At 55.0% G+C, this 40,816-nt stretch carries 40 protein-coding genes and 1 pseudogene (1 of these 41 running past the window's edge); 19 read left to right on the top strand and 22 right to left on the bottom strand.

From position 1 onward, the window contains the following. A pseudogene (locus tag FND52_RS13245) lies at positions 1 to 279 on the top strand (C4-dicarboxylate transporter DcuC); the annotation flags it as partial. Between the two features lie 34 nt (positions 280 to 313). Here FND52_RS13245 and glmM read toward each other — a convergent pair. The 4 genes from glmM to rlmE form a co-directional block, all read right to left on the bottom strand. Then, entirely contained in the window at positions 314 to 1,651 is a 1,338-nt protein-coding gene (gene glmM, locus FND52_RS13240) for a phosphoglucosamine mutase (protein WP_125294248.1), read from the bottom strand. Then, positions 1,644 to 2,492 carry a dihydropteroate synthase gene (gene folP / locus FND52_RS13235; protein ID WP_144131287.1) on the bottom strand — a complete coding sequence of 283 codons (849 nt, stop codon included), beginning with the start codon at positions 2,490 to 2,492 and terminating at the stop codon, positions 1,644 to 1,646. Before folP ends, glmM begins: the two co-directional genes overlap by 8 nt. Positions 2,493 to 2,573: 81 nt before the next feature. Further along, positions 2,574 to 4,505, bottom strand: coding sequence for an ATP-dependent zinc metalloprotease FtsH (ftsH, locus tag FND52_RS13230; protein ID WP_040459606.1), 1,932 nt, complete (start codon positions 4,503 to 4,505; stop codon positions 2,574 to 2,576). A 56-nt stretch (positions 4,506 to 4,561) separates the two neighbouring features. Next, positions 4,562 to 5,191 (bottom strand): 23S rRNA (uridine(2552)-2'-O)-methyltransferase RlmE, encoded by a 630-nt coding sequence (rlmE, locus tag FND52_RS13225; RefSeq protein ID WP_040459605.1) that lies wholly within the window; start codon positions 5,189 to 5,191, stop codon positions 4,562 to 4,564. 155 nt (positions 5,192 to 5,346) lie between these two features. Here rlmE and yhbY point away from each other — a divergent pair, with 155 nt between their 5' ends. After that, the gene (gene yhbY, locus FND52_RS13220; protein WP_125294245.1) at positions 5,347 to 5,640 is read left to right on the top strand and encodes a ribosome assembly RNA-binding protein YhbY; all 294 of its coding nucleotides are present in this window, start codon (positions 5,347 to 5,349) and stop codon (positions 5,638 to 5,640) included. A gap of 242 nt (positions 5,641 to 5,882) precedes the next feature. Here the strand turns inward: yhbY and greA are convergent, their stop codons facing one another. Next, positions 5,883 to 6,359, bottom strand: a complete 477-nt coding sequence (greA, locus tag FND52_RS13215; RefSeq protein WP_125294244.1) for a transcription elongation factor GreA — start codon at positions 6,357 to 6,359, stop codon at positions 5,883 to 5,885. A 248-nt stretch (positions 6,360 to 6,607) separates the two neighbouring features. On the opposite strand from greA, the gene dacB reads away from it, so the two are divergent. Continuing rightward, positions 6,608 to 8,041 (top strand): serine-type D-Ala-D-Ala carboxypeptidase, encoded by a 1,434-nt coding sequence (gene dacB, locus FND52_RS13210; protein ID WP_125294243.1) that lies wholly within the window; start codon positions 6,608 to 6,610, stop codon positions 8,039 to 8,041. Positions 8,042 to 8,081: 40 nt separating this feature from the next. Here dacB and cgtA read toward each other — a convergent pair whose 3' ends face one another. From cgtA to rplU, 4 genes are all read right to left on the bottom strand, one after another. Then, positions 8,082 to 9,254: an Obg family GTPase CgtA gene (gene cgtA, locus FND52_RS13205; RefSeq protein WP_125294242.1), complete on the bottom strand. Its 1,173-nt coding sequence runs from the start codon at positions 9,252 to 9,254 to the stop codon at positions 8,082 to 8,084. Between the two features lie 16 nt (positions 9,255 to 9,270). Next, positions 9,271 to 10,236 carry a DMT family transporter gene (locus FND52_RS13200; protein WP_144131285.1) on the bottom strand — a complete coding sequence of 322 codons (966 nt, stop codon included), beginning with the start codon at positions 10,234 to 10,236 and terminating at the stop codon, positions 9,271 to 9,273. Between the two features lie 88 nt (positions 10,237 to 10,324). Next, entirely contained in the window at positions 10,325 to 10,582 is a 258-nt protein-coding gene (rpmA, locus tag FND52_RS13195) for a 50S ribosomal protein L27 (protein WP_017457338.1), read from the bottom strand. Positions 10,583 to 10,600: 18 nt separating this feature from the next. Then, positions 10,601 to 10,912, bottom strand: a complete 312-nt coding sequence (rplU, locus tag FND52_RS13190) for a 50S ribosomal protein L21 (RefSeq protein ID WP_002434221.1) — start codon at positions 10,910 to 10,912, stop codon at positions 10,601 to 10,603. Positions 10,913 to 11,171: 259 nt separating this feature from the next. Here rplU and ispB point away from each other — a divergent pair, with 259 nt between their 5' ends. Next, a complete protein-coding gene (ispB, locus tag FND52_RS13185; protein ID WP_144131282.1) occupies positions 11,172 to 12,143 on the top strand; it encodes an octaprenyl diphosphate synthase in 972 nt (323 codons plus the stop codon). 205 nt (positions 12,144 to 12,348) lie between these two features. Further along, complete coding sequence (gene sfsB, locus FND52_RS13180; RefSeq protein WP_125294239.1) at positions 12,349 to 12,612, top strand: DNA-binding transcriptional regulator SfsB; 264 nt, start codon at positions 12,349 to 12,351, stop codon at positions 12,610 to 12,612. A 68-nt stretch (positions 12,613 to 12,680) separates the two neighbouring features. Here sfsB and murA read toward each other — a convergent pair whose 3' ends face one another. From murA to mlaF, 7 genes are all read right to left on the bottom strand, one after another. Next, on the bottom strand, positions 12,681 to 13,940 hold the full coding sequence (murA, locus tag FND52_RS13175; protein WP_125294238.1) for a UDP-N-acetylglucosamine 1-carboxyvinyltransferase: 1,260 nt from the start codon (positions 13,938 to 13,940) through the stop codon (positions 12,681 to 12,683). 51 nt (positions 13,941 to 13,991) lie between these two features. Further along, positions 13,992 to 14,246 carry a BolA family iron metabolism protein IbaG gene (gene ibaG / locus FND52_RS13170; RefSeq protein WP_002434217.1) on the bottom strand — a complete coding sequence of 85 codons (255 nt, stop codon included), beginning with the start codon at positions 14,244 to 14,246 and terminating at the stop codon, positions 13,992 to 13,994. Between the two features lie 127 nt (positions 14,247 to 14,373). Next, on the bottom strand, positions 14,374 to 14,676 hold the full coding sequence (mlaB, locus tag FND52_RS13165) for a lipid asymmetry maintenance protein MlaB (RefSeq protein WP_125294237.1): 303 nt from the start codon (positions 14,674 to 14,676) through the stop codon (positions 14,374 to 14,376). Continuing rightward, a complete protein-coding gene (gene mlaC / locus FND52_RS13160) occupies positions 14,676 to 15,305 on the bottom strand; it encodes a phospholipid-binding protein MlaC (protein WP_125294236.1) in 630 nt (209 codons plus the stop codon). The genes mlaB and mlaC overlap by 1 nt, the downstream gene beginning before the upstream one ends. Positions 15,306 to 15,320: 15 nt before the next feature. Beyond that, positions 15,321 to 15,872: an outer membrane lipid asymmetry maintenance protein MlaD gene (gene mlaD, locus FND52_RS13155; protein ID WP_125294235.1), complete on the bottom strand. Its 552-nt coding sequence runs from the start codon at positions 15,870 to 15,872 to the stop codon at positions 15,321 to 15,323. A gap of 3 nt (positions 15,873 to 15,875) precedes the next feature. Beyond that, on the bottom strand, positions 15,876 to 16,658 hold the full coding sequence (gene mlaE, locus FND52_RS13150; protein ID WP_125294324.1) for a lipid asymmetry maintenance ABC transporter permease subunit MlaE: 783 nt from the start codon (positions 16,656 to 16,658) through the stop codon (positions 15,876 to 15,878). A gap of 7 nt (positions 16,659 to 16,665) precedes the next feature. Then, positions 16,666 to 17,481 carry a phospholipid ABC transporter ATP-binding protein MlaF gene (mlaF, locus tag FND52_RS13145; RefSeq protein ID WP_144131280.1) on the bottom strand — a complete coding sequence of 272 codons (816 nt, stop codon included), beginning with the start codon at positions 17,479 to 17,481 and terminating at the stop codon, positions 16,666 to 16,668. A gap of 231 nt (positions 17,482 to 17,712) precedes the next feature. On the opposite strand from mlaF, the gene FND52_RS13140 reads away from it, so the two are divergent. The 11 genes from FND52_RS13140 to npr all read left to right on the top strand — a co-directional run bounded on the left by FND52_RS13140 (position 17,713) and on the right by npr (position 25,762). After that, on the top strand, positions 17,713 to 18,690 hold the full coding sequence (locus tag FND52_RS13140; RefSeq protein WP_125294233.1) for a calcium/sodium antiporter: 978 nt from the start codon (positions 17,713 to 17,715) through the stop codon (positions 18,688 to 18,690). A gap of 13 nt (positions 18,691 to 18,703) precedes the next feature. Next, positions 18,704 to 19,690 carry an arabinose-5-phosphate isomerase KdsD gene (gene kdsD / locus FND52_RS13135; RefSeq protein WP_125294232.1) on the top strand — a complete coding sequence of 329 codons (987 nt, stop codon included), beginning with the start codon at positions 18,704 to 18,706 and terminating at the stop codon, positions 19,688 to 19,690. A gap of 17 nt (positions 19,691 to 19,707) precedes the next feature. Continuing rightward, entirely contained in the window at positions 19,708 to 20,274 is a 567-nt protein-coding gene (kdsC, locus tag FND52_RS13130; RefSeq protein ID WP_125294231.1) for a 3-deoxy-manno-octulosonate-8-phosphatase KdsC, read from the top strand. Further along, positions 20,271 to 20,846 (top strand): LPS export ABC transporter periplasmic protein LptC, encoded by a 576-nt coding sequence (lptC, locus tag FND52_RS13125; RefSeq protein WP_125294230.1) that lies wholly within the window; start codon positions 20,271 to 20,273, stop codon positions 20,844 to 20,846. The genes kdsC and lptC overlap by 4 nt, the downstream gene beginning before the upstream one ends. Next, positions 20,815 to 21,372 carry a lipopolysaccharide ABC transporter substrate-binding protein LptA gene (gene lptA / locus FND52_RS13120; protein ID WP_144131278.1) on the top strand — a complete coding sequence of 186 codons (558 nt, stop codon included), beginning with the start codon at positions 20,815 to 20,817 and terminating at the stop codon, positions 21,370 to 21,372. The genes lptC and lptA overlap by 32 nt, the downstream gene beginning before the upstream one ends. Positions 21,373 to 21,378: 6 nt before the next feature. Further along, entirely contained in the window at positions 21,379 to 22,104 is a 726-nt protein-coding gene (gene lptB, locus FND52_RS13115) for an LPS export ABC transporter ATP-binding protein (protein ID WP_125294228.1), read from the top strand. A 167-nt stretch (positions 22,105 to 22,271) separates the two neighbouring features. Next, positions 22,272 to 23,705 (top strand): RNA polymerase factor sigma-54, encoded by a 1,434-nt coding sequence (rpoN, locus tag FND52_RS13110; RefSeq protein WP_125294227.1) that lies wholly within the window; start codon positions 22,272 to 22,274, stop codon positions 23,703 to 23,705. 22 nt (positions 23,706 to 23,727) lie between these two features. Then, on the top strand, positions 23,728 to 24,015 hold the full coding sequence (hpf, locus tag FND52_RS13105; RefSeq protein WP_125294226.1) for a ribosome hibernation promoting factor: 288 nt from the start codon (positions 23,728 to 23,730) through the stop codon (positions 24,013 to 24,015). A gap of 83 nt (positions 24,016 to 24,098) precedes the next feature. Then, positions 24,099 to 24,578, top strand: a complete 480-nt coding sequence (ptsN, locus tag FND52_RS13100) for a PTS IIA-like nitrogen regulatory protein PtsN (RefSeq protein ID WP_125294225.1) — start codon at positions 24,099 to 24,101, stop codon at positions 24,576 to 24,578. A gap of 60 nt (positions 24,579 to 24,638) precedes the next feature. Further along, a complete protein-coding gene (rapZ, locus tag FND52_RS13095) occupies positions 24,639 to 25,493 on the top strand; it encodes an RNase adapter RapZ (RefSeq protein WP_125294224.1) in 855 nt (284 codons plus the stop codon). Next, a complete protein-coding gene (npr, locus tag FND52_RS13090; RefSeq protein WP_125294223.1) occupies positions 25,490 to 25,762 on the top strand; it encodes a PTS phosphocarrier protein NPr in 273 nt (90 codons plus the stop codon). The genes rapZ and npr overlap by 4 nt, the downstream gene beginning before the upstream one ends. A gap of 15 nt (positions 25,763 to 25,777) precedes the next feature. Here npr and mtgA read toward each other — a convergent pair whose 3' ends face one another. The 4 genes from mtgA to mnmL form a co-directional block, all read right to left on the bottom strand. Further along, complete coding sequence (gene mtgA, locus FND52_RS13085; RefSeq protein ID WP_144131298.1) at positions 25,778 to 26,506, bottom strand: monofunctional biosynthetic peptidoglycan transglycosylase; 729 nt, start codon at positions 26,504 to 26,506, stop codon at positions 25,778 to 25,780. Continuing rightward, a complete protein-coding gene (gene elbB / locus FND52_RS13080) occupies positions 26,503 to 27,156 on the bottom strand; it encodes an isoprenoid biosynthesis glyoxalase ElbB (RefSeq protein WP_144131276.1) in 654 nt (217 codons plus the stop codon). Before elbB ends, mtgA begins: the two co-directional genes overlap by 4 nt. Positions 27,157 to 27,384: 228 nt before the next feature. Further along, positions 27,385 to 29,721 carry an aerobic respiration two-component sensor histidine kinase ArcB gene (gene arcB, locus FND52_RS13075; RefSeq protein WP_144131274.1) on the bottom strand — a complete coding sequence of 779 codons (2,337 nt, stop codon included), beginning with the start codon at positions 29,719 to 29,721 and terminating at the stop codon, positions 27,385 to 27,387. A gap of 112 nt (positions 29,722 to 29,833) precedes the next feature. Continuing rightward, positions 29,834 to 30,775 (bottom strand): tRNA modification radical SAM protein MnmL/YtqA, encoded by a 942-nt coding sequence (mnmL, locus tag FND52_RS13070; protein ID WP_125294220.1) that lies wholly within the window; start codon positions 30,773 to 30,775, stop codon positions 29,834 to 29,836. A 682-nt stretch (positions 30,776 to 31,457) separates the two neighbouring features. Here mnmL and gltB point away from each other — a divergent pair. Both gltB and FND52_RS13060 read left to right on the top strand, forming a co-directional pair. Continuing rightward, positions 31,458 to 35,918: a glutamate synthase large subunit gene (gene gltB, locus FND52_RS13065; RefSeq protein ID WP_144131272.1), complete on the top strand. Its 4,461-nt coding sequence runs from the start codon at positions 31,458 to 31,460 to the stop codon at positions 35,916 to 35,918. A gap of 50 nt (positions 35,919 to 35,968) precedes the next feature. Further along, a complete protein-coding gene (locus FND52_RS13060) occupies positions 35,969 to 37,387 on the top strand; it encodes a glutamate synthase small subunit (RefSeq protein WP_144131270.1) in 1,419 nt (472 codons plus the stop codon). 72 nt (positions 37,388 to 37,459) lie between these two features. Here the strand turns inward: FND52_RS13060 and mpl are convergent, their stop codons facing one another. Further along, complete coding sequence (gene mpl, locus FND52_RS13055; protein WP_144131268.1) at positions 37,460 to 38,839, bottom strand: UDP-N-acetylmuramate:L-alanyl-gamma-D-glutamyl-meso-diaminopimelate ligase; 1,380 nt, start codon at positions 38,837 to 38,839, stop codon at positions 37,460 to 37,462. 174 nt (positions 38,840 to 39,013) lie between these two features. On the opposite strand from mpl, the gene fbp reads away from it, so the two are divergent. Beyond that, positions 39,014 to 40,012 (top strand): class 1 fructose-bisphosphatase, encoded by a 999-nt coding sequence (gene fbp / locus FND52_RS13050; RefSeq protein ID WP_144131266.1) that lies wholly within the window; start codon positions 39,014 to 39,016, stop codon positions 40,010 to 40,012. Between the two features lie 67 nt (positions 40,013 to 40,079). Here fbp and FND52_RS13045 read toward each other — a convergent pair whose 3' ends face one another. Then, positions 40,080 to 40,816, bottom strand: partial view of a methyl-accepting chemotaxis protein gene (locus tag FND52_RS13045; protein WP_144131265.1) — the end only. Its footprint extends 829 nt past the window's final position; only the last 737 of its 1,566 coding nucleotides appear in the window; its start codon lies off the right edge, out of view; its stop codon occupies positions 40,080 to 40,082.

Raw genomic sequence — 40,816 nt, 5'->3', positions numbered from 1 at the left:
ATGCTGCCGATTCAACTTTCTGCAGGGATTGGCCGCACCCTGTCGCCGATTGCCGGGGTCATTATTGCTATCGCGGGGATTGCCGGCGTATCGCCGGTAGAAATCGTGAAGCGCACCGCGCTGCCGATGCTGGGCGGATGGCTGCTGATGCTGGTACTGACGTTTATGCGGGCCGGGCATTTGGTGAATATTCTGCCGTGGCTGGCGGGAATGATAGTGCTGATGCTGATTGGCGCGCTGGCGTTACGAAAACGCCAGGCAAACCCTAAAATCGCCTGATAAAAAAAGCGCCGGAATTCCGGCGCTTCGTTTTTTACGCCGCTTTAACCGCGTCGGCAATCCGGTTGGCAAATGCAGTGACCTGCTCTTCGTCTTCACCTTCGACCATCACGCGGATCAACGGCTCGGTGCCGGATTTACGCAACAGCACACGTCCACGGTTACCCAGCGCCTGCTCGACTTCAGCAGTGATCGCTTTCACCTGATCGCTTTCCAGCGGGTCGCCGCTGCCAGCGGTAAAACGCACGTTAACCAGCACCTGCGGGAACAGTTTCATGCCACTGCACAGGTCGTGCAGGCTCATATGGTTCCTGACCATGGCGGTTAATACCTGCAGCGCCGCGACAATACCGTCGCCGGTGGTGGTCTGATCAAGCAGAATCACGTGGCCTGAGTTTTCCGCCCCAATGCGCCAGCCTTTCTCCTGCATTTTTTCCAGCACGTAGCGGTCGCCAACTTTGGCGCGGGCAAACGGAATGCCGAGCTGCTTCAACGCCACTTCCAGGCCCATGTTGCTCATTAATGTGCCGACTGCGCCGCCGCGCAGTTTGCCCTGGCGCAGACCTTCGCGGGCGATGATATAAAGGATCTGGTCGCCATCGACTTTATTGCCTTCATGGTCAACCATAATGACGCGGTCGCCGTCGCCATCAAACGCAATGCCCAGATCGGCTTTTTCTGCCACCACGCGCGCCTGTAGCATCCGCACATCGGTCGCGCCGCATTTTTCGTTGATGTTTACGCCATCCGGCTCGCAACCCACGGCAATGACCTGGGCACCCAGTTCACGCAGCACGTTTGGCGCAATGTGGTAGGTCGCGCCATTGGCGCAGTCCACCACAATCTTCAGGCTGTTAAGATTGAGTTCGTTCGGAAAGGTGGCCTTACAGAATTCGATATAGCGCCCGGCAGCATCCACAATACGGCTGGCTTTACCGAGCTGCGCGGAATCCACACAGGTGATCTCTTTTTCCATTTCGGCTTCGATCGCTTCTTCGACTTCGTCCGGTAACTTGGTGCCGTCAATGGAGAAAAATTTGATGCCGTTATCGTAAAACGGGTTATGTGATGCCGAGATCACGATCCCGGCTTCCGCACGGAAAGTCCGGGTCATGTAGGCAATTGCCGGTGTCGGCATTGGGCCAGTAAAAGAGGCGGACAAGCCTGCTGCGGCCAGCCCAGCCTCCAGCGCGGACTCCAGCATATAGCCGGAAATGCGGGTATCTTTACCAATAATAATTTTGCGGGAGCCATGACGCGCCAGCACCTTTCCGGCGGCCCAGCCCAGCTTGAGCACAAAGTCAGGCGTAATGGGTGCATCCCCTACGCGCCCACGGATGCCATCGGTGCCAAAATATTTACGGTTACTCATAGCGTTTTTTATCCTTCGCTGAAAGTGTAGCTTCGACAACTCTCATTGCTTCTACCGTCTCTTTAACGTCATGGACGCGAATAATCTGCGCCCCCTGCATCGCCGCGATCACAGCGCAGGCCAGGCTGCCGCTTAATCGCTCCGTCGGCCCGACATTCAGTAACTGACCGACCATAGATTTACGCGACATTCCCACTAAAAGCGGTAGTTCGAAATGATGAAATTCTGCAAGCCTGGCGAGAAGTTGATAATTATGATGGAGATTCTTACCGAAACCGAAACCGGGGTCGAGTAACAATTTCTCTTTTGCGATTCCCGCCGCTTCGCAACGCGCGATTTGTTCAACAAAGTAGCGATTTACCGTCTCAAAAACGTCATCATAATGCGGCGCATGTTGCATAGTGCGCGGTTCGCCCTGCATATGCATCAGGCACACCGGCAGCCCCGTTTGCGCTGCGGCAGCCAGCGCGCCGGGTTCCTGCAACGAACGAATGTCGTTGATGATATGCGCGCCCGCCCTGGCGGACTCAAGGATCACTTCCGGCTTCGAGGTATCGACAGAAACCCAGACTTCGAAACGTTGGGCTATGGCCTCAACGACCGGGATCACGCGCGCCAACTCTTCCTCCACGCTGACTTCATCAGCGCCCGGCCGCGTGGACTCGCCGCCCACATCGATGATGGTCGCCCCGGCATTAATCATGGCGTTGGCATGTTTCACCGCATCAATCAGCTGATTGTGCTTGCCGCCATCAGAAAAAGAATCCGGCGTGACGTTGAGAATTCCCATTACGTGGGGGTGCGTAAGATCCAGCGTGGATCCCTGGGCATAGAGTTTCATCGTTAATCCTTGAGACCAGTTCACATACCAAAAAAAACCCCGGGCATGCCCAGGGTTTTCTCATTACCGCTTCATTAAAACTTACTTGTCGCCCAACTGTTCTGACATGGTATTGCCCGGGTTCGGCGTACGCGGCTCATCAATCGGACGCGGCGCTTGCGGGGTGCCATTGTTATCAGAGTTGTTCGTGCCTGGATCTTCCCAGCCTGCTGGCGGACGCACGTGGCGGCGAGCCATCAGGTCGTCAATCTGCGGCGCATCGATGGTTTCATACTTCATCAGTGCGTCTTTCATGGCGTGGAGAATATCCATGTTGTCATTCAGGATGGTGCGGGCGCGATTGTAGTTACGTTCAATCAGCGCTTTCACTTCCTGGTCGATGATACGCGCGGTTTCATCGGACATATGTTTAGCTTTTGCAACGCTGCGGCCCAGGAACACTTCGCCCTCTTCTTCCGCGTACAGCAGCGGACCGAGTTTGTCGGAGAAGCCCCATTGGGTCACCATGTTACGCGCCAGGTTCGTCGCCACTTTGATGTCGTTGGACGCACCGGTAGAAACATGCTCAGCACCGTAGATGATCTCTTCAGCAAGACGACCGCCGTACAGCGTGGAGATCTGGCTTTCCAGCTTCTGGCGGCTGGCGCTGATTGCATCACCTTCCGGCAGGAAGAACGTCACACCCAGCGCGCGACCGCGCGGGATAATCGTCACTTTATGCACCGGATCGTGTTCCGGCACCAGACGGCCAATAATGGCGTGGCCTGCTTCGTGATACGCGGTAGATTCTTTCTGCGCTTCGGTCATCACCATGGAGCGGCGTTCCGCACCCATCATGATTTTGTCTTTCGCTTTTTCGAACTCAACCATTGAAACGACGCGTTTGTTACCGCGAGCGGCAAAAAGCGCGGCTTCGTTCACCAGGTTGGCGAGATCCGCACCGGAGAAGCCCGGGGTACCGCGCGCAATGATGGCCGCATCGATGTCCGGAGACAGCGGAACGCGACGCATATGCACTTTCAGGATCTGCTCACGACCGCGCACGTCCGGCAGGCCAACCACAACCTGACGGTCAAAACGGCCTGGACGCAGCAGCGCAGGGTCAAGTACGTCAGGACGGTTAGTCGCCGCGATAACGATAATGCCTTCGTTACCTTCGAAGCCGTCCATCTCGACCAACATCTGGTTCAGGGTTTGTTCACGCTCGTCGTGACCACCGCCCAGGCCTGCGCCACGCTGACGGCCTACGGCGTCGATTTCATCGATAAAGATGATGCACGGCGCAGCTTTCTTAGCCTGTTCGAACATGTCACGAACGCGGGAGGCACCCACACCAACGAACATTTCTACGAAGTCGGAACCTGAAATGGTGAAGAACGGTACTTTCGCTTCGCCCGCAATGGCTTTCGCCAGCAGGGTCTTACCGGTCCCCGGAGGGCCAACCATCAGGACGCCTTTCGGGATCTTACCGCCCAGCTTCTGGAAGCGGCTCGGTTCACGCAGATATTCAACCAGTTCGCCCACTTCTTCTTTCGCTTCGTCGCAACCGGCGACGTCGGCGAACGTGGTCTTAATCTGATCTTCGGTCAGCATGCGCGCCTTGCTCTTACCGAACGACATAGCGCCTTTACCGCCGCCGCCCTGCATCTGGCGCATAAAGAAGATCCAGACGCCAATCAGCAACAGCATCGGGAACCAGGAAATAAAGATGGAAGCCAGCAGGCTCGGCTCTTCAGGCGGCTCGCCAACCACTTTTACGTTTTTGGTAATCAGGTTATCAAGCAGCTTCGGGTCGTTAACGGGGATGTAAGTCGTGTATTTGTTACTGTCTTTCTTGGTAACGTTGATTTCACGTCCGTTGATACGCGCTTCGCGAACCTGATCCTGGTTAACTTCCTGCAAGAAGGTAGAGTAATCCACCCTACGGCCATTCGACTCGCTGGGCCCAAAGCTCTGGAATACTGACATCAGCACAACGGCAATGACCAGCCAGAGTATTAGGTTTTTCGCCATGTCACTCAAGGGATTAACCTCATATTACAACTGTGTTAACAAACAGCGTCAGGGTACTATAGTTTGCGCCCAGTCGCTACAATGTAAACTTCACGTGAACGGGCACGGGAAGAATCCGGCTTACGAACTTTCACCTTCGTAAACAGGGAGCGAATATCCCTTAGATACTCATCGAAACCTTCGCCCTGGAACACCTTCACTACAAAACTACCACCCGGCGCCAACACATCGCGACACATATCCAAAGCCAGTTCGACCAGATACATGGAGCGAGGAATATCAACAGCAGGTGTCCCGCTCATATTTGGCGCCATATCCGACATGACAACCTGTACTTTACTCTCACCTACACGCTCCAGCAGCGCCTTCACGACTAATTCATCACGAAAATCGCCCTGAATAAAGTCCACACCGACGATAGGATCCATAGGTAAAAGATCGCATGCGATAATGCGACCCTGGCCGCCAATCTGCGTGACCACATACTGGGACCAACCGCCGGGTGCAGCGCCAAGATCGACAACCGTCATTCCTGGCTTAAAAAGTTTGTCACTTTGCTGTATTTCATCAAGTTTAAACCAGGCTCGGGAACGTAACCCTTTTTTCTGAGCCTGTTGAACATATTTATCGCTAAAGTGTTCCTGGAGCCAGCGGCTCGAGCTGGCAGAACGCTTTTTACCTGTCATTTCAATTTCCATCCGGGTTCATCGTGATACCCACGTGCCGTCAGGCTGAATACCCTGCGCTTTCGCCTCGCAGTACAATTTGAAATCTGTTGGGTATTAATGGGAGATGGCGGTAGAATGAACCGTTTTCAATCCCAACGTAAGTAAAAAAACCGATGAATCTGAGTACTAAACAAAAACAGCACCTGAAAGGTCTGGCACATCCGCTCAAGCCCGTTGTTATGCTTGGCAATAATGGTTTGACCGAAGGGGTACTGGCCGAGATTGAACAAGCGCTTACGCATCATGAGCTGATCAAGGTGAAAATCGCCACGGAAGATCGCGAAACGAAAACCCTGGTCGTTGAGGCCATCGTGCGGGAAACCGGCGCCTGTAATGTCCAGGTTATCGGTAAAACGCTCGTTCTGTACCGTCCTTCACAAGAGCGCAAAATTTCGCTGCCGCGTTAATCATCATCGGATGAGTCCACATAATTGTAACAATAATGTGGCAGCGCTGAGCAAAATGCCATGCTCTGTGTGATGTTAAAAGGCCGCATTGCGGCCTTTTACCTGGCTTTACAATAGCCGCAAATTTTCATTCCGCAATCACCATGATTTTTATCTAACACCTGCCGTCAAACTTTCAACGCAGACGTATATTCTTTAACCATTCGGATTAGGCCGAAAATGTGCGTGGGTTATCGCCGTTATTAAAGATATTCGACTTTCACGATTTCGAATTCAACCTGCCCACCCGGGGTGTTGATCACCACCACGTCATCGACTTCTTTTCCTACCAGGCCACGCGCAATGGGCGAGTTTACCGAAATCAGGTTTTGCTTAAAATCGGCCTCGTCATCACCCACAATGCGGTAGGTTTGCTCTTCATCGGAATCCAGATTCAACACGGTTACGGTAGAACCGAAAATCACCCGCCCATTGTTCGGCATTTTAGTGATATCAATCACCTGAGCGTTAGAGAGCTTGGCTTCAATATCTTTGATGCGTCCTTCACAAAAACCCTGCTGCTCACGTGCGGCGTGATATTCAGCGTTTTCTTTCAGGTCTCCATGTTCACGCGCTTCGGCAATCGCGGCAATGATCTCCGGACGACGAACGGATTTCAGGAAATCCAGCTCTTCGCGCAATTTATCAGCACCACGTAAGGTCATCGGAATCGCTTGCATTTTTATACCTCTTAAACAGTCCTTTTCGCAGCGGAAACCCCGCTACGGCCAGTATGTCGCCCCGGCCAAAACCCGCAGGCGCCGGGTAACAAACAAAAAAAAACCGACCCGGAGCAAGGCACCAGGTCAGGAACGATTTTGCATTTTGATACGCATTTTAACCTGAAGTTCCCTGAGGGTCATCGTTTACTTTACCGTACGATGCACCGTAGTATGACGGCACGTTTCCAGGCTGTTACCGCGAGATTATGCGATTTACCAGATTTGTCATTGGATTGGCCACAAGTATGGCGTTGACTGCGAACGCAGCAAACGTCGAAGAATACATTAATCAACTCCCCGCCGGCACAAACCTTGCGCTGATGGTGCAGAAAGTCGGCAGCCAAACCCCGGCAATTGATTATCACAGCCAGCAGATGGCCCTCCCCGCCAGTACCCAGAAGGTGATTACGGCGCTGGCGGCATTGCTGCAGCTTGGCCCTGACTATCGCTTTACTACCTCGCTGGAAAGCCGGGGTAGCCAGGAGAACGGCGTACTTAACGGCGATTTGATCCTGCGCTTCGGGGGCGATCCCACGTTTAAACGTCAGGATGTCCGCAATTTAGTGGCGGCGCTGAAAAAAACCGGTATCCAGGAAATTAAGGGAAACGTCCTGATCGATACCTCGGTTTTCGCCAGTCACGATAAAGCGCCGGGCTGGCCGTGGAACGACATGACGCAGTGCTTCAGCGCCCCGCCATCTGCTGCGATTGTTGACCGTAACTGTTTTTCTATCTCGCTCTACAGTGCGCCGAAACCCGGCGATATGGCGTTTATACGTATCGCTTCTTACTACCCGGTCACCATGTTTAGCCAGGTAAAAACGCTGCCGAAGGGATCTCCGGAAGCCCAGTATTGCGAACTGGACGTCGTGCCCGGCGATCTCAATCGCTTTACCCTGACCGGCTGCCTGACGCAGCGCGCCGATCCGCTGCCGCTGGCGTTCGCTATTCAGGACGGCGCAGGCTATGCCGGGGCGATATTGAAATCGGAGCTGAAAACGGCGGGCATTAGTTATAGCGGCACGCTGCTACGCCAGACGCAGCCGAATCCACAGGCGACAGTTATCGCCAGCAAGCAGTCGCCGCCGCTCCACGATCTGCTAAAAATCATGCTGAAAAAATCCGACAATATGATTGCTGATACCGTATTCCGCACCATTGGTCGTGAGTACTTCGGCGTACCGGGAACCTGGCGCGCTGGCGCAGATGCGGTACGGCAAATCCTGCGTCAGAAAGCGGGCGTCGATTTGGGCAACAGTATCGTGGTGGATGGCTCCGGCCTGTCGCGCCATAACCTGATCTCTCCGGCCACCATGATGCAGGTACTGCAGTACATCGCCCAGAATGATGCCCAGCTGAATTATATTTCGATGCTGCCTCTCGCCGGCTATGACGGCTCGTTGCAGTATCGCGCAGGGCTTCATGAGGCGGGGGTAAACGGAAAGGTGTCGGCGAAAACGGGTTCGCTGCAGGGTGTCTACAACCTGGCCGGGTTTATCACCACCGCCAGCGGTCAGAAAATGGCGTTTATTCAGTATTTGTCCGGCTACGCTGTTGAACCCGCCAATCAGCGCAATCGCCGTATTCCGCTGGTGCGTTTTGAAAGCCGTCTGTACAAAGACATTTACCAGAATAACTAAATTAAAAAGGCCGGGAATTCCCGGCCTTTCTATTCACTTATTAACGTTCGTAGATGATTTCGACGCCTTCGTCGTCATCCTCATCCCAGTCGTCGTCCCAGTCATCATCAGCTTCCGCTTCCATCTCTTCGAGCTGCTGACGGTGATAGTCATCCCACATGAATTCGACTTTTTCCGGGCCGTTCTCGGCGTTTTCCTGCGCGATCGGGTTTTCGATGATGAAGTTCATCACATCCCAGCACAGCGGATTCACGCCCTGCTGCGTGGCGGCGGAAATAAGGTAATACTCCCCTTCCCAGCCTAATGCTTCAGCAATAGCTTTGGCGCGCTGCTCCGCATCTTCACGATCGATCAGGTCGATTTTATTGAACACTAACCAACGCGGTTTAGCCGCCAGTTTCTCGCTGTATTTTTCCAGCTCGCCTACGATCACACGGGCGTTTTCTACCGGATCGGAACCGTCGATCGGATCAATATCAATCAGGTGCAGTAAAACGCGGCAACGTTCAAGGTGCTTCAGGAAGCGAATACCCAGACCCGCCCCTTCCGCAGCGCCTTCGATCAGACCGGGAATATCCGCAACCACGAAGCTCTTTTCGTTATCCATACGCACCACGCCCAGGCTTGGCACCAGGGTGGTAAACGGATAGTCCGCTACTTTCGGTTTGGCGGCGGATACCGCGCGAATAAAGGTCGATTTACCGGCATTCGGCAGGCCAAGCATGCCAACGTCAGCCAGCAGCATCAGTTCCAGCTGCAGATCGCGTTTTTCACCCGGCGTACCCATGGTTTTCTGACGCGGGGTACGGTTAACCGACGATTTGAAACGGGTATTGCCCAGACCGTGCCAGCCGCCCTTCGCTACCATCAGACGCTGGCCGTGTTTGGTCATATCGCCCATGGTCTCGCCAGTGCCCTGATCGATAACGCGCGTACCGACCGGCACCTTGATGGAGACGTCTTTACCGCGTTTACCGGTGCAGTCGCGGCTCTGGCCGTTCTGACCGCGTTCAGCGCGGAACGACTTCTCGAAACGGTAGTCGATCAGGGTGTTCAGGTTTTCGTCGGCTTCCAGCCACACGTCACCGCCATCACCACCGTCGCCGCCGTCAGGGCCGCCTTTCGGAATATACTTTTCACGACGGAAGCTAACGCAACCGTTGCCGCCATCACCTGCGACGACCAGAATCGTTGCTTCATCAACAAACTTCATTTTACTTCTCCGTAAATCATTCGCCCGAGCGGGGTAGCGTGACTACCGCTTCGCTTTTACGCCAGCGTCCCCAGAGACGATGACCAATGGCGGAATACATCGCGCCCGCAACCACGACAAACGCACCGACATAACCCAACACGTTGAGCATCGGTTTGGCGAAGAAATCGGGCCAGGCAATGGATAACAAGTCCGAAAACAGCAGGGTAAATAACGGGGTCAGCGTAATCAATGCGCTAACCTGCGCTGCCTGCCAGCGCGCCATCGCCTCAGCGAGTGCGCCATAACCTACCAGCGTGTTCAAACCGCAAAAAACCAGGCATGCCAGTTGCCAGGTACTTAATTGCCCAATGACCTCAGGATCGGCCAGTGGGAACATCGCGATAGTACATAAAGTGTACAGCAAAAAGAGGATCTGTTGCGAGGCCAGGCGTCGCAGCAAAACTTTCTGCGCCACGCCGTAACTCACCCAGACCGTCGCGGCACCCACGCCGAAAATAACACCCCACGTGTAATCCGTTAAACGTGTGAAGATTTCTATCAGGCTGGTGTTAAAAAACATCACCAGACCAGACAGCAGCATAATGGCCCCGATAATCTGGGTACCGCGCATCTTCTCTTTGAGGATAAAGACGCTGGCGACCATCATCCCCACCGGGGACAGTTGGCCAATCACCTGCGACGCCGTCGGGCTTAAATACTGCAGGGAAGAACTGAACAGGATAAAGTTGCCGAACAGTCCTCCGGTCGCGATAGCTAACAGAATCAGCCAACGCGGTTTACGAAACATTTTAAGCGGCGGCAGCCTGCCCTTCACCGCCAGGATTGCACCTAACCCAATCGATGCCATCAGAAAGCGGTAAAACACCACCGTAGGCGGCTCCATTACCGTCAGAACCTGTTTCATCGCAATGGGAAGTGCGCCCCAACAAACCGCGGTGGTAAGCGCCAGAAGAATACCGATGCCAGCCTGCTGTTTCATGAAAATCCCTGGAGAATTTTCCAGATACGGAATGTAAAAAGCCCCGCAACAAGTGCGGGGCTCAATCCGTTACCGGGACACGAAAAACTTATTCAGCAACGATGCTGATGAATTTACGGTTTTTCGGACCTTTAACTTCGAACTTAACTTTACCGTCAGTCAAAGCGAACAGAGTGTGGTCACGGCCGCAACCTACGTTCGAGCCAGCGTGGAATTTAGTGCCACGTTGACGAACGATGATGCTGCCTGCCAGAACTGCTTCACCGCCAAAGCGTTTCACGCCCAGACGTTTAGCTTCGGAATCGCGACCGTTACGAGTTGAGCCGCCAGCCTTTTTGTGTGCCATTTAATCTGCTCCCCTGTATTAAGCGCTGATGCCAGTGATTTTCACATCAGTGAACCACTGACGATGGCCTTGCTGCTTACGGTAGTGTTTACGACGACGAAACTTAACGATTTTAACTTTCTCGCCACGACCGTGAGCAACAACTTCAGCTTTGATTACGCCGCCATCAACGAAAGGAACGCCGATTTTGACATCTTCACCGTTTGCGATCATCAGAACTTCAGCGAACTCAACAGCTTCGCCAGTTGCGATGTCCAGCTTTTCCAGGCGAACGGTCTGACCTTCGCTTACTCGGTGTTGTTTACCACCACTTTGGAAAACCGCGTACATATAAAACTCCGCTTCCGCGCACGCCTTCTATAGGATTCAGAGTGCGCTACAAATATTCACAATAGGGCGCGAATATTACGCAAATCGTGAGCCTTTGACAAGTCCTGTCGTGAAACAGCGCAGAAAAAAAACACAACATTGATGGTGACGTTTATCTGCTACGTTTTTACGGTACAATCAACCCTACAACTTCAACCCTACTATCATACGTTCTTCCATTGTTACTTGTGGTAAACAGGACGATAGCCAGACTTTTGCGATGAATTTAGAAAAAATTAATGAGTTAACCGCGCAAGATATGGCGGGCGTGAATGCGACCATCCTGGAGCAACTCAACTCGGATGTTCAGCTTATCAACCAGTTAGGCTATTACATTGTGAGCGGCGGCGGTAAGCGCATCCGCCCGATGATTGCCGTGCTTTCCGCGCGCGCGCTCAATTACCAGGGCAATGCGCACGTGACCATTGCGGCGCTGATCGAGTTCATTCATACCGCCACGCTGCTGCACGATGATGTGGTGGATGAATCCGATATGCGTCGGGGTAAAGCGACGGCAAACGCAGCCTTCGGCAACGCCGCCAGCGTACTGGTCGGCGATTTTATTTATACCCGCGCCTTTCAAATGATGACTCAGCTCGGCTCGCTAAAAGTGCTTGGCGTGATGTCCGAGGCCGTTAACGTCATTGCCGAAGGCGAAGTCCTTCAACTGATGAACGTCAACGATCCGGACATTACTGAAGAAAGCTACATGCGCGTCATCTACAGCAAAACTGCGCGGCTGTTCGAGGCGGCGTCGCAATGTTCCGGTATCCTGGCGGGTGCCAGCGACGTTCAGGAGAAGGCGCTCCAGGATTATGGACGCTATCTGGGCACCGCGTTCCAGCTTATCGATGATTTGCTGGATTACAGCGCGGACGGCGAGCGGTTGGGTAAAAACGTCGGCGACGATCTCAATGAAGGGAAGCCCACGCTGCCGTTGCTGCACGCCATGTGGAATGGCTCCGAGGATCAGGCGAAGATGATTCGCGATGCGATTCAACAGGGCAATGGCCGTCATCTTCTCGATCCCGTACTTCACGCCATGGCGGAATGCGGTTCGCTGGAGTGGACCCGCCAGCGTGCTGAAGAAGAAGCCGATAAAGCTATTGCGGCTCTGGATGTGCTGCCCGATACGCCTTACCGCGAGGCATTAATCGCCCTGGCGCATATGTCCGTTCAGCGCGATCATTAATCGACTTGCTTCTCTCATTTCTGCGCCATCCGGCGCAGAAATTTTCCCCTAAAACTTACATCGCTTGCATCAAATAGTGCGTATCTGTGCACACTTCTGGTTATATCTAAAACTAACAAGAACCATTCGGAACTTTTCATGTTATACCTGTTGCCGGAGAAAAACAGCAGGCGAAAGATCGCATCATTTTGTATAGAGGGAAAACATGCAAAAGAAAGTCACAGACTGGCATCCGGCCGACATCATTGCCGGGTTGCGCAAAAGAGGGACCTCTTTAGCGGCTGAGTCACGTAAAGCAGGGTTAAGTTCTTCTACACTGGCTAACGCACTGACGCGCCCATGGCCCAAAGGGGAACGTATCATTGCCGATGCACTGGGCGTGGAGCCCTGGCTAATCTGGCCATCCCGTTATTATGATCCTAATACCCACGAGTTTATCGATCGCTCGCAGCTGATTCGATCGCGATAAAAAAAGCCGGGGTAATTCCCCGGCTTACAGGCTGGTTAATGGCGCGATTTAGTGCGCCATTACCAGAATTAACTGGATTTTACACGCTCGATACTGGCACCTAAGCCGCGTAATTTTTCCTCAATGCGCTCATATCCACGGTCGATATGGTAAATGCGATCGACATAGGTCGAGCCCTGAGCGATACACCCTGCCAGCACCAGGCTCGCCGAAGCGCGTAAATCCGTCGCCATTACCTGCGCCCCGGACAGTTTTTCCACACCGTGGCAGATCACAGTATTGCTCTCGATCTCAGCATGCGCGCCCATACGGATCAGTTCAGGCACGTGCATAAAGCGGTTTTCGAAAATGGTTTCGGTGATGACACCGGTGCCTTCCGCTACCAGGTTTAACAGGGTGAACTGTGCCTGCATATCGGTTGGGAATGCCGGATGTGGCGCGGTGCGCACGTTGACCGCTTTTGGACGCTTGCCGTGCATATCCAGGCTAATCCAGTCTTCGCCCACTTCGATATCGGCACCCGCTTCACGCAGTTTCGACAACACGGCATCCAGAGTATCCGGGCGGGTATTGCGGCACACCACTTTACCCCCGGAAATTGCAGCAGCTACCAGGAAGGTGCCGGTTTCAATACGGTCCGGCAGAACACGGTAAACCCCGCCGCCCAGACGTTCGACGCCTTCAATAACGATGCGGTCTGTTCCCATTCCGGTGATTTTCGCACCCAGGGTATTCAGGAAGTTGGCGGTATCAACGATTTCCGGCTCACGCGCGGCGTTTTCAATAATCGTGGTGCCTTCAGCCAGCGTCGCTGCGGACATAATGGTCACCGTTGCGCCAACGCTGACTTTATCCATGACGATATGCGCGCCTTTCAGACGGCCCTGGACGGAGGCTTTTACATAGCCCTCTTCCAGTTTGATCTCAGCGCCCAGTTGCTCAAGGCCGACAATATGCAGATCCACCGGACGTGCGCCGATCGCGCAGCCGCCCGGCAGAGAAACCTGGCCCTGACCAAAACGCGCTACCAGCGGCCCTAACGCCCAGATAGAGGCGCGCATGGTTTTCACCAGCTCGTAGGGCGCACAGAAAATATTGACGTTACTGGCATCGATCCACACGGAACCGTTGCGCTCAACTTTCGTACCCAGTTGGCTCAGCAGTTTCATGGTGGTATCAATGTCTTTCAGCTGCGGCACATTCTGGATTTCAACCGGCTCTTCAGCCAGCAGTGCGGCGAACAGGATCGGCAGCGCCGCGTTTTTAGCGCCGGAAATCGTTACCTCGCCCTGAAGCCGGCACGGACCTTGTACACGAAATTTATCCATGGAAATTTATCTCTTAATAATCACACAGGCTGCCGGCACAAGGCCCACAGCTTAGAAACCACTTAATTTACGATCGCGCGCCCACTCTTGCGGCGTGTACGTTTTGATAGATACCGCATGAATGCGGTTTTCGGCAATCAGGCCCATCAGCGGTCCGTAAACCGTCTGCTGTTTTTTCACCCGGCTCATTTCTGCAAACAGGTCACCCACTGCAATAACCTGGAAGTGGCTGCCGTCGCCGGTGACGTGAACTTCCTGAAGGGGCAGTGCATTCATCAGCACTGTCTGGATTTCATGATTTTCCATGGGGATCTCTATTGGTCGTTAAGTGAAAACAGGCCAAACATTTTAGAGGAAAGTGAGGCGCGCTTAAACAAACAAAAAGCCTCGCAATCATTGTTTGCGAGGCTTTCGGAGTAATGTACTGAAAAGGTTAGGATACCGTAGCAGGTAAAAGTCTGTCAGGCAGGTTATAAAGCTTTGCAAGAGTGGCCAGGTTATCGCTTATCCCGGCCAGGCTCACGGTTCTCCCACCCTGTCGGCCAATATCAACCAAATGCAGTAACAGCGCCAGGCCGGACGTATCAACACGTTGCAGCGCATTAAGATCAATGACCTTAATATCCATCATCGCCGCTTCGCGCTGTTCCCAAAGCGCGACTACCGTATCCTGATCGAGTTCGCCGCGCAGGATTAACCGATCTTCCTCACGTAGCCACTCCAGCGCCTCGGCCATTATTTCTTATCGTCCAGGGTGATAGGTTGACGGGAAATAGACTGCAGTTGCGCGGTCAGGCCATCGATGCCTTTGGTACGCAGCAGGTCACTCCATTCATTTTGCTTGGTGGTGATCATGCTGACGCCTTCGGCAATCATGTCATACGCCTGCCAGTTGCCAGTTTGGCTGTTTTTACGCCACTGGAAATCCAGGCGTACCGGCGGACGGCCGTTAGGATCGACGATGGTGACGCGAATCGGCAAGATCGTCGCATCGCCCAGCGGCTGTTCCGGAGCGATCTGGTAAGTCTGGCCGTGATACATCGCCAGCGCCTGGCCATACGCCTGTTTCAGATATTCGCGGAACGCGGCAAAGTAGGCGTCACGTTGTGCAGGCGTGGCATCTTTATAGTAGCGGCCCAACACCAGTGCCCCGGCGTATTTCACCTGAACGTAAGGCAGCAGCTCCTGATCCACCACCTGGCGCAGGTAATCCGGGTTTTTACGAATTTGCGGTTGCTCGTTTTTAAGACGATCAAAAGTTTTCTGGGCCGCTTCGGTCATCAGCTTATACGGGTTTGACTGATCGGCCGCGTGCGCCAACGGGGCAATCACCAGCATGGCGACCATTAACAGACGTTTAAACATAGTGTGATTCTCCAGTTAGTTCGTCGTGCCGTTTTGAGGCATTGATTCAGTATGTTCGGCGCCAGGCGCTGGCGCATCGCCTGGATTCTGATTCTCGCCACTGTTGTTTTTGTACAAGAATTGACCAATCAGGTCTTCGAGTACGATGGCGGACTTGGTGTCCTGAATGGTGCCGCCCTCTTTCAGAATTGAAGATCCTAGCTCAGGATCGTCAAAACCGATATTCAATGCCAGATACTGCTCGCCTAACAGGCCGGAAGTGCGGATTGACAGGGAACTGGTGTCCGGGATCTGGTTATAGCGCTCTTCAATATCCATCGCGACACGCGGCAAATAGGTTTTCGGGTCAAGTTCGATATCCGCTACCCGGCCAATCACTACCCCGCCAACACGCACCGGCGAACGGGCTTTCAGGCCACCGATATTATCGAAAGTGGCATAGATGCGGTACGTCGGCTCCGTGCGCATTGACGTGACGTTCGCCACTTTCAGGCAAATAAACAGCGCCGCCAGCAGTGCCACCAGCATAAAAACGCCGACCCAGATTTCAGTTTTCTTCGTTTGCATGACTTAATTCCCAAACATCAGTGCAGTAAGCACAAAATCCAGGCCAAGAACGGCCAGCGATGCGTGCACAACAGTACGTGTAGTTGCCCGGCTGATCCCTGCAGAAGTCGGGATAGCATCATAACCATTGAATAACGCAATCCACGTTACCGTAATGGCGAAAACCACACTCTTAATCAGGCAGTTGACCAGATCCATGCGCCAGTCGATGGCGCTTTGCATCGCCGACCAGTAGAAGCCTGCATCGATACCTTTCCAGCTAACGCCTACCAGCGCCCCACCCCAGATCCCGACCGCAACGAAAATAATGGTTAGCAGCGGCAATGAAATGACCCCCGCCCAAAAGCGGGGTGAAATGACCCGGCGTAACGGATCGACGGCCATCATTTCCATACTGGAAAGCTGTTCAGTGGCGCGCATCAGGCCTATCTCCGCCGTTAGCGCCGAACCGGCGCGCCCGGCAAACAGCAACGCCGCCACCACCGGCCCCAGCTCGCGCAATAATGACAGCGCCACCAGCATGCCAAGGCTGGTTTCCGCGCTATAGGTGGTTAACACCAGATAGCCCTGCAATCCCAACACCATGCCGATAAAAACGCCGGAAACCAAAATGATCACCATCGACAGCACGCCAACGTTGTACAGCTGGCGCAGCAAGAGCGGGGTATGCTTGCGGAACTCCGGTTTCCCAATCAGCGCATTGAATAGCATTAAACCGGCACGACCAAAGGACGCGCAGCTTTTCAGCGTGCGGTGGCCTAACGATGCCAGTGCATTTAACAGCATGAGCGGCTTAACTCCCTGTTCCAGGTAAAAGATCGTGCTGGTAATCGCCAGCAGGATAACGGAAGGGTACTGGCCCGTCGGCGTTGCCATCCAGGAACTGCCTGACGCGCGGGTCGGTATTGGTTTGCAGCGTCTGGGCCTGTCCGTGAGCGACGATGCGTTTATCAGCCACAATATAGGCGTAATCCGCGATGCTTAGCACTTCAGGCACATCGTGCGACACCACAATGCAGGTCACGCCCAGCGAGCTGTTCAGTTCGGAAATCAGTTTGACCAGTACCCCCATGGTGATAGGGTCCTGACCAACAAACGGCTCATCAAACATAATCAGATCCGGCTCCAGCGCAATGGCCCGCGCCAGCGCCGCACGCCGCGCCATTCCGCCCGAAAGTTCCGACGGCATAAGCTTTGCGGCACCGCGCAGCCCGACGGCTTCCAGTTTCATCATGACGGTGCTTTTCAGCAGCGGAGCAGGCAGGTGCGTGTGCTCCCGCAGCGGGTAAGCCACGTTTTCATAAACGTTCATATCGGTAAACAGCGCGCCGGACTGAAAAAGCATGCTCATCCGCTTACGCACCGTGTACAGGCGTGAGCGCGTCATGGCGGGAATATTCTCGCCATCAAATAAAATTTCGCCACAATCGGGTTGAATCTGGCCGCCAATCAGACGCAGAAGCGTGGTTTTACCAATCCCCGACGGTCCCATGATGGCCGTAATTTTTCCACGGGGTACGGTTAGCGAAATATCATCAAAGATACAACGGTTCCCGCGGGTAAAACGCATCCCCTGGATCTCAACCAGATTTGAGTCAGCCTGGCTCATCTACTTATCCTTTAAGTGATTTCAGGTTAAGCATGGCGCGTAACTTCACCATAAACCCAATATTTTTACAGAATATTACCCACCAGAGTTAGCCAAAGCTGGCATTTGTTTTACTTTTCGGACGCTAAAAGTCAGAATTAAGAATTCACAACCATCCTGAGTCTTTCCCTCTGAGCGGCCAGTACATCAGGTAAAGTGGGCCGGCGATTATACCTGAAGAAAGGACTTTGCATGCTGTTAGCAACGATGCTGTTAATAATTGGTTTATTTCTGGTGGTTTATAGCGCCGATAGACTGGTTTTCGCGGCTTCGTTGCTGTGTCGCTCCATTAATATCCCCCCATTAATTGTCGGCATGACGGTAGTGAGCGTCGGGACATCGCTACCAGAAATCATGGTATCGGTGGCAGCGGCGCTTCATGGTCAACTGGATTTAGCCGTGGGAACGGCGCTGGGCTCTAATATCACCAATATTCTGCTCATCGTTGGCCTGGCGGCATTACTGCATCCATTTACCGTGCATTCCGATATTCTTCGCCGTGAATTGCCGCTAATGTTGCTGATGAGCGCGCTGGCAGGCTTGTTTCTTTACGACGGCGTACTTTCGCGTACCGATGGCATAGTTTTATTACTGATTGCCGTGTGTTACCTGTGGTTTATCGTTAAAATCGCGAAGCTGGCGCAACAACAGGGTAATGATAGCCTGACGCGTGAACAGCTGGCCGAACTGCCCCGCGGCGGTAATTTGCCAGTCGCGTTTCTGTGGTTAGCTGTGGCTTTGATTATTATGCCCATGGCTACGCGCATGGTGATCGATAACGCGACGGTGGTGGCGCATTACTTTGCCGTTGATGAATTAACAATTGGCCTGACGGTAATCGCTATCGGCACCAGCTTGCCGGAGCTGGCTACGGCAATTGCGGGCGTGCGTAAAGGGGAAGATGATATCGCTATCGGTAACATCATCGGCTCCAGCATTTATAATATTGCCATTGTGTTGGGTTTACCGGCGCTGCTGGCACCAGGTGCTATCAACACCCTCGCCTTCAGCCGTGATTATGGGGTGATGCTGGGGGTTAGCGCCCTTTTCGCTCTGCTTTGCTGGCGGCGCGCTCGCCATATTGGCAAACGCACCGGCGCAGGATTGTTAATCGGTTTTGTATTATGGATGGCGCTGCTTTTTTGGGGCTCATCTTATCTCATTGGATGAATCGGAAACGCATATGTCGCACATAGATTTGCAGCCGGGTTTTGACTTTCAACGGGCCGGGAAAGACGTCCTGGATATTGAACGTGAAGGTCTGGCACAGCTTGATCAGTACATCAATGACGATTTTGTGAAAGCCTGCGAACTGATGTTTTACTGCGCAGGCAAAGTGATCGTAATGGGGATGGGCAAATCCGGCCATATCGGTAAAAAAATGGCGGCAACATTCGCCAGTACCGGTACGCCTGCCTTCTTCGTTCATCCTGGCGAAGCCAGCCATGGCGACCTCGGCATGGTCACCGCCCAGGACGTGGTCATCGCCATTTCTAACTCTGGCGAATCCAATGAAATACTCGCCCTGATCCCGGTGCTGAAACGCCTGCGGGTGCCGTTAATCTGTATGACCAGCCGCCCGGAAAGCACCATGGCAAAAGCGGCGGATATTCATCTGTGCATCCACGTACCGCAGGAGGCCTGCCCGTTAGGACTGGCCCCCACCACCAGCACCACCGCGACCTTAGTGATGGGCGATGCGCTGGCTGTCGCGCTATTAAAAGCGCGCGGTTTTACGGCGGAAGATTTTGCGCTCTCCCACCCCGGCGGGGCTCTGGGGCGTAAGCTATTGCTGCGCGTTAACGATATTATGCACAGCGGCGAAGAAATCCCTCATGTCAGCAAAGCCGCGTCATTGCGCGATGCGCTGTTGGTCATTACCCGTAAAGGGCTGGGCATGGTGGTGATTTGTGATGACCTGATGAAAATCGAAGGCATCTTTACTGATGGTGATTTACGTCGCGTACTGGATATGGATGCCGATGTGCGCGCCCTGAGCATTGCCGAAGTGATGACGCCCGGCGGTGTGCGCGTTCGTCCTGGCACCCTGGCGGTGGATGCATTGAACCTGATGCAATCACGGCATATTACCTCCGTGCTGGTGGCGGATGGCGACCTGTTGATGGGTGTGGTACATATGCACGATCTGCTACGCGCTGGCGTAGTGTAATGAAGGATAAGTCGTTAATGAGTAATCATGATGCTGCCATCACCACCTGCTATGGGCCGGTGAGCGCAAAAGTCATTCACAAGGCGCAGAAGATTCGCCTGTTGATTCTGGACGTCGACGGCGTCATGTCCGATGGCCTGATTTATATGGGCAATAATGGCGAAGAGCTCAAAGCGTTCAATGTGCGCGATGGCTATGGCATACGCTGCGCGCTGACTTCGGGTATTGAAGTCGCCATTATTACAGGTCGTAAAGCGAAACTGCTGGAAGACCGTTGCGCTACCTTGAAGATCAAACACTTGTACCAGGGCCAGTCAGATAAACTGATTGCCTATCGCGAGCTGCTGGAAAATCTGTCGTTATCGGCACAGCAGGTCGCTTATGTCGGCGATGATTTGATTGACTGGCCGGTAATGGCGGAAGTGGGGCTCAGCGTGGCGGTTTCCGATGCGCATCCCTTGCTAACGCCGCGCGCGGATTATGTTACCCACATCGCTGGCGGCCGGGGCGCGGTACGTGAAGTGTGCGATCTGCTACTGCTGGCGCAGGGCAAACTGGAAGACGCCAAAGGGCAATCGATATGAGTAAAACCAGACGTTGGGTTATCATTCTGCTCGCGCTGGTCGCGCTGGTTTTGATCGGCATAAATCTGACAAGCCAGGATGACGCGACGCAGGTCGTTAATAATAACAACGAGCCGACATATCAAAGCGAGCACTCCAACACGCTGGTGTATAGTCCTGAAGGGGCGCTGAATTACCAGCTGGAAGCGCAACACGTTGAATACTTTTCTGATAGTGGCGTGTCATGGTTTACAAAACCCGTCATGATCATGCTGGATGCCAATAAAATTCCGACCTGGTCAATCAAGTCAGATAAAGCCAAACTGACTAATGACCGGATGCTTTATCTGTATGGCAATGTGGTTGTAGACGCGCTAACGCCTGAAGCGCAATTACGCAAAATTACTACCGATAACGCGCAGATTAATCTACTGACGCAGGATGTTGCGTCAGACGATCTGGTGACGTTATACGGCACCAGCTTTAACTCCAGCGGCCTGAAAATGCGCGGAAACTTACGCAGCAAAACTGCCGAGCTGATTGAAAAGGTTAGAACGTCCTATGAAATTCCAAATAAACAAACTCAGCCTTAACCTTGTTTTATCCGGTGCGTTGCTGGCGGCGACTTTTCCTGCGCTGGCCTTGACCGGTGACACCGAGCAGCCGATTCATATTGAATCCGACCAACAGTCGCTGGATATGCAGGGCAACGTGGTGACCTTTACGGGTAATGTTGTCGTGACTCAGGGCACGATCAAAATCAATGCCGATAAAGTGGTCGTGACCCGTCCGGGTGGCGAGAGCGGCAAAGAAGTGATCGACGGCTACGGCAAACCTGCGACGTTCTTTCAGATGCAGGACAACGGCAAGCCGGTGAAAGGCCACGCTGATACCATGCACTACGAGCTGCAGAATGACTTTGTGGTCCTGACCGGCAACGCCTTCCTTGAGCAACTGGACAGTAACATCAAGGGTGACAAGATCACCTATCTGGTCAAAGAACAGAAAATGCAGGCGTTCAGCGACAAAGGCAAACGCGTGACCACCGTGCTGGTGCCATCGCAACTGCAGGATAAGAACAAACCCGCCAATGCGCCTGCGCCCAATAAGAGTAACTAATTTTTTATGGCAACATTAACAGCGAAAAACCTCGCGAAAGCCTATAAAGGCCGCCGCGTCGTCGAGGATGTCAGCCTGACGGTGAATTCAGGCGAAATTGTTGGTCTGCTTGGCCCGAACGGCGCGGGCAAGACCACAACGTTTTATATGGTGGTAGGCATTGTCCCGCGTGATGCCGGGAATATCATCATTGATGACGAAGATATTAGCCTGCTGCCTTTGCATGCCCGCGCCCGTCGCGGCATTGGTTACCTCCCCCAGGAAGCGTCGATTTTCCGTCGCTTAAGTGTTTATGACAACCTGATGGCGGTACTGCAGATCCGTGACGATCTCACCAGCGAGCAGCGCGAAGATCGCGCCGTCGAACTGATGGAAGAGTTTCACATCGACCATCTGCGGAACAACCTCGGCCAGTCGCTGTCCGGCGGTGAACGTCGCCGTGTCGAAATCGCCCGCGCGCTGGCGGCGAACCCCAAATTTATTCTGCTAGATGAGCCATTTGCTGGGGTAGATCCCATCTCAGTGATTGATATTAAACGTATTATCGAGCATCTGCGCGACAGTGGTCTGGGGGTGTTGATTACTGACCATAACGTCCGCGAAACGCTGGCCGTGTGCGAGCGCGCTTATATTGTGAGCCAGGGCAACCTGATCGCGCACGGTACGCCTGACCAAATCCTGCAAGACGAACAGGTTAAACGTGTGTATCTTGGGGAAGAGTTCAGACTCTGATACGGTAGAGCAAATCACAGAGGGTTGAAGCTCCCTGACGAAGCTTCAGAATCTGCCTGTGCAGGTATAATTGACGTATGTACCCCTTGCCGCTTCACTGCGTCCCCCTTCGATGCAGGCGTGGTTAAGACAGTGAGGGTATAAACCTGAGGAATGTTGCTCTGAATATGAAGCAAGGTTTGCAACTGAGGCTGAGCCAACAGCTTGCCATGACGCCGCAACTGCAACAGGCGATTCGCTTGCTGCAGCTGTCTACGTTAGAACTCCAGCAGGAGCTGCAACAGGCGCTGGACAGCAACCCGTTGCTCGAGCAAACCGACTTTCATGATGAAATAGACACCCAGGAATCCCGTGATACTGAAACGCTGGATACCGCCGACGCACTCGAACAAAAAGAGATGCCGGATGAGCTGCCGTTAGATGCCAGCTGGGACGAAATCTACACTGCCGGCACCCCGTCAGGGAACGGCGTGGATTATCAGGATGACGAACTGCCCGTCTATCAGGGCGAAACCACCCAGTCGCTGCAGGATTACCTGATGTGGCAGGTTGAACTGACGCCGTTTTCCGATACCGATCGCGCAATTGCCACCTCTATCGTCGACGCCGTAGACGACACGGGCTATCTCACCGTGTCGCTGGAAGATATCCTGGAAAGCGTTGGCGATGACGAAACAGATATTGAAGAAGTCGAAGCGGTGCTTAAGCGCATCCAGCGGTTTGATCCTGTTGGCGTTGCCGCCCGCGATTTGCGCGACTGCCTGTTGATCCAGCTATCGCAATACGCGAAAGACACCCCCTGGCTGGAAGAGTCGCGGCAGATCGTCAGCGAGCACCTCGATCTGCTGGCGAATCACGATTTCCGTACGCTGATGCGCGTCACGCGGCTCAAAGAAGACGTGCTCAAAGAAGCGGTCAATTTTATCCAGTCCCTCGATCCCCGCCCCGGCCAGTCAATTCAAACCAGCGAACCCGAGTATGTGATCCCCGATGTGCTGGTCCGTAAACATAACGGCGTCTGGACGGTGGAACTGAACGCTGACAGCATTCCCCGATTAAAAATCAATCAGCATTATGCTTCAATGGGTAGCAGCGCGCGTAACGAAGCCGACGGCCAGTTTATCCGCAGCAACCTTCAGGAAGCGCGCTGGCTGATTAAAAGCCTGGAAAGCCGCAACGATACGCTGTTACGCGTCAGCCGCTGCATAGTGGAACAGCAGCAGGCTTTTTTCGAACAGGGCGAAGAATACATGAAACCGATGGTGCTGGCGGATATCGCCCAGGCCGTCGAGATGCACGAATCGACCATTTCCCGCGTCACTACCCAAAAATATTTGCATAGCCCGCGCGGCATATTTGAACTGAAATATTTCTTCTCCAGCCATGTTAATACCGAAGGCGGCGGCGAAGCCTCCTCGACCGCCATTCGGGCGCTGGTTAAGAAATTGATTGCCGGAGAAAATCCGGCAAAACCCCTGAGCGACAGTAAACTGACTTCTATGTTGTCTGAACAGGGCATCATGGTGGCTCGTCGTACTGTCGCCAAATATCGAGAGTCTCTGTCCATTCCGCCGTCGAACCAGCGTAAACAACTGGTCTGACATAACCGATAAGGAAGACACTATGCAGCTCAACATCACAGGACATAACGTCGAAATCACTGAATCTTTGCGCGAGTTTTTGAACACGAAGTTCGCCAAACTGGAGCAGTATTTTGAAAGGATAAACCAGGTCTATATTGTGCTGAAAGTGGAGAAGGTCACTCACATTTCGGATGCGACTCTGCATGTGAACGGTGGGGAGATCCATGCCAGTGCGGAAGGGCAAGACATGTATGCAGCCATCGACGGGCTTATTGATAAACTGGCGCGTCAATTGACTAAACATAAAGATAAACTAAAACAACATTAAGAGTCCGGGCGTTTACCTGGTGTTTCAACGGCTCGTGGTCACTGACGACGAGCCGTTGGCATTGAGAATGCTTAGGTGAAAATATGATGACTTATGATTTAAGCAGTGTCCTTAACCAGGAATGTACCCGCAGCGGCGTTCATTGCCAGAGCAAAAAACGCGCCCTGGAAATTGTCAGTGAACTGGCCGCAAAACAGTTAAGCCTGCCGCCGCAAGTGGTGTTTGAAGCGATCCTGACCCGCGAACGTATGGGCAGTACCGGTATTGGCAACGGCATTGCCATTCCACACGGCAAACTGGAAGAAGATACGTTGCGCGCCGTAGGTGTGTTTGTGCAGCTTGAAACACCTATCGCCTTCGACGCCATTGATAACCAACCCGTAGACCTGCTGTTTGCCTTACTGGTCCCGGCGGATCAAACCAAAACACATTTGCATACCCTGTCATTAGTGGCGAAGCGTCTGGCAGACAAAACCATTTGCCGCCGCCTGCGCGCTGCCCAAAGCGATGAAGAGCTGTATCAGATCATCACTGAAGGCAGCCATGAAAACCAAAGTGAATAATCGGGTGGAGGAAATCACCCTGGCTGTACCGATGCAGCCCGCCGTTTGGGAGAAATCGAGATGGTATTGATGATTGTCAGCGGACGCTCAGGCTCAGGAAAGTCCGTGGCGTTACGCGCGCTGGAAGATATGGGTTTTTATTGCGTAGACAACCTGCCGGTTGTGCTGCTGCCCGATCTTGCCCGGACGCTTTCGGATAATCATATGTCCGCTGCTGTCAGCATTGACGTTCGCAACATGCCGGAATCGCCGGAAATTTTCGAACAGGCGATGAATAACCTGCCGGACACATTCTCGCCGCAGTTGCTGTTTCTCGATGCCGATCGCAATACGCTGATCCGCCGTTACAGCGATACTCGCCGCCTGCACCCTCTTTCCAGCAAAAATCTCTCACTGGAAAGCGCCATCGATAAGGAAAGCGATCTGCTGGAGCCGCTGCGTTCCCGCGCGGATTTGATTGTCGATACCTCTGAGATGTCGGTCCACGAACTGGCGGAAATGCTGCGCACCCGTCTGTTGGGCAAACGCGAACGTGAACTGACCATGGTGTTTGAATCTTTCGGCTTTAAACACGGCATTCCTATTGATGCGGACTACGTGTTTGACGTGCGCTTTTTACCTAACCCGCACTGGGACCCGAAACTCCGTCCGATGACCGGTCTGGATAAGCCCGTTGCGGCGTTTTTAGACCGCCATACTGAAGTACATAATTTTATCTACCAGACGCGCAGCTATCTTGAGCTGTGGCTGCCGATGCTGGAAACCAACAACCGTAGCTACTTAACGGTGGCCATCGGCTGTACCGGCGGTAAACACCGCTCCGTGTACATCGCCGAACAGCTGGCTGACTACTTCCGCTCGCGCGGTAAAAACGTCCAGTCCCGCCATCGCACGCTGGAAAAACGTAAAACATGACCGTCAAACAAACCGTTGAAATCACCAATAAGCTGGGCATGCACGCGCGCCCGGCGATGAAGCTGTTTGAGCTAGTCCAGAGTTTTGATGCGGAAGTGTTATTACGAAACGAGGCGGGCACCGAAGCGGAAGCCAGCAGCGTTATCGGCCTGTTGATGCTGGATTCCGCGCAGGGTGGCCATATCGAAATCGAAGCCAACGGCCCACAGGAAGTGGAAGCGCTGGCGGCGGTCATTGCGTTATTCAACGCCGGTTTCGACGAAGACTAACGCGAAGACTAACGCTTAGCGCAGTTTGTGCAGCGCCATAAACGACTCTCCGCCAAGCTGGCGCATTTGGCGCAGTATCCACGCCTGGCGCGAGCGCACGTAGCCTGACGGCGCATCGGCTTTAAAACGCAGCGGGTTGGGCAGCACGGCGGCCAGTAACGCAGCCTGAGAGGCGCTAAGCTGGCTGGCGGGCTTATTGAAATATTGCTGCGCAGCGGCTTCCACGCCAAAGATCCCGTTACCGAATTCAGCGACGTTAAGGTACACCGTCAGGATCCGCCGCTTGCTCCACACCGTCTCGATCCCTACGGTTAACCCCGCCTCCAGCCCCTTGCGCAGCCAGCTCCTGCCATCCCACAGAAACATATTTTTCGCCGTTTGCTGAGACAGCGTTGACGCGCCGCGAATGCGGGTTTCATTGCGTTCGTTATGGGCGACGGCTTTCTGGATCGCCGCCATATCGAACCCCCAGTGCTCGGGGAATTTTTGATCCTCGGCGGCAATCACCGCCAGCCCCATCCACGGCGAGATCTCATCCATGCCGACCCAGTCAGAGTGCGCCACATAGCCGAAATCACCGTGCAGCCAGGCAGAAAGCTGCCGCTCGATCATCACTGCAGAAAAAGGTACCGGCAGCATGCTGAACAGCAGGATCCCGGCGATCCACAAACTGGCGATCCCGAACAGTAACCGGATAATCCCGCGCTTAAGCGTGCCGACGATCGGCAAGCGGCCCCGCGTCATTCGCACAGATCCAACACCCTGGCGACCAGTTTCTCAATCCCGTCCGCCGCTTCATCAATGCGTTTAGCCAGCATATACGCCGGGGTCGTCACCAGTTTGTTCTCTTCGTCCACCACAATGTCTTCCACCGGGCAAGGCACGTGTTCGCCGCCCATCTCTTCGATGACTTCGGCGGTGTCGATGTCGGTGCCGATGGTCAGGCGCAACGGCGCGGGGATCAGCTTCGGCAGCATAGCGGGAGCGATGCACAGGAACCCCAGCGGTTTACCCGCCGCGTGCATCGCCTGTACCAGCCGCTTGAGCTCAGGATCGACGCTGCATTCGCTGCCCTGGCTGGCGAAATTGCTCAGGTTTTTGGCCGCGCCGAAGCCGCCCGGCACAATCAGCGCGTCCAGCTCGTCGGCATTGGCCGCACTGAGGGGCTCGATCGCGCCCCGGGCAATACGCGCCGCTTCGATCAACACATTGCGGCTTTCCGCCATTGGATCCCCGGTCAGATGATTGATCACATCGGCCTGCGGTTTATCCGGCGCGAAACAGCAGGCTTGCGCGCCCTGCCGCGACAGCGCCAGTAAAGTGATCACCGCTTCATGGATTTCAGCGCCGTCATAAACGCCACATCCAGCCAGCACCACGCCTATTTTTTTCATCGCGATTTTCCTTTCTTCCGGCATCCCGAAGCAGATTAATTACGCTTATAAAACGCTATGCTTCACACATTTAACTGATTCACGTAACAATAAATTTAAGTTTTGCTATCTTAATGCTCGTGCAGTTTCATCTATCCGGCCATGTTACCCGACTAACACAACACCATTAACATGGCCTCGATTTCCCTGGTGTTGGCGCAGTATTCGCGCACCCCGGTATAGCCGGGGTCATTTTTTTGGAACATTCGCTACCCACGCTTTCAACACCGCCACGTCGTTTTGCCACTCCTGCTTCAACTCTTCGATCCATTCGCCAACGTTATCCCACCATGCCGGAAGATCCGGAGACTGGATCTGTTGGGCGACCTGCTGGAGGTGACGTAAGCCGATCGATCCCGCCGCGCCCTTGATCTTATGCCCTTCTTCCACGATCCCCTTTTGATCCCGGGCGGTGAGATTGGAGTCCAGCACGCTCAGGTAACCCGGCATCATTTTCTCAAACACGGCAAGACCGTCAGTAATCAGTTTCGGCCCAACCAGTTCCATGTACTGCTCCAGCATTGCGACATCCAGCAATGCGTTCTGTTTGCTGTGTTGTTCGAGTGACACGATCCTCTCCTCATGGTTTGAACGGGAATCCCAGAATTTCTTGATCATCGCGGTGAGCGCCGGGACGGACAGCGGTTTGCTGAGCACGTCATCCATGCCCGCCGCCAGGTACTCCGCTTTGTCTTTCAGCACGTTGGCGGTCAGCGCCACCAGCGGCGGCAGCTCACTGGCATCGAACTGGCTGGTGAGTTTGCGGGAGATATCCAGCCCGGTCATGTCCGGGAGCTGGATGTCCAGTAGCACCAGATCGTATTCGCCCAGTTTGAACATATCCAGCGCTTCCTGGCCGGTCATCGCCACATCGACGCTGTTGCCCATTTTTTCCAACACCGAGCGGGCGACAATCACGTTTAGCTCGATGTCTTCCACCAGCAGCACATGCAGCGCTGGCAGCGGCATATCGTCATCGTCAGAGGTGCTGTCGATCTCTTCCGCCACGCGCGGTGCCTGAACCGTCAGGGTAAATACCGAGCCTTTGCCCGGATGGCTGCTAACGGTGATATCGCCGCCCATGTTTTTCGCCAGCCGACGCGAAACCGCCAGGCCGATGCCGGTGCCGGTTGCGGGCTTGCCGCCGTGGCTGTCTTTGACCTGATAGTACATGGCGAAAATTTTATCCTGCTCGTTCTGCGGGATGCCGATACCGGAATCCTCCACTTCGAAGCGCAGCATGCTGTTTTCGTAGCTGACTCGCACCGTCACCTGGCCTTTTTGGGTGAACTTCACCGCGTTGCTGATCAGGTTCCAGATAATCTGGCGCAGGCGCGTTCCGTCGGTGATGACCTTATGCGGCAGCGGCAGAGCAGGCTCCAGCACGAAGCGCAGCCCTTTTTGCTGCGCCTGTAGGCCAGAGAGGTTTTCGAGATCCGCCAGGAAACCGGTGAAGTCGATCGGCTGGTTATCCAGCTGCACTTTGCGGCGCTCAATCTTATCCATATCGATAATATCGTTGAAGATATTGCCAAGGGTCACGGCGGAAACGTGGATCGTTTTCAGGTATTTTTGCTGTTCTGCCGTGAGGTCGGTATCCAGCAGAATGCGGCTCAGGCCGACGATGCCGTTCAGCGGCGTGCGCAGCTCGTGGCTGATGGTAGAGATAAAGGTCGTTTTATCGCGGCTCGCGCGCTCCAGCGCATCCTGATAGCGCTTACGTTCGGTGATGTCGCGGCCAAAGCCCATCAGCCCGTGGCGCTTGCCCACGCGGTCGTAGTACGGCACTTTACGGATTTCAAAACAGGCTTTGCGGCCATCAGGGTAATCGAGCCACTGTTCGTAGGTGAGCGAGACGTTGTGACGGAACACCTTCTCATCGGTTTCAATGACCTTTTCCGCCGCTTCCGGCGCATAAACATCGTGCGGCTGGAGGCCGATAAGCTGTTTCTCGCTTTTACCGGTCAGCAGCTCCATGGCGCGGTTGCAGCCGGAAAACGCTTTGTCTTCGTTGCGATAGAACACCAGGTCCGGAGACGCATCCAGAAAGGAACGTAAAAACGACGATTGCTGCTCGAGCTGGATTTGCGTGACTTCGCGTTCTTTCATTTCGACGGTGAGCTGCTCCAGCACCTTCTGGCGCTCGGCCTCCGCCTTTTCACGCTCGGCGTTCTGCTGGTTAAGCTGGGTAATGTTGTCTTTTAGCTGAATATTGAGCTTCAGGTCGCGCTCGCGCATCTCTTCCAGTTTATCCACCAGCTTTGACAGACGCTGGCGCGACTCCTCCAGTTGCTCGACCACCACAGACAGAAAATAAACCGCCCAGGGAGTAATCAACAACCCGAAGAAGATAGAGCGGATCACATCGATACTTTCGACCCGACCATGCAGCACCATGGTCACCGCCATTTGCACAACCATCGCCAGTATCACCAGCACCAGGGCCAGCAATAGCGAAAAACGAACCAGCCCAAGTTTGACCAACAGGTCGACGTAATACTGTGCCAATAAACGGATTTGCTTCATAGGATGTTCCTTTGCTGCGTACCGCTCAATAATACTCAATTCCGGCCGTTACGCTGAAGGTTGTGAAAAAAAGTGCGCGGTGGAATCCATTTATCGCCTTTTCAACGCGGCGTTAAACGGCGATAGCGGGAGGATTTGCCTGCCAGGGCGTCCCTAATGCCGAGCCCTGAACGCCTTCGCGGCTCAGGTAACGGTCTATTTCCACCATCCCGGTCCAGCGGTTCTCGCACCACAGCGGTGCCAGCAGCGTGGGTCGCCGCGCGCTGGCGGAAATACGATGATAGATAATCTCCGGCGGAGTGTGGCGGATCATTTCGCCTGCGATGGTGGTGTAATCCTCCAGTTCGATGGCGCTGAGCCGCCCCGCCGCCCACGCTTTGGCCATAATGCTGCCGGTAACGATGTGCAGCGGATGCAGCTTGATGCCGTCAGTGCCGGTGTCGACCACGCTCTCCAGGGTGTTCAGCGCATCCTGATGGCCTTCGCCGGGCAAACCGACAATCAGATGCGTACAGACTTTAAGGCCGCGCTGACGGGCAAGCCGGGTCGTTTTTTGATAGCAGGCGAAATCATGGCCGCGGTTAATGCGGTGCAGGGTTTTATCGTTGGCGGTTTGCAGACCCAGCTCCAGCCACACTTCATAGCCTTGCTCCCGATAGCTGCACAGTAGATCCAGTACGCTATCCGGCACACAGTCCGGGCGCGTTCCGACACAAAGCCCCACCACGTTGGCCTGTTCAATCGCCTGCTGATACATACTGCGCAGCAGCTGCACTTCGGCAAAGGTGCTGGTGTAGGCCTGAAAATAGGCCAGATAGCGGCGGGCGCGATTAACCAGCCGCGCCTGGTCGGCGAGCTGTTCAGCGATACTGCGGTGCTGCTGCGCTTCGTCAGCAAAAGAGGCCACGTTGCAGAAGGTACAGCCGCCGCGCCCTAAGGTGCCATCGCGGTTAGGGCAGCTAAAGCCGCCGTGCAATGTGAGCTTGTGAACTTTTTGTCCGTAGCGACGTGAAAGATCGCCACCAAACATATTGACTAATTTTTGTAACTGCATAATCTGGAGGGCCGGCCTGAAAAAGGGCCTCAGACTGCCATTTTTACCTCTTTACGGCGATGATGTGGATCAAGCGCCTGCCCTTGCCTTTATCATTTGAATAATCATTCATAATTATCGAAATTTCAGTCACTCCTGAAGCAATTACTTTTACTTATAAACTCCTTCATTATTTAAAGAATATGACACAGCCGCGAAAACAGAGGCATTATGCGGCCCCAGAGCCATATTCAGCACAATAATCTACCAATTTATTTAACAACAGCGCGCTATATAGTTTTTGCGGCTTTTTGATAGTGAGACAGATCACACTTGCCGAGGCTGTTCAGACCACTTCAGGCAAACAAAAAATCCATACATCCTTTTTAAATTCATAGAGTTAACCCTTCGTTAGCACAAATTTGAATAAATAAGAATGCCATTTGACCTGTGTCGCAAATCCCGATAACTTGGAAATCCGCTGGAAGCTTTCTGGATGAGCACTCTGCTCATCATATTTATGCAGTAATTGAGATTCCCTCTGAAGCAAGTCCTCAACACTTGTGTACCGATGCGAAAAGGATATTGAGAGGGCGAATGCGAGGTGCGCGTATGAAACGCAAAACCCCGTCGCCTGCTCTTGCTGTGTCCGCGCGCAATCGGTGTCGGAGCGAGTCCGCAGAGCCTGGGGAGGTTCACTGATATGTTGTACGATAAATCCCTTGAGAAGGATAACTGTGGTTTCGGCCTGATCGCCCACATAGAAGGCGAACCTAGCCACAAGGTAGTGCGTACCGCTATTCACGCACTGGCCCGCATGCAGCACCGTGGCGCGATCCTCGCAGACGGGAAAACCGGCGACGGATGCGGCTTGCTGTTACAAAAACCTGACCGTTTCTTTCGCCTGGTCGCGGAAGAGCGCGGCTGGCGCTTAGCTAAAAACTATGCCGTCGGGATGCTGTTTTTAAATCAGGACCCGGAGCTGGCGGCGCAGAGCCGTCGCATCGTTGAAGAAGAGTTGCAACGTGAAACCCTGTCGATCGTGGGCTGGCGCGAAGTGCCGACCAACGACGGCGTACTCGGTGAAATCGCCCTCTCCTCCCTGCCGCGAATTGAGCAAATTTTTGTTAACGCCCCTGCGGGCTGGCGTCCGCGTGATATGGAGCGCCGGCTGTTTATCGCCCGCCGCCGTATCGAAAAGCGCAATCAGCAAGACAAAGACTTTTACGTCTGTAGCCTGTCGAACCTGGTAAACATCTATAAAGGTCTGTGTATGCCGGCGGATCTGCCGCGCTTTTACCTGGACCTGGCGGACCTGCGTCTGGAATCGGCCATCTGCCTGTTCCACCAACGCTTCTCCACCAACACCGTGCCGCGCTGGCCGCTGGCCCAGCCGTTCCGCTACCTGGCGCACAACGGCGAAATCAACACCATTACCGGCAACCGCCAGTGGGCGCGCGCCCGTACCTATAAATTCCAGACCCCGCTGATCCCGGATCTGCACGACGCCGCGCCGTTCGTTAACGAAACCGGCTCCGACTCCAGCTCGATGGACAACATGCTCGAACTGCTGCTGGCAGGTGGGATGGACATCGTGCGCGCCATGCGCCTGCTGGTGCCGCCAGCCTGGCAGAACAACCCGAACATGGACCCGGATCTGCGCGCGTTCTTCGACTTTAACTCCATGCACATGGAGCCGTGGGACGGCCCGGCGGGCATCGTTATGTCTGACGGTCGCTTCGCCGCCTGTAACCTGGACCGTAACGGCCTGCGTCCGGCGCGCTACGTCATCACCAAAGACAAACTGATCACCTGTGCCTCTGAAGTGGGCATCTGGGATTACCAGCCTGATGAAGTGGTGGAAAAAGGCCGCGTTGGGCCGGGCGAGCTGATGGTGATCGACACCCGCATTGGCCGCATTCTGCACTCGGCGGAAACCGACCACGATCTGAAAATCCGCCATCCGTATAAAGAGTGGATGGAGAAAAACGTGCGCCGTCTGGTGCCGTTTGAAGATCTTCCTGACGATCAGGTCGGCCAGCGTGAGATGGACGACGATACCCTCACCAGCTACCAGAAGCAGTTTAACTACAGCTTCGAAGAGCTGGACTCGGTGATCCGCGTGCTGGGCGAAAACGGCCAGGAAGCGGTTGGCTCAATGGGTGACGACACCCCGTTCGCCGTGCTCTCCAGCCAGCCACGCATTATCTATGATTACTTCCGCCAGCAGTTCGCGCAGGTCACCAACCCGCCGATCGACCCACTGCGTGAAGCGCACGTGATGTCGCTGGCGACCAGCATTGGCCGCGAGATGAACGTGTTCTGCGAGGCCGAAGGCCAGGCGCACCGTTTAAGCTTTAAATCGCCGATCCTGCTGTGGTCTGATTTTAATCAGCTCACCACCATGACCGAAGAGCACTATCGCGCCGATGTGCTGGACATTACTTTCGACATCACCGAAACCTCGCTGGAAGAGACGGTGAAAGCCCTGTGCGATAAAGCCGAACAGATGGTGCGTAACGGCACGGTGCTGCTGGTGCTGTCTGACCGCAACATCGCCAAAAACCGTCTGCCGGTTCCGGCACCGATGGCGGTGGGCGCGATCCAGACTCGCCTGGTGGATAAGAGCCTGCGCTGCGACGCCAACATCATTGTTGAAACCGCCAGCGCCCGCGATCCGCACCACTTCGCCGTCCTGCTCGGCTTTGGCGCAACCGCAATTTACCCGTATCTGGCCTATGAATCCCTGGCGAAACTGGTAGACACCCACGCCATTGAGAAAAGCTACCGCGCGGTGATGCAGAACTACCGCAACGGCATCAATAAAGGCCTGTACAAGATCATGTCCAAAATGGGCATCTCGACTATCGCCTCTTACCGCTGCTCGAAGCTGTTTGAAGCCGTGGGCCTGCATGACGAGGTCTCCAGCCTGTGCTTCCAGGGCGTGGTCAGCCGTATCGGCGGTGCCGGTTTTGCCGACTTCCAACAGGATTTGCTGAACCTGTCGAAGCGCAGCTGGCTGGCCCGCAAACCGCTGGAACAGGGCGGCCTGCTCAAATACGTGCACGGCGGCGAATACCACGCCTACAACCCGGACGTGGTGCGCACCCTGCAACAGGCGGTGCAGAGCGGCGAGTACAGCGATTATCAGGAATACGCCCGGCTGGTTAACGAACGTCCGGCGGCTACCCTGCGCGATTTGCTGGCGCTTAACCCGCAGGGCGATGCGGTCAGCATCAATGATGTTGAACCGGCGACCGAACTGTTTAAACGCTTTGATACCGCGGCGATGTCTATCGGCGCGCTAAGCCCGGAAGCCCACGAAGCGCTGGCGGAAGCCATGAACAGCATCGGCGGCAACTCCAACTCCGGCGAAGGCGGCGAAGATCCGGCGCGCTACGGCACCAATAAAGTGTCGCGCATCAAACAGGTTGCCTCGGGCCGCTTTGGCGTAACCCCGTCCTACCTGGTCAACGCTGACGTAATCCAGATTAAAGTGGCGCAGGGCGCGAAACCGGGTGAAGGCGGCCAGCTGCCGGGCGATAAAGTTACCCCGTACATCGCCAAACTGCGTTATTCGGTGCCGGGCGTAACGCTGATCTCCCCGCCGCCGCATCACGATATCTACTCAATTGAAGATTTGGCGCAGCTGATTTTCGACCTCAAGCAGGTCAATCCGAAAGCGCTGATCTCCGTGAAGCTGGTTTCTGAGCCGGGCGTGGGCACCATCGCCACTGGCGTGGCGAAAGCCTATGCAGACCTGATCACCATCGCCGGTTACGACGGTGGCACCGGCGCAAGCCCGCTTTCCTCGGTGAAATATGCGGGATGCCCGTGGGAACTGGGCCTGGTGGAAACCCAGCAGGCGCTGGTGGCTAACGGCCTGCGTCATAAAATCCGCCTGCAGGTGGATGGCGGCCTGAAAACCGGCCTCGACATCATCAAAGCGGCGATTCTGGGCGCGGAAAGCTTCGGCTTCGGCACCGGTCCAATGGTGGCGCTGGGTTGTAAATACCTGCGTATTTGTCACCTGAACAACTGCGCCACCGGCGTGGCGACTCAGGATGACAAACTGCGTAAGAACCACTATCACGGCCTGCCGTTCAAAGTGACCAACTACTTTGAATTTATCGCCCGTGAAACCCGCGAGCTGATGGCGCAGCTGGGCGTGAAGCGCCTGGTGGACCTGATTGGCCGCACCGACCTGCTGAAAGAGCTGGACGGTTACACGGCGAAGCAGCAGAAGCTGGATCTGTCCCGCCTGCTGGCAACCGCCGAGCCGCACCCGGGCAAAGCGCTGTACTGCACCGAAACCAACCCGCCGTTCGATAACGGCGTGCTGAACGCGCAGCTGCTGAACCAGGCGAAAGAGTACGTTGACCAGAAACAGAGCAAGACCTTCTGGTTTGATATTCGCAATACCGACCGTTCCGTGGGCGCGCTGCTGTCGGGCTATATCGCCCAGACGCACGGCGACCAGGGCCTGGCTTCCGACCCGATCAAGGCGCATTTCAACGGCACTGCGGGCCAGAGCTTCGGCGTCTGGAACGCGGGCGGCGTGGAGCTGTATCTGACCGGCGACGCCAACGACTATGTGGGCAAAGGCATGGCAGGCGGTTTACTGGCGATTCGTCCGCCGGTGGGCTCCGCGTTCCGCAGCCACGAAGCCAGCATCATCGGTAACACCTGCCTGTACGGCGCGACCGGCGGTCGTCTGTATGCGGCGGGCCGCGCGGGCGAGCGTTTCGGGGTGCGTAACTCCGGGGCCATCACCGTAGTAGAAGGCATCGGCGATAACGGTTGTGAATACATGACCGGCGGTATCGTCTGTATCCTGGGTAAAACCGGGGTTAACTTCGGCGCGGGCATGACTGGCGGTTTCGCCTACGTGCTGGATGAAGACGGTGAATTCCGTAAGCGCGTGAACCCGGAGCTGGTGGAAGTGCTGAACGTGGATGAGCTTGCTATCCATGAAGAGCACTTACGCGGTCTGATCACGGAGCACGTGCAGTTGACCGGCTCCCAGCGCGGCGAAGAGATCCTGGCTAACTGGCCAGCGTTCTCGGCGAAATTCGCGCTGGTTAAACCGAAGTCCAGTGATGTCAAAGCATTGTTGGGTCACCGTAGTCGCAGCGCCGCTGAATTGCGGGTGCAGGCGCAGTAAAAATCTCGGCTGGCGCACCGCGTTGCGCTGGCCGGATTTAAGAGGTCATGATGAGCCAAAACGTATATCAATTTATCGACTTACAGCGCGTTGATCCGCCGAAGAAGCCACTCAAAATCCGTAAAATTGAGTTTGTTGAGATCTACGAGCCGTTTTCAGAAAGCCAGGCCAAAGCCCAGGCGGACCGCTGTCTTTCCTGCGGCAACCCGTACTGCGAGTGGAAATGCCCGGTTCATAACTACATTCCGAACTGGCTGAAGCTGGCCAACGAAGGCCGTATTTTCGAAGCGGCGGAACTGTCGCACCAGACCAACACCCTGCCGGAAGTCTGTGGCCGCGTGTGCCCGCAGGATCGCCTGTGTGAAGGCTCCTGCACCCTGAACGACGAATTCGGCGCGGTCACCATCGGCAACATCGAGCGCTATATCAACGATAAGGCGTTTGAGATGGGCTGGCGTCCGGATATGACCGGCGTGAAGCAAACCGGCAAACGCGTGGCGATTATCGGCGCGGGCCCGGCGGGCCTCGCCTGTGCCGACGTGCTGACCCGTAACGGCGTCAAAGCGGTGGTGTATGACCGTCACCCGGAAATCGGCGGTCTGCTGACCTTTGGTATTCCGGCGTTCAAACTGGAAAAAGAAGTGATGACCCGCCGTCGTGACATCTTCACCGGCATGGGCATTGAGTTCCAGCTCAACACCGAAGTAGGCCGCGATGTGCAGTTGGAAGCGCTGCTTGCCGAGTACGACGCGGTGTTCCTGGGCGTCGGTACCTATCAGTCGATGCGCGGCGGCATTGAAAATGAAGATGCGCCGGGCGTATTCGACGCGCTGCCGTTCCTGATCGCCAACACCCGCAACACCATGGGCTTTGGCGAAGATGCGGCATCGCCGTATATCAGCATGGAAGGCAAACGCGTGGTGGTGCTGGGCGGCGGCGATACCGCGATGGACTGCGTGCGTACCTCCGTGCGCCAGGGCGCGACCCACGTGACCTGCGCCTACCGTCGTGACGAAGAGAACATGCCGGGCTCACGCCGGGAAGTGAAAAACGCCCGTGAAGAAGGGGTGGAGTTCAAATTCAACGTGCAGCCGCTGGGCGTGGAAATCAACGCCAACGGTAAAGTCTCCGGCGTGAAAATGGTGCGCACCGAGATGGGCGCGCCGGATGCCAATGGCCGTCGTCGCGCCGAAATCGTCGCCGGCTCCGAGCACGTTCTGCCTGCCGATGCGGTAGTGATGGCGTTTGGTTTCCGTCCGCACAGCATGGAATGGCTGGCGCAGCACAGCGTGGAGCTGGACTCTCAGGGCCGCATCATCGCCCCGGAGCGCAGCGATAACCCGTTCCAGACCAGCAACCCGAAAATCTTTGCCGGCGGCGATATCGTGCGCGGCTCCGATTTGGTGGTAACGGCAATTGCCGAAGGGCGTAAAGCCGCCGACGGCATTATGAATTACCTGGAAGTGTAATTCGGCCAGTAAAAAGCCCGTCAGTGTAGCGCTGACGGGCTTTTTTTATGGCTTCGGTTTAGCTGTTGGACGTTAATCCTGCTGAGCCAGCTCCGCCTTTTTCGCCAACGCATCCAGCAGTTTCTGATGGATGCCGCCGAATCCGCCGTTGCTCATCACCAGGATATGGTCGCCCGGCTGAGCGGTTTTCACGATCATCTCCACCAGCGTGTCGACATCGCCGCTCCAGTGCGCGGGCTGAATGCAGGCATCCGCCACTTCAAACACCTGCCACGGAATATGCGACGGCTGGAACAGAAACACTTCATCGGCGCGGCCCAGCGAGGGTGCCAGGTCGTCCTTACAGTGGCCCATCTTCATGGTGTTGGAACGCGGCTCCAGCACGGCAAGAATACGCGCCGTACCGCCGACTTTACCGCGCAGCGCCGCGAGGGTCGCCAGGATCGCCGTCGGGTGGTGGGCGAAATCGTCATACACCGTTACGCCGTTGGCTTCACCGCGCAGCTCAAGCCGGCGGCGGGCGTTCACGAAGCTGTTAAGCGCCTGAGCGGCATCGGCAGGCATCACGCCTACATGGCGCGCGGCGGCGATCGCCATCAGCCCGTTATTCATATTGTGCTCGCCCACCAGCTGCCAGTTCACTTCCGCCACGCGCTCACCGTCCAGCAGCACTTCCCAGTTGGACGCATCGGCATTGAGTTTTTTCGCCTGCCACTGGCCCTGCTCGCCCACCAGCTCCTGCTCGCTCCAGCAGCCCATTGCCACAGTTTGCTTGAGATTGGCATCGCCTTCCGGCCAGATGATCCTGCCCTGCCCCGGCACAATGCGCACCAGGTGGTGGAACTGCTTCTGGATAGCCCGCAGATCGTCAAAGATATCCGCATGGTCAAATTCAAGATTGTTCAACACCAGGGTGCGCGGGCAGTAATGCACAAACTTGGAACGTTTGTCGAAGAAGGCGCAGTCGTACTCATCCGCCTCAATCACAAAGAACGGGCTTTCGCCGAGCCGCGCGGATACGTCGAAATTGCCCGGCACGCCGCCAATCACAAAGCCTGGCTTATAGCCGCAGGCTTCAAGGATCCAGGTCGCCATGCCTGCCGTGGTGGTTTTGCCATGCGTTCCCGCAATAGCGATCACCCAGCGGTCGCGCAGCACGAAATCATGCAGCCACTGCGGGCCAGACATGAAAGGGATATTCTGCTCCAGCACCGCTTCCACGCACGGGTTGCCACGCGTCATGGCGTTGCCGATGATCACCAGATCCGGGCGCGGATCGAGTTGTTCAATGTCATAGCCCTGAATTAAATCAATACCTTGCTTTTCAAGAAGGGTACTCATCGGCGGGTAAACATTTGCATCCGAGCCGGTGACCTCGTGGCCCAGGGCCCGCGCCAGCATCGCCAGCCCGCCCATAAAGGTGCCACACACACCCAGAATATGAATACGCATACGTTACTGTCCTTTTTTCATCCGGCGCATATTCTACCCGCATGTGGGAGCCTGAAGAAACGCATTTAAGGCGATTCTGTTATTTGCTGTCTCGATTCACCTGTGCGCTAACCTTTATATCTTTGTTACGATTAAACGATCGCTTTACTCAAACCAGGATGCAGGGAAAGTGTTATGAAAACGTTAGGTGAATTTATTGTCGAAAAGCAGCATGAGTTTTCTCATGCTACCGGCGAACTGACTGCGCTGCTGTCGGCAATAAAGCTGGGTGCCAAGATTATCCATCGCGATATCAACAAAGCCGGACTGGTTGATATCTTAGGTGCCAGCGGCGCTGAAAACGTACAGGGCGAAGTGCAGCAGAAACTCGACCTGTTCGCGAACGAAAAACTGAAGGCCGCGCTGAAGGCCCGCGACATCGTCGCCGGGATCGCGTCGGAAGAAGAAGATGAGATTGTGGTGTTCGAAGGCTGTGAACACGCAAAATACGTGGTGCTGATGGACCCACTGGACGGCTCGTCCAACATTGACGTTAACGTCTCCGTCGGGACGATTTTCTCTATTTACCGCCGCGTTACCCCGGTCGGCACGCCGGTAACCGAAGAAGACTTCCTCCAGCCTGGCAGCAAACAGGTTGCTGCGGGTTACGTGGTGTACGGCTCTTCAACCATGCTGGTTTACACCACCGGTTGCGGCGTCCATGCGTTTACCTACGACCCTTCCCTGGGCGTGTTCTGCCTGAGCCAGGAGCGCATGCGCTTCCCGAAAAAAGGCAACACCTACTCCATTAACGAAGGCAACTACATCAAATTCCCGCAGGGCGTGAAGAAGTACATCAAGTTCTGCCAGGAAGAAGATGCCAATACCCAACGTCCTTATACGTCGCGCTATATCGGTTCGCTGGTAGCGGATTTCCACCGCAACCTGCTGAAAGGCGGGATTTACCTGTATCCGAGCACCGCCAGCCACCCGGAAGGGAAGCTGCGTTTGCTGTATGAATGCAATCCGATGGCGTTCCTGGCGGAACAGGCGGGCGGCAAGGCGAGCGACGGGAAAACCCGTATCCTGGATATCATCCCTGAGAGCCTGCACCAGCGTCGTCCGTTCTTTGTCGGCAACGACAGCATGGTGAACGACGTCGAGCGCTTTATTCGCGAATATCCTGACGCGTAAAAACAAAAATCCCCTGTCGCTGACAGGGGATCTGAATATTTCGATACCCCGGCATGCCGGGGTATTTTTATGCCTGCAACTGCACCTTAAAGCCTGACATGGTCTCGACCAGCAGCTGCGACTGCGCTTCCAGCGAATGCGTCGCCGCCGACGACTGCTCTACCAGCGCGGCGTTTTGCTGCGCCGCTTCGTCCATCTGGCTTACCGCAATATTCACCTGTTCAATGCCACGGCTCTGCTCCTGGGAGGCGCTGGCGATTTCGCGCATCAGTTTGGTCATACGCATCACTTCGCTGGCGATTTCATCCATGGTTTCTCCAGCCTGCATCGCCAGATCGCTGCCCTCGCCCACGTGAGTTTGCGAATCGGCAATCAGTGTGCGGATCTCTTTTGCGGCTTCGGCGCTGCGGCTCGCCAAGGTACGCACTTCGCCTGCCACCACTGCGAATCCACGCCCCTGTTCGCCAGCGCGCGCGGCTTCCACCGCCGCGTTCAACGCCAGAATATTGGTCTGGAAGGCAATGCCGTCAATCACGCTCAGGATATCGGCGATGCGATTGGCACTGCCGGAAATATCGCGCATTTTTTCAATCACGTAGCACACCATTTCGCTGCCGCGATCGGCGGTTTCCGACACGTTTTGCGTCAGACGATGGGCCTGTTCGGCGTTTTCGGCGTTCTGCTTCACGGTAGCGGTGATCTGCTCCATGCTGGCCGCGGTTTGCTCCAGCGAGGTGGCGGTGGATTCCGTGCGGCGGGATAAATCGATATTCCCGGCGGTGAGTTCGCGGCTGCCGGTATCGA

Origin of the sequence: Atlantibacter subterraneus, from assembly GCF_007570865.1 — a bacterium.
Classification (GTDB): Bacteria; Pseudomonadota; Gammaproteobacteria; order Enterobacterales; family Enterobacteriaceae; genus Atlantibacter; species Atlantibacter subterraneus.
This window is presented reverse-complemented; position numbering and strand designations above follow the sequence as displayed.

Coding starts and splice junctions, on each gene's coding strand:
- glmM (WP_125294248.1), bottom strand. CDS start 1,651: ATGAGTAACCGTAAATATTTTGGCACCGATGGCATCCGTGGGCGCGTA.
- folP (WP_144131287.1), bottom strand. CDS start 2,492: ATGAAACTCTATGCCCAGGGATCCACGCTGGATCTTACGCACCCCCAC.
- ftsH (WP_040459606.1), bottom strand. CDS start 4,505: ATGGCGAAAAACCTAATACTCTGGCTGGTCATTGCCGTTGTGCTGATG.
- rlmE (WP_040459605.1), bottom strand. CDS start 5,191: ATGACAGGTAAAAAGCGTTCTGCCAGCTCGAGCCGCTGGCTCCAGGAA.
- yhbY (WP_125294245.1), top strand. CDS start 5,347: ATGAATCTGAGTACTAAACAAAAACAGCACCTGAAAGGTCTGGCACAT.
- greA (WP_125294244.1), bottom strand. CDS start 6,359: ATGCAAGCGATTCCGATGACCTTACGTGGTGCTGATAAATTGCGCGAA.
- dacB (WP_125294243.1), top strand. CDS start 6,608: ATGCGATTTACCAGATTTGTCATTGGATTGGCCACAAGTATGGCGTTG.
- cgtA (WP_125294242.1), bottom strand. CDS start 9,254: ATGAAGTTTGTTGATGAAGCAACGATTCTGGTCGTCGCAGGTGATGGC.
- FND52_RS13200 (WP_144131285.1), bottom strand. CDS start 10,236: ATGAAACAGCAGGCTGGCATCGGTATTCTTCTGGCGCTTACCACCGCG.
- rpmA (WP_017457338.1), bottom strand. CDS start 10,582: ATGGCACACAAAAAGGCTGGCGGCTCAACTCGTAACGGTCGCGATTCC.
- rplU (WP_002434221.1), bottom strand. CDS start 10,912: ATGTACGCGGTTTTCCAAAGTGGTGGTAAACAACACCGAGTAAGCGAA.
- ispB (WP_144131282.1), top strand. CDS start 11,172: ATGAATTTAGAAAAAATTAATGAGTTAACCGCGCAAGATATGGCGGGC.
- sfsB (WP_125294239.1), top strand. CDS start 12,349: ATGCAAAAGAAAGTCACAGACTGGCATCCGGCCGACATCATTGCCGGG.
- murA (WP_125294238.1), bottom strand. CDS start 13,940: ATGGATAAATTTCGTGTACAAGGTCCGTGCCGGCTTCAGGGCGAGGTA.
- ibaG (WP_002434217.1), bottom strand. CDS start 14,246: ATGGAAAATCATGAAATCCAGACAGTGCTGATGAATGCACTGCCCCTT.
- mlaB (WP_125294237.1), bottom strand. CDS start 14,676: ATGGCCGAGGCGCTGGAGTGGCTACGTGAGGAAGATCGGTTAATCCTG.
- mlaC (WP_125294236.1), bottom strand. CDS start 15,305: ATGTTTAAACGTCTGTTAATGGTCGCCATGCTGGTGATTGCCCCGTTG.
- mlaD (WP_125294235.1), bottom strand. CDS start 15,872: ATGCAAACGAAGAAAACTGAAATCTGGGTCGGCGTTTTTATGCTGGTG.
- mlaE (WP_125294324.1), bottom strand. CDS start 16,658: ATGCTGTTAAATGCACTGGCATCGTTAGGCCACCGCACGCTGAAAAGC.
- mlaF (WP_144131280.1), bottom strand. CDS start 17,481: ATGAGCCAGGCTGACTCAAATCTGGTTGAGATCCAGGGGATGCGTTTT.
- FND52_RS13140 (WP_125294233.1), top strand. CDS start 17,713: ATGCTGTTAGCAACGATGCTGTTAATAATTGGTTTATTTCTGGTGGTT.
- kdsD (WP_125294232.1), top strand. CDS start 18,704: ATGTCGCACATAGATTTGCAGCCGGGTTTTGACTTTCAACGGGCCGGG.
- kdsC (WP_125294231.1), top strand. CDS start 19,708: ATGAGTAATCATGATGCTGCCATCACCACCTGCTATGGGCCGGTGAGC.
- lptC (WP_125294230.1), top strand. CDS start 20,271: ATGAGTAAAACCAGACGTTGGGTTATCATTCTGCTCGCGCTGGTCGCG.
- lptA (WP_144131278.1), top strand. CDS start 20,815: ATGAAATTCCAAATAAACAAACTCAGCCTTAACCTTGTTTTATCCGGT.
- lptB (WP_125294228.1), top strand. CDS start 21,379: ATGGCAACATTAACAGCGAAAAACCTCGCGAAAGCCTATAAAGGCCGC.
- rpoN (WP_125294227.1), top strand. CDS start 22,272: ATGAAGCAAGGTTTGCAACTGAGGCTGAGCCAACAGCTTGCCATGACG.
- hpf (WP_125294226.1), top strand. CDS start 23,728: ATGCAGCTCAACATCACAGGACATAACGTCGAAATCACTGAATCTTTG.
- ptsN (WP_125294225.1), top strand. CDS start 24,099: ATGATGACTTATGATTTAAGCAGTGTCCTTAACCAGGAATGTACCCGC.
- rapZ (WP_125294224.1), top strand. CDS start 24,639: ATGGTATTGATGATTGTCAGCGGACGCTCAGGCTCAGGAAAGTCCGTG.
- npr (WP_125294223.1), top strand. CDS start 25,490: ATGACCGTCAAACAAACCGTTGAAATCACCAATAAGCTGGGCATGCAC.
- mtgA (WP_144131298.1), bottom strand. CDS start 26,506: ATGACGCGGGGCCGCTTGCCGATCGTCGGCACGCTTAAGCGCGGGATT.
- elbB (WP_144131276.1), bottom strand. CDS start 27,156: ATGAAAAAAATAGGCGTGGTGCTGGCTGGATGTGGCGTTTATGACGGC.
- arcB (WP_144131274.1), bottom strand. CDS start 29,721: ATGAAGCAAATCCGTTTATTGGCACAGTATTACGTCGACCTGTTGGTC.
- mnmL (WP_125294220.1), bottom strand. CDS start 30,775: ATGCAGTTACAAAAATTAGTCAATATGTTTGGTGGCGATCTTTCACGT.
- gltB (WP_144131272.1), top strand. CDS start 31,458: ATGTTGTACGATAAATCCCTTGAGAAGGATAACTGTGGTTTCGGCCTG.
- FND52_RS13060 (WP_144131270.1), top strand. CDS start 35,969: ATGAGCCAAAACGTATATCAATTTATCGACTTACAGCGCGTTGATCCG.
- mpl (WP_144131268.1), bottom strand. CDS start 38,839: ATGCGTATTCATATTCTGGGTGTGTGTGGCACCTTTATGGGCGGGCTG.
- fbp (WP_144131266.1), top strand. CDS start 39,014: ATGAAAACGTTAGGTGAATTTATTGTCGAAAAGCAGCATGAGTTTTCT.